This is a genomic window from Actinomadura sp. HBU206391, from assembly GCF_014323665.1.
Lineage (GTDB): Bacteria > Actinomycetota > Actinomycetes > Streptosporangiales > Streptosporangiaceae > Actinomadura_C.
Genome location: NZ_JABVEB010000022.1, coordinates 1 through 53,519 on the forward strand (window position 1 = coordinate 1; position 53,519 = coordinate 53,519).

The following is a 53,519-nucleotide window of genomic DNA, read 5'->3' on the forward strand; positions in this document are numbered from 1 at the left end:
TGCCCTAGCTACGGGGTCGCGACCCCTTCGCCAGGCCCTGATCGTCGAGTTGGAACGGCTTCCGCTCGATGATTTGCCCGAGCACACGCGGCAGACGATCTCGACCGACGTGAAAGACCTGATCGGACGCCTTGCTGAGAGTGTCGCGACCCCGTCGCTACCCCATAGCGATGGGGTCGCAACCCCATCGGCAGGCCATAGCTACGGGCCTGGTGCTGGTGCTGGTGTAGGTGAAGTACTTCCCGTTGTTGACTCTTCTGTCGTTCGGAACGAAGCGACGACGCCTCCGGCGCCGCCACGAGACCAGTCCGAGGAGAAGGAAGAACCACCGCGGGCGGACGTCGAACGGCTCTGCGCGCGGCTCGCCGAGCGGATGACCGCGAACGGGTTTCTCGAGCGCGACACCAAGATCAGCAAGGGGTGGCGCGACGAAGCCCGGCGGCTCATCGACCGGGACCGCGTTCCCCTCGATGAGGCTTTGAAGGTCCTCGACTGGTGCCAGGCCGACCCGTTCTGGCGCAAGAACATCAAGTCCCTCGGCAAGTTCCGGACCCAGTACAGCACCCTGCGCATGCAAGCCCGCGACGCCCGCGCCCTGCCTCCGGACGAGTCCAGCCGCTTCGACGCTGTCGAGGAGAACACAGGTGGCTGGGATGTCTGACGAGTTCGAGCGCATCCACCCGGCCGACATCCCCGCCGAACAGAGCGTCCTCGGCGCGATGCTCCTGTCACCGGACGCCATCGGCGCTGCAGCCGAGCAGGTCCAGCCAGATGACTTCTTCCGCCCCACACACCAGGAGATCTACAAGGCAATCCTCGACCTGTACGGCCGTGGCATGCCTGCCGACCCGATCGCGGTCCGGGCGCTGCTCGAGAAGAACGGGCAGCTTCACCTCGTCGAAGGTGGTGCCTACCTGCACACCCTGATGACGACGGTGCCGACCGTGGCGAACATCGCGACCTACATCGCCGAAGTCGTCGAATGCAGCACCCTCCGAAGGCTGATCCGCGCTGGCACGCAGGTAGTCGAGATGGGCTACCGAGGCCGCGGTGACGTTGACGGCGTGATCGCCGAATCCGAAGCCGCGATTCGCCGCGTCAGCAAGATCGCCGACTCCCGCATCTCCGATTTCTCCACCGCCGGCGCGTTCGTCGACCAGCCCGATGACCGCAACGAGACGATCATCCCGGGCGTCCTCGAGGTGCAGGAACGCGTGATCGTTGTCGCCTCTGAAGGCGCAGGCAAGTCCACCCTGGCCCGGCACGTGTGGGTGTGCGTCGCCGCAGGGCTGAACCCGTTCTCGTTCGTTGAGATCCCGCCCAAGCGGACTTTGCTGGTCGACCTGGAGAACCCTCCCGGCCTGGTCCGCCGCAAGGCGCGCGGGCTCGTCACCCTCGGACGTCAGGTGCCCGGGTGGGACGACGACCGGTGTTGGCGATGGACCCGCCCCGGCGGGCTCGATCTGAAACGGCCACGCGACCAGCACCTGCTTGACCGTGCGATAGCCGATGCCCGCCCGGACCTGATGCTGATGGGCCCCTTGTACAAGAGCTTTGTGGACGGCGGTGAGCGCGCTGAGCAGCTCAACTCGCAGGTAGCTGCGTTCCTGGACCAGATGCGCGAGAAGCACGGGATCGCCCTGTGGCTGGAGACTCACGCGCCGCTCGACCAGGCCGGCCAACGCTCGCTGCGCCCCATGGGCTCCGGTGTCTGGTCCCGCTGGCCTGAGTTCGGGCTCGCGCTGAAGAAGTCCAAGGACGAGAAGGACCCGCCGCACACGCTCATCATCGAGCGGTTCCGGGGGGACCGCGACGAGCGCGCCTGGCCGGACAAGCTCCGACGCGGCAGGCCATGGCCGTTCGAAGGTGTGTTCGGTGAGGATGCCTACACAGACCCGCGGTCGTACAACGACACCCAGCGGCAGCACAGTCCTGCATGCACCGAGTGCGGCAACCGGATTGCCCCGCTCTTCGCGGCTGACGGCTCGACCGTGTGCACCACGTGCAAGGCCAAGAGCGGACGCTGCGAGTCATGCGGCTTCGACGTCGACAGCGTCGGCCACGAATCCAACTGCGGGACGCCATGACCACCTACGACGACCCTCGGGCCAAACAGCCCACCCTTCTAGCGGCAGGAGACCAGCCCATGCCCGAGACAAGCCGCGCGCTGCACTACAGCGCCGGACAGTGGACTGAAGGCGCGGACCCCGTCATGGACGCCTGGCGAGACGCCAAGTTGGGCACGAGCGAGGAGGACCTCCTCGAGAGCCTCGGATACGAGCCCATCTTCGAGATCGGGAGCCGGCCATTCGGCGGAGGCTTCGCCGTGTGGCGCCGGCCGCAAGGGCCACGGCACGTCATCGCGGTCAATGACGACCACCTCACCGAATACCTGTACGTGGAAGCCACGCCCGACCTCATGGACATATGCACGCGCTGGGCGACGCTCGCACGAGACGCAGCCATCACCGAGTTGCTGAGCCACCACAGCGGCATGTGGGAGGAACTCGTCCGCAGATCTGTTCGAGAAGCGCACCGGGAAGGAAATGGCCAATGACCACCACGACTACACCCACGATCGGCCTGTGCCCCTGCTGCGAAAGCGAGATCCGCCTCCGCATCAACGGGACCACCCAGAAGCACGACCGCCCCGACAGGCCCGGTACGCCCTGCCCCGGCGCTGGCGAGAAGGCCGCCGCGGTGCTGCCGCTGACTTTCCGCCGGTGGCTCAGCGCCCACAAGAACCGCCGCGATTGCCGCGTCCTGCTCATTGCTCGCGTCGCCCGTTACGCCGACCGGATCACCGACGACTGGACCACCGCCAACGACCTCGCCGACGCCATGGGCCGCCGCGGCGTCCACCCCGACGACCACATCGTGTACTGCCTCTCCGTGGCTGCCGAGGCGTACAACGCCCTCACCCCTGCCTAATCCACCAGCTCACCGACAGGAACAACGAAAGGAGTATCCCCGTGTCCGACTACCCGTTCGTCATCACCGTCTTCTGGGCGATCGGCGTGAACGTCTCCGCAATGGCCGCCGTGTATGCCGCGATCGTCGCGGTGGACGTGTCTGTCCGCCGGCTACGCCGCTGGGCTCGTACCAGGAAGGCAACCTCATGACCGACGTCACGTTCGTTCGCATCAACGGCATCGCCGCTCGGACGATCCTCGCAGTCCGAACCTCCGAGCTCGAGGAGGTGGAAACGCACCTCGCCTCACTGTTCGGCCCCGTCCTCGACCGCGTCAGCAGAGAGGCGCTCCCTGGGGTTGCGGAACTCATGGCTGCCGACCTGGACACCTACTCGCGGGAGGCCATGCCCGTCGGGACCACGGAAGGCGACGACTGGACCTCGTGGAGTCTGCCCGCGCCCGCGCCGGCGGTGGCCCCGATGACGAGGCAGACCACCATCACGGCCGGGCCCGCTCGAACCGGGCCCGGCCACCTCGGGAGCATAGAGGGGAGACCACAGTGAGAGTCGATAGTTGGTGCTTGCGGGCCACCAGGGAAAGCTTCGGCGACCTGTACGAGGTTTATTACGCCGTACAGGGCGGCTACGTCCGTCACATTCGGCACCGCGGCGGCGCGTTTCGGTACTACTCCGAGGCTGAGGCGTACCAGATGGGGCTCGAACTCAAGCGGGCTCACCGCTGGGTCAGCTTCACAGTGGAGTTCGTACCGGCGGACGCTCGCGCAGCCAACCTTGCGGGTACGGGAGGCCGCGCGTGATGCCCCGCCGCGTGAGGGTGGAAGGCGACCGGTTCCACCCGCGCTTCCCGGACGGCGCCGAGTACGTCGGACGGGAAGCGCCCCACCTATCACGGTCCCCGTTTCACAACCCGCACCGGCTGGAGAAGCCATGCAAGGTGCCGACGTGCCACGGGGTCGTACACGAGCGCGACGAGTGCCTACGGATGTTCCGCGCCCACCTCGCCGAGCACCCCGAACTCGTCGAGCGGGCACGGCGGGAACTGGCCGGTAAGGACTTGGCCTGCCGGTGTGGCCTCGACGAGGCGTGCCATGGAGACATCCTCCTCGAGATCTGTGCGTCCGCGGAGTTCTCATGACCACCGACCAGGGCCGCGAGCTCCACGCCCTCGGCGACCAGGTCGACCAGGCCGTCTCGGAGCTCCTCACGCTGTGGCCACAGCTCGCGAGCGCGCTCGAGCGCGACCAGGGCGGCCCGGCCAACGAGCGGGTCACCACGACCGCCAACGTCCACACCATCCCGGTGAACGGCGACGTCCTCGCCGCGGTCCAGGAACTCGACAGGGACGCGTGGCCGGCCGTGTGGAAGGCCCGTGACGTCCTCGGCGAACCTGGCGGCCGGATCAGCATCGAGGAGACGATTCGGTCGACCGGCGTGCTCTTCAGGCGCTTGGTCGGCCGTGAGAAGCCGCAGGACGCGAAGCGGCTCGCGCACGAGGTGTTCCGGTGGCATCGGCTCGTCCGTACAGCCATCGGCCTGTCACGCCGCGCACAGCCGCTCCGAGGCGACCGGGGTGAGATCCGCTGCCCGCTCCACGACGACCCGGTCACCACCCTCCGGCAGCGTGGCGACGAGGGCACCTTGCACGACCGTCGCGCCAGCGAGCGCATCACCTGGCGCTCGGGTGAGGGCGTGTACTGCCCTGACCGCGAATGCCGCGCCCGGTGGACACCAGCCGAATACGGGCTGCTTGGGCGCCTCGTAGAGGCTGCGGAGGAGCGACGGAAGGCCGAACGAGCGAGGATGAGCGCATGAAGGCGCTGACGCTGCGCTCGGAGTGCCTACTGTCGAAGTGGGGCTTCGGAGACGGGGACGAGCCTGACGCGCTCCTGGACGAGATGGACGCGCGCGGGATGGCCTACCTGACCAAGGAGCCGTGGCACGCCGTCCTGTGCACACTCGTCCGCGCGCACCTGCTGCCCGCCCTCGACCAGGAGGTCGAGGTTGTGGAGATCGAGACCAACCACAACCCGATCAGAGCCACCCGCGTGGATGGGATCGACGTTGAGGACGAGTGGTACAAGGTCGACGCGGCCGTCCGGCTGACCCCGGACCACGTCGACGTGCCCATCGACGTCGTCTTCGAGACCATTCAGCGCGAGCGAGAGAGGCCGTGCTGAGGTGGCGGCCGTGACGTGCGCTGACACTGCGGCGATCGCCCTGATGCTCGGCATGAGCGTCAACGCGGTCAGGATCCTCGCCCACCGCCACCCGGAGATCCTTCCCCGCCGTGGCCGTGACCACCGCGGCCGGACCCTCTACGCCATTGAGGACGCCGAGAACATCCTCAATGCGCGACTCGCCACGGCCTGAGTTGATAACTGCAGGTAACACGTGGTGAAATGGTCATCCGCACCTGAGATAGGTGTCTCCAAAGCCCGGACCTGCACAAGGCCGGGCTTTTCGCATGTCTGAGGTGATCACATGGCGATGACCCCCTGTGACGGCCAGATAGAGCACGGCGTACGCGAGATCGAGCCCGTGAACGGCTGGAGAAACTGGGAACCCACAGGTCAGACCCGGTTCGCCTGCAAAGCTCACGGCGTCACCATCGAAGGACCCCACGAGCACGTCGCCGACCTGATCAAACAGCACCTCCGCGCCCTCACCCCGGCCGCTGAGCGGCCTGCCTGGCTCTGATGGCAGCCAGCTCCGGGCGCAAAGGCCGCCCGTGGCGCCGAATCTGCGCCGAGATGCTCGCCGAATCGACCCTCTGCGACATCTGCGGGCACCTCGGAGCCAGCCAAATCCACCACGACCCACCGCGCAGCCGCCTTCTCGAGCTCCAGCTTGACCCGGAAGACCGGCAGTACCTGCGCCGCGCCCACGGAGGCGGCATCCGCTGCGAGGACTGCGGCCGGAACTGCAACCAGATGGCCGGCACCACGGAGGGCTTCGTGATCGTCGAGGGATCAAGGGACTGGTGATACCGATGAACCTCCGAGTCGACGCCCTCGTGCAGGGGATGCGCCTCATCCACGCCGAGCCCGCTCCGCGCCTCCAGAAGGCCCGCTGGTACGTCCTGGAGCCCCTCGGATGGGCTCGGTGCACCTGGCTGGAGCGACGCCGGTATCCAATCGCTCGGGCCTACGTGAGGCTGCAGCAAGCACTCGGCATCCGAGCCTGCCGGTCCACCGACAGCAAACTCCGGGTCGCGCTGCTCGAGCCATGGGAGTTCACCGGCTCCTACTGGGGCCGCTTCAAGTGCCGCACCCTGCACCGCCACAACACCCACTGCATCGGCGCCAGCGACCACTTCCCGGACCACATGCCCGGCCCGACCGGATGCGGGCACTGGTGACCGGTGCTCTACCAGCCCGACGCCTTCGTCCCACGCGACTGCCCGTTCTGCGGCTACGTGTTCATCCCAGCCGACGGCCACGTCTGGTGGGCCGATGAGCAGAAGGCGACCGCGATGCTGACCGGCCACGACCAGCGAGCCCACCGAGGCAGCCTCACACGATGGCTGCGAGCCGAGAGGGCTGCGTGATGGCGCTCTACATCGTCGTAGGCCCACCAGGCGCAGGGAAGACCACATGGGTCACTGAGCACGCCAAGGACGGCGACGTGGTCATCGACCTGGACCGCATCGCCTCAGCCCTCACCGTGCAAGGGGCAGACGGCCACACCCATGGACGCACTGTCCGCTCGGTAGCCCACAGGGCAAGGCTCACAGCCATCTCCTCGGCGCTCAGGTACGTGGACAAGGTGGACGTGTTCGTCATCCACACCAAGCCCAGGCCTGAGGCCATGGAGAAGTACGCACGTCACAACGCACAGGTGATCACCATTGACCCAGGTCAGGACGTGGTCATGCAGCGTTTGGCAGAGCAGCGCTCAGGCGTAGCCAAGGACGTAGCCCAACAGTGGTACGCCGAGCGAGACGCAACCCCAGCCAACGTGCAACCCTCACGCGAATGGTGATCACTGCATACTCATGCATGCATACGAGCCTGCATATACATGCATGACCCAAGTGCGATCACACATAGCTACACACAGCGTGATGCACAGGCGAGTGATCACGAGGACATACACAGAGCGTGATGCTCAGAGGGTCAAGGATCAAGCCTCTGGCCTGCACAAACACTATGTGTAACCCCCCCGGGGTCGAAGTCCATTTGAAGGGTGCCGGGGGACTGAGCCCGCAGCCTCCCTCTTCTCTCTCCGCGATTACAGAGCGTGAGATGTGACGGAGAGTGATGAATATCGATCTTGCATATCCATGCATCCCTATTCGGGGCAACTGGACTTCGACCGAATAGCGACGGGCGTGATCACCGTCTCCGGGCGCGCTCGCTAATCCACTCAACCGTACTTCGACCGGATTAGCGAGGGGGTGATCATGGGCAAGCTGGTGGACGCCGTCCAGGCTGACCTTGATCGCTGGGGACCCGCGGTCGCCGAGACCGCGCTGGCCGCGTCGGCGCTCGACCTCGCCCGGCGTCTCGACACCCCGGACGTCACCCCGACCCCGGCGAGCATGCTCCACGCCCAGCTCCGCGCCACCCTCGCTGACCTGCAGAAACTCGCGCCGGATCAGTCCGCGTCCGATGAGATCGACGACCTCGAGGCAAAGCGCAAAGAGCGCCGGAGCTCGGCGGGCCTCGGATGACCCTGCTCGCAGAGCCGCCGCTCCTCGGCGCCCAGCAGCCGCGGATCTGCGTCACTCCCGAGGCGCTGTCGTCGGCTGGGCAGGAGGCGTTCGAGCTGGCCGCGTCGGCGGGCCTGCACCTGGACCCGTGGCAGCGGATGGTCCTGGACGTGGCGCTGGGCGAGCGGGCCGACGGGAAGTGGGCCGCCTTCGAGTGCGCCTTGATCCTCGCTCGCCAAAACGGCAAGTCGGCGGTGTTCGAAGCCAGGGTGCTCGCCGGATTGTTCCTGTTCAACGAGGCCTTGATCCTCTATAGCGCGCACGAATTCAAGACCGCTACCGAGATGTTCAAGCGGATCTTGGCGCTGATCGAGGGCAACGCCCAGTTCCGCCGGCGCGTGAAGACGGTCGCCAGGTCGAAGGGCGAGGAGGGCATCGAGCTCCTCGGCGGGCAGCGCCTGCGGTTCGTCGCCCGCTCGACTGGCTCGGGCCGTGGCTTCAGCGGCGATTTGAACATCTGGGATGAGTCACAGCACCTGTCGGACGCCTCGGTGGACGCCCTGATGCCGACGATGCTGGCCCGGCCGAACGCGCAGCTGTGGTACGGCGGGTCGGCGGCCGACAAGGACTTGGCGCCGTGCGGGCAGATCACCAGCGTCCGCAACCGCGCGCTTAAGGGTGGGGCCTCTGACCTGGCCTTTTTCGAGTGGTCAGCCGATCTGTGCACGGAGGAGTGCGCGGAAGGCTGCACCGAGCACGATGATCGCAACGACCCGAAGGTGTGGGCGAAGACGAATCCCGGCCTAGGCCGGCGGGTGTCGCTCGAGATGATCGCGCGCCTGCACACCTCGATGTCGGTGAAGGGCTTCAACCGGGAGATCCTCTCGGTCGGGAACTACCCGTCGAGGTCGGGTGGCTGGGAGGTCATCCCCGAGGCCGCCTGGCGCAAGGTGGAGGACGAGCAGTCCAAGGCGCTGGACCCGGTGTTCATCGCGGTCGATGTCACTCCTGATCAGGCGTACGCCTCCATCGCGATCGCTGGCGTCGGAGCGGACGGGCTGACGCACGGCGAGCTCGTCGACCACCGGTCTGCGACGGACTGGGTCGTTGACCGGGCGATCGCGATCAAGAAGAAGCAGAAGGCAGCAGGGATCGCGCTGGACCCGGGCGGCCCGGCCGGTTCGCTCGTCCCCGAGTTCAAGCGCCGCGGCGTGGAGCTGATCACCCCGACGATGCGCGAGGTGGGCAACGCCTACGGCAGCTTGTACGGGGCGATCGTGCGCCCGAAGGACGCAGAGCGGGGCTGGTCGCCGCGGATGCGGTTCCGGCCTCACCCCACTCTCACAGCGGCCGTTCAGGGCGCGACCACTAGGCCGCTCGGCGACGCGAAGGTGTGGTCTCGGCGTGACGAGACCGTGGATATCTCGCCGCTCATGGCGGTGACCATCGCGATCTGGGCGCATGAGAACCGGCCGCCACCCAGGCCCAAGCCCGTCGCAGGCCCGTCCAACAGGGTCGAGACCACCGACATGTTCCGGCCGACCGGCCGGCTGCAGATCTGAGGAGGAGCCGTGGAGATCCGTATTCGTGTGCCTCGCATCCCGGCCGGTGACGTGTCGAACCTGTTCGGCCTGCTCGGTCTGCTGGCCGTGGTGGTCGCTGTGGGCGGCCTCACGGGCAACGTGTGGTGGTCGGTGCTGACTGGCGGCGCGTTCGCTGTGGGCTTGGCGGTGCTAGCGCAGGTCGGCGCTGATGCCGCCGTACAGCCTGCTGCGGCCCCGTCCGTGCACCCGGTGGCCGCGGCGCGTTCGACTCCGGTGGCTAAGGCGTCATGAGGCCTCTGTTCGTCCCGGGCCGGCGCGGTGCACAGCGGGCAGTCGAGGCGACGGCTGAGCAGATCGTTGCCACCGGCGCGGCTGGTGGCGCGTGGGGCCTCGACCCGCTCGACAGCGATCGCGGATGGCGGCCGGCGGGGTCGACTGGCCGTGAGGTCCCGTGGTGGACGACGGAGAAGGCGCGGATCTACAGCGTCACCGCCTACCGGTCGAATCCCATGGCCACAGCGATCATCGACACCTACGTCGCGTTCTGCGTCGGCGACTCTGGCGTCACGTACCAGGCGTCAAACCCGCAGGTCAGGCGGGTGGTCGACGACTTCTGGACGGACCCCCGCAACCAGCTCGCGAAGCGCCAGGAGCTGCTGCTGCGCTCGCATCTGATCATGGGTGAGTCGCTGTACGAGATGATGACCGGCTCCATGTCGGGCGCGGTCCGGTACTGCCCGATCGACCCGGGCCGGATCTCCAGCGTGGACCTCTACCGCGGGAACCCTCTTTGGCCGTCGAAGGTCCACCTCGGCGGGACTGAGGGCGCCCAGGACGCACCGGGGTACTCGGTCGTGGCCGTGAACGACCAGACGGGCCTGCTCGAGGGTCAGGCGATGTTCTGGCCGTCGTTCAAGGCCCTGGACACCGACGTCCGCGGGACCCCGTTTCTCATGTCGGTGCTCGACCAGCTCGACTCCTTCGACACCGTGCTTTCCAACTTGATCGACCGGACGGCGCTTGCCCGCTACATGGTGTGGGACGTCACCGTGGAGGGCGGCCAGGACGAGGTCGATGACTTCGTGGCGGCCCGCGGCGGCATGCACGTGCCCCGCTCAGGGTCGATCGAGGTCCACAACGACGCGGTCAAGTGGGAGCCCAAGCACATCTCGACCGGCGCCGACGAGGACAGCGTCGCGGCCCGCCAGACGCTCACTCAGGTGGCGGCCGGCGCAGGCCTGGCGAGGACGTGGCTGGCGGACCCGGAGGACTCCAACCGGGCGACGTCGCTGACGATGGCTGAGCCCGTACGCCGGCGGGTCGGCGGGGTTCAGAAGCTGTGGCTGGACTACCAGACCGAGCTCACCGCCTACGCGATCGACCGGGCGGTGGCGGCCAAGCGACTGTCGGCGACGGTGGAGGCGCTCGACCCGCGCACGGGCGAGCGGTTCGAGGTGTCGGCGTCGCGTGCGGTGACGATCACGGGCCCCGAGATCGCGGCGGCGGACGCCCAGATCACCGCCCAGGTGCTCCTGAATCTGTCCACCGGCCTGGAGAAGTTGGTGCAGATCGGGGCGCTGTCGCGCGAGGGCGCGAAGATCGCGGCGAAGAAAGCCTGGGAAGACTACGTCGGCATCCCCTACACGGCCGACCTGGACTCGTCTGAGGCCGACCCTGACGACATCGCCACGGCGATCGACGACGCGCAGGCGACCGAGGCGCGTAAGGGCAAGCGCGGCAACTCCAAGGTCCTGCACGACTACTGGACCCGCGGTGAGGGCCTGGCGAAGTGGAAGACCAGCGCGCACCCGTGGACGACGCTCTACCGCCACCTGCTCAAGCACATGGACGGCGACGAGGACCTGGCGAAGCGCACGGCCGCCGATTGGTACCACGACGTGATGGGTCACTGGCCGAACCAGGGCGACGGCAAGAACAGAAAGTCCAGCTGAGGAGAGGGACGGACATGCAACTGACCAACGAGTTCCGGGCCGATGTCGCTCGGGCGATGGGCATGAAGCCGCGGGAGATCGTCGATGCGGAGGAGGCCGACGGCGGCCTGGTCGTCACCACGCACGACGGCGTCAAGACGCTTCTGACCGAGGACGGCGAGGTCAAGCCGTACGCGCCGTCGCCGGTGGAGGTGGCCAAGGAGAAGCTGGCGGAGATCGTCGACCAGCCTCCGGCGACGCCCGGCCCCGACGTGGTCCCGGACGCGTCGGCGAAGGACGTCCTGGCGTGGGTCGGGGACGACAAGGAGCGCGCGGCCCAGGCACTCGCCGCAGAGGAAGGCCGGGAGAAGCCCCGTAGCGGCCTGGTCGGCGACCTGCAGAAGCTGGTCAGCTGACATGACGCAGGGGCACGACACGTCAACGTGCGGCGGCTCGGGCGTCTGCCGGCTGTGCAGCCAGGAGGCGTGCACGCAGGCGTTCCGCGGTGCGGCCGGAGAGCCGGATGGGGAGCAGGTCGGCGACATCGTGACGTGCCCCGAGTGCGGCCACAAGTTCGACCCGCTCGAGCCGATCCCGATCCGCGTCACCGAGGCGACCGACTCCGACGAGGTCATGGCCTACGACGGCAAGACCGGCACCGGGTACGGCCCGCGCGGTGGCGACCCGCGGGTCAAGGAGCTGCAGGAAGCGTTGAACCGGCACGGCCTGGCCGACTCCAGGGCGAAGAAGCTGGTCGTCGACGGCAAGTTCGGGCAGCGCACCACGGCGGCCGTGGTCAAGGCGCAGCGGCAGCTCGGTGTCACCCCGGACGGGAAGGTCACCCCGGATCTGCTGCGGAAGCTGACCACCGCCGACAAGTTGGAGCGCCCTCGAGCGGGCGCGGCCAAGGCCAAGAGGAGAGGGATGAACCACTCGGAGGCCGTGGAGGCCATGGTCGGCGGCGCAATGTCGTTCGACGACGTCAAGGAGGCCGTACGCGCGGCGCTGCAGAAGCGCGCCAAGGCCGCGGCCCGCATGGAGTACTGCTGGGTCTACGTCTCCGACCTCACCACCTCGGAGGTGGTGTACGCGGCCGGTGGCGACGACCTGTTCCAGTGCTCCTACGAGATCACCGAAACCGGCGAGGTGACCCTCGGCGAGCCGTCCGAGGTCGTACGGGCGTACGCGCCCGCGCCCGAGGTCGCCGCCAGCGGTAACGAGGGCGACGGCGACTCGCTGACGGAGGCCTCCGATCGGATCTACGGCCGTGTCATCGAGGCCCTGGACGACGCGCCCGACGGCGGCCGTGTGTTCCGGGTGCGGATCATCGCCTACGGCGACTCCAAGAACGGCCGCCGCTACTCCGAGTCGGTGATGACCGCGGCCTCGCACCTGTACGAGGGTGCACGGGCCTACGACCACCACCGCACCGAGGACGAGATGCGGTCGTCCACGATCTCCGGCCTGGTCGGCTACTACCGGGACGTGGAGGCGGAGGCCGATGGCGTCTACGGGGACCTGCATCTGCTGCCCAGCGCGACGCACGCGGCGGAGTCCCTGGACGCCACGCTCGCCGCTCAGGCGGCGGGACTGCCTCCGATCATCGGTGTGTCCCATGACGTGATGGGCCACTACAAGCCGGTCGTGGCCGGCGGCCGTCGCCTGCAGGAGGCAACGGCCATCACGAAGGTGAACAGCGCTGACCTTGTGGCCGACCCGGCCGCGGGCGGGCAGGCGACGCGGATGGTCGCCGGAGGAATCGAAACGGGCACCGAGCCCGCTAAGGAGAAGGAGGGCGACGTGCCCACGAAGGAAGAGATCCTCGCGGCGTTCAAAGAGGCGTCGGATGAGGAGCTGGCCGGCATCGGCCTGGCTCGCGCGAAGGAAGCCAAGCCGGTCGACGCGCCGGTCGTGCCGGAGAAGGTCACCGAGGCCGCACAGCCGAAGACGTCCTTCCTCGGTCACCTGATGATCGAGCAGAAGGTCAAGTCGGCCGGGCTGCCCGAGGCGGTCGTGGAGTCGCTCACCGCCGAGCTGCCGGAGACCATCCGGGAGTCCGACGTCGACGCGCGGATCGCGTCGCTGAAGACCGTGATGGGCATCGCCGAGCGGGCCGGCCTGGCGCCGACCGCGGGCAGCGTCACCGTCACCCAGGAGGCGCACGACAAGAAGGTCGCGGCACTGGACGCGATGTTCGCCGGCGACTACTCGACGGGCTACCGGTCCTTCCGGGAGGCGTTCGCCGACTTCACCGGCAAGCGCCCGAAGTCCTTCGATGAGGACTACAGCCGGACGATCCTGCGGGAGTCGATGGGCACCTACGACTCCAGCGTCCGCTCCACCGAGTCGATGACGACCGCCAGCTGGGACGCCGTCCTCGGTGACTCGATCACCCGGCGGATGGTCGCCGAGTACTCGCGGCCGAACCTGCAGACCTGGCGGAAGATCGTCAGCACCATCGTGCCGATCAACGACTTCCGCACGCAGCGGATCGACCGGGTCGGCGGGTACGGGGTGCTGCCCACGGTCAACCAGGGGGCGCCGTACCAGCCGCTGACGAGCCCCACGGACGAGGAAGCCACCTACACGATCACCAAGCGTGGTGGCACCGAGGACCTGACCCTGGAGATGATCGCCAACGACGACCTCCGGGCCATCGCGAACATCCCCCGCAAGCTCGGCCTGGCCGCAGCGCAGACGCTGTACCGGTTCGTGTGGGACATCCTCCCCACCAACGCCGCCGTCACCTACGACAGCACGGCGCTGTTCCACACCAACCACGCCAACACCCAGTCGGGTGCGCTCAGCCAGTCGAACCTGTCGGTGCTTCGCCGGCGGATGCGGCAGCAGACCGCCTACGGCGACTCCAGCGACGTGCTGAGCATCGTGCCGAAGTTCCTGGTCGTCCCGAGCGCGCTCGAGGAGCTCGCGTTCCAGCTGTGCACCTCGGCGGTGGCGATCCCCTCGACCCCGGCTGGCCCCTCGGACACCCCGAACCTCCACCAGGGGCTCGAGCCGATCGTCATCGACTACTACTCCGACGCCGACGACTGGTACACCGTCGCCGACCCGACCATGTGCCCGACGATCGAGCTCGGGTTCTTCAACGGCCGGGAGACCCCCGAGCTGTTCACCCAGTCCGACCCGACCGTGGGCAGCATGTTCAACTCCGACACGCTGACCTACAAGATCCGCCACCCCTACGGCGGCACGGTGCTCGAGCACCGCGGCTTCCAGCGCGCCACCAACTGACCGACAACTCCCTGAACGCCCCGGCCACCGTGGCCGGGGCGTTCGGCTGAGCTCCCGAGGAGGGGCAATGCAGTTCAAGGAACTCGGTGGCGTGCTCCGTCACCAGGCGTACGTGCCGTCGCAGGCGACGCTGGGCACCGACGACAACTGGCCGGTGTTCACCGCGCCCGCCAAGCTCCAGATCGTCGGCGTCACGTTCGTGCCCAGTGCGGCGATCACCGCGGACGGGACGAACTACAGCGTCTACACCCTGACGAACAAGGTCAGTGGCGCCGGTTCGACCGCAGTGGCCAGCCGGTCGTGGATCGCGACCAACTCGGTCGCGTCCACCCCGGAGCCGTTCACCCTGAACGCGACAGCCGCGAACCTGCTGGTCAACGCGGACGAGTCGCTGGAGGTCGTGAAGACCCACGGCGGCAACGGCCTGGTCATCCCCGACGGCCTGCTGGTCATCAACTACAAGCTGATCGGTTCCTGATGACGGCGCAGGCCTCTGCGGTCAACGTCACCGGCGACGCCGCGGTGTCCGCGGTGCCGTGCACCTACCGGGGGTTCTTCATCGCCTCGGCGGCCGGTGCGACGGTGACGATCTACGACCACGCCTCGGCAGCGTCGGGCACCGTGCTGGCGTCGTTCACCCTCGCCGCCGGCGGGTCGCTGAGCGACGACATCGCCGACGGTGTCCGCTGCCTCAACGGGGTGTATGTGGACACCAGCGCCGCGGTCACTGGGCACGTGCGGATCGGCTGATGAAGACCAGGGTCCTGCGGACGTCGGCTGCGACCCTCGCCCACACCTTCGAGGTGGGCGAGGAGCCAACCGATTCCACGACGCCGGTGACGGTCGCGGTGACCGACGCCAACGGGACCGCGGTGACGTCGGGCACTGCGGTCTCGGCTGGTGTCGACTCCGGGCGGTACACCTTTCCGCTGCCTGGGCAGGCGCTGCTCGGGCAACTGACGGTGGCGTGGTCGGCGACGATCGCAGGCGCCGCGGTGGTGCAGACCGATGAGGTCGAGATCGTCGGCGGGTTCTTCTTCTCGCTCGCGCAGGGCCGGGGTTCCGACTCCTCCCTGTCCGACCCGGCGAAGTACCCGGCCACCGAGCTCGAGGTCGCCCGGCTGCAGACCGAAGAGGAATGCGAGGCCATCTGCGACCGGGCGTTCGTGCCCCGGTACGCGCGCATGGTCCTGGACGGCACCGGAGAGAGCGATCTCGTCCTGACGCACCCAGGCCCAGAGCGGTCCCTGGCGGACGTCCGCAGCATCCGCTCAGTGACGATGGCACCCCGGGCGGACGAGGCGTTCACAGCGTTCGACACGGCAGAGCTGGCGGCTCTGCAGGTCGCCGACGACGGCACGCTCCGCAGACTGGACGGCGCTCTGTTCACACGCGGCTACGGCAACGTCGTGGTGGAGCTGGAGTACGGGCTGCCTGCCCCGTCGGCCGATCTGGTGCGGGCCGCCCTGACACGGTTCCGGACCTGGCTGAACGTCGCCCGCTCCGGGGTGCCCGACCGGGCAAGCTCGTTCACCATCTCCGACGGTGGCACCTACAGGCTGGACATGCCGGGCCCGTTCAAGACCGGGATCCCACCGGTCGACGCGGCGTACGCCCGGTACTCAAGGCGAGACGGCGCCGGCGGCCGGAAGGTCCCGGCGTCACGGTCGCTGAACTTCGACCCGCAGTTCAGCTCGATGTTCCACGGTGGCCGCCGGTGAGCGGCACGTCGGCGGTGGCGGTGAAGCGGGCGATCGTCGCCAAGCTCGACGCCGTCCCGGCGCTCGGTGGCGACACCGATGTGCAGGTCGGTTACGGGCCGCCGACCCGTGAGGGGATCGAACGCCGGGTCGTCTACCTGGGCCGGGTGACGTTCAACCACAGGCCGATGGCGTTCAAAGCCGCGGCCGGCCGGCTGCAGCGGGACGAGCAGGGAACCGCGTCGGTGCACATCTTCGTGTGCCTGCCGGGCTCCACCGAGGAGGACGCCGAGGACGCCGCCCAGGTGCTCGGCACGGCGGTGGAGGAGGCGATCGCGTCGGACCCGAGGCTGGGCGGCGCGCTGCTGGTGACGGTGTCGGGCGGGGAGCTCGACGCATGGACGGATGACGACGCGGCGTACGCGGGGCTGACCTACCGGGTCGCGTTCCGGTCGCAGCTGACCTAGGAGGATTCATGGCTGAGATGTATGAGGTGCTGGCGGAACCCCCGCTGGCGATCGCCACGGTGATCGACCGGCACCGCGACAACTGCCCGCGCGGGTGCACCGAGCACAAGCACGAGCGGATCGACGTGGAGCTGGGCGGGACCTTCGACTCCGCGCACCTCGACCCGCGTACGAACGTGGACGCTCTCGTCCACTCGGGCCTGATCCGGAAGGTGGAACCGACCACCGCGAAGGGGTCGGGCAAGCAGGACGAGAAGAAGTAGCCCGATGGCGCCCATCGCACTCATCAACGCGGGGATCCTCGTGGGCGGCCACGACTTCACCGCCGAGACGAACAAGATCATGCTGTCCGGTGACTTCAACGAGCTGGAAGCGACGACGTTCGGATCACAGGGGTGGAAGGAGCGCAAAGCCGGTCTGAGGGACGTCAAGGCGGCGGCGGAAGGGCTCTGGCAGTCGGCTGCCACCGACGCCGTCGACCCCGAGGCGTTCGGCAACCTCGGCGTGATGGACCGGGTGATGACCGTCTACCCGGACGAGGTGGAGGCGGAGATCGCCTACCTCACACAGTTCGGGCTGTTCTCCTACCAGATCGATGGTCAGCTCGGCGAGCTGCTGCCGTTCACGCTCGGGCTGTCGGGCAGCAACAAGCATGGTCTGGTCCGGGGCCGGCTGGCCAAGGCGCCCGGCGCGGTCAACGCCACGGGCGTGCTGGGCTCGCCGGTGCAACTCGCGGCGGCCGGCGCCTCCCAGTTCCTCTACGTCAGCTTCCACGTGCTCGGCACCCCCGGTACGACCATCACTGTGAAGGTCCAGTCCGACACCGCCAGCAACTTCCCCAGCGCCACGGACGTGGCGACGATCGGACCGCTCACCACGGCCGGTGGCCGATGGATGACCCGGGTCGCAGGCCCGCTCACCGACACCTGGTTCCGCTTCAACGTCAGCGCGATCACCGGGTCGTTCACCGTCGCCGGCGCCATGGGCGTCGGCTTCTGACACTGCCGTTCAACCGGCCGCCTTCGGGCGGCCTTTCTCATGCAAAGGAGGGGCCGCCGTGGGATTTCTCGCCCTGATCGACGCCCGGATCGAGATCAACAGCGTGGTGATGTCCACCATGTGCAAGAAGGTGACCTTGCCGTTCACCACCGATGAGCTGGAGACCACCACGTTCGGCGGTTCCGGCTGGCGGACCCGCATCGGCGGCCTGAAGGACGCCGCGGTGGAGTTCGACTGGAACCAGGACTTCGCCTCGAGCCAGACCGACGCGCTGCTGTGGGACCTGTGGGACTCGGGCGCGGTCATCCCGGTGAACGTCCGGCCGACAAGCGCCTCGGTGGGTGCGACCAACCCCGAATACCAGGGGAACGCGCTGCCGTCCCAGTATCAGCCGTTCGACGCGAGCGTGGGCGACCTCGCTGGGGTGTCGACCAAGTGGCCGGGCTCCGGCGCCTGGGCCCGCGCCGTCGCGTAGGTGGCCATCCACCGGGCGGAACTCCGGGAACTCATCCGGGACCTTCACTCGATACCGCGGGAGGTGCGGGAGGAGCTCCGCCCGTCGGTGCTGGCGGCCGGCGGGATCGTCGCCGAGGAGGCCCGCCGTAACTCGTCCTGGTCGACGCGGATCCCGGACGCGATCTGGGTGTCGGGCCGGTTCTCCGGCGGCAACTCCGCCGGGGTGCGGGTCGCTGTGAACATCCGCAAGGCACCGCACGCCCCGTTCTACGAGGGCCCGCCCGCGGTGTTCTACCACTCCCTGTACGGCAACCGGCGGCACTGGTACCCCGAGGCCGCCCGGCCGTTCCTGAAGGTCGCCCTGGTCTCCAAGGCCGATGAGGCCACCGAGGTGATCGACGACATGGTCGCCCATGTCCTGCAACGCCACGGCTTCCGATGAAAGAGGACACCTTGACCACCACGCGCACGGCGAAGGCGAAGGGCCTGGCTCGGCTGAAGAGCCGGAAGCTGCCCGTCGCGGTGTATCACCTGCGGGCCGTCGACCCGGACGAGGAGATGGCCGCCCGGGACGGTGTCACCTCAGCCGAAGAGCGGCACACCGCCGCGTTGATGCGGAGCGACGAGGGCGCTGAGGCCGCGATCGCCAAGGCGCAGGCGGAGGTCGACCAGGCGAAGGCGGCCCTGGCGGACTGCTACCAGGAGGTGCGGATCCAGGCCCAGGAGCCGGAGGAGTTCGAGCGGCTCCTGGGCCTGCCCGAGCACAAGCCGCGTAAGGGCACCGAGGACACCCTGTGGAACAACGACACCTTCGGGAAAACGATGTTCCTGGTCGGTGTGCAGGGTGAGCTGACCGCCGAGGAGTGGGAGACCGAGGTCTTCCCTCAGCTGAGCCAGGCGGAGAAGGCCGGCCTGTTCATCAAGGCGCTGAACATCAACGCCCGGTGGGTGGACGGTTCGGTCCCAAAAGGCTAGACGCGGATCCGCAGTTCGAGCTGGAGATGGCGGTCTGTGACCGCTACCGGATCCCGCACAGCGAGTTCCTGTCCTGGGATGAGTACGACCGGGAGAAGGCCATCTGGTGGATGGTCCGCGAGCGGCAACGCTGCCGCGGGTGCGGCACCCGGCCAGAGGAGTGGGACCCCGAGCAGGGCGGCCACAAGGACGCCTACAGCGCCGGTACCCGCATGTGCCCCGGCTGTTTCCACCTGGAGACCGCACGCGAGGCCGGCAACGGCAAACAGGCCACCGGCATCCATCTGGTGCTGAAGCCGCGGAGGGAGGTGACCGGTGGAACGTCAGCTGAACATCGGCCTTGATGGCGACGATCAGGGGCTGGAGCGTGCCTTCCAGAGCGCGGAGAACGCCGCTCGCGCCTACGACCGGGAGCTGTCCCGGGTAGAGCGGCAGCAGGTCGCCGCCGAGTACGCCACCCGCAGGATCGGCAACGCGATCCAGCGCTACAGCCGCGACCAGGACCGCGCAGCGGAGTCCGCCCGCCGGGCCGGCACGGCCGCGCGGGAGGCGGCTCAGAGCGCGGAGCGTGCGATCAGGGACGCCGCCGACGCGACGGAGGAGCTGGCGCGCGGGGAGATCTCACAGGAGCAGGCAGCGCAGCGGGCAGCCGCAGCCGAGCGGGAGATCGAGCGCGCAGCGATGGCCGCCGCAGCCGCACACCGGGCAGCCGCACATGCAGCGGAGGAGCAGGCGGAGGAGGAGCGGCGCCTGGCCCGCGACGCGGAAATGGCCGGGCACCGGCAGCGCCTGGCGCAGCTGCGCGCGGCCGGCGCGACCGAAGAGCACGACAGGCTTCTGCACCAGCTCCGCTCGAGGTTCCCGGGTCTCGGTGATGACGGGGATGCCGCGTTCTCGCGGATGGGCAAGTCGGCGACGGCGGCCGGCGCGGCGATGACCTCGCCGACCGGTGGGATCGCGAAGGTCGCCGCCGGCCTGGCCGCGCTGCCGTGGGTGGCGTCGGCAGCCGCGACCGCCATCACCCTGGGCCTGGGCGGGGCGTTGATCGGCCTGGGGTTGAAGGCCAGTGCGGGGTCGAAGTCGGTCAAGAAGGAGATCGACGGGCTCAAGAAGCACATCAAGACCGAGTCCAAGGACATCGGGAAGCCTTTCGAACAGACCTGGCACGTGATCGCGGACGCCGCCCGCGACACCTTCGACGAGCTCATTCCCGACCTGCGGTCCGCCCTGGCAGACCTGGCGCCCTACGCGAGCGCGTTCGCCGATGACTTCATCCGCAGCTTCAAGCTAATCGGGCCCGCCCTAGACGATGTGGTGGACGCGGCCGGGCCGATGTTCAACGCGCTCGGCAACGAGATGCCGGGCCTGATGGGCAGGATCGCGGACGCGATCTCTCGTATCGCTGCTGCCGCTGACCCAGAGATGTTCGCCCGGATGGTCGACTCGCTCGGGTTGCTGATCACCGGCGCCGGTCACGCCATCGCGGTCCTGACGAAGCTCACCGGTGTCTTCCTCAAGTTCGGGCCCATCGCCATCGCCGCCCGCAACATCGACAAGGTCGGCAGTTCGCTGCGGAAGGTCGCGGGCGACGGCGTGAGCGCGAAGGACGCGATCGCCCTCGTCGAGGCGCAGATGGTCAGCTATGACCTCGGCGCCAGCGCCGCGGCGTCCGCGACCACCCTCATGGCGTCGGGCATGAGTAGCGCCTCGGGGAACGTCGGCTCGCTCGGCGCCACGATGAAACTGGCGTCGCAGACCGCCAAGGATCTCAGGGCTGAACTCGACAAGTTGGCGGGCAAGACGCTGACTCTGCGTGAGGCGTCCTCGGCCTACCAAGCCGCAGTCGACGCGGCGGCCACGAGCATCAAGCAGAACGGCCGGGAGATCGGCTTCAACACGGAAAAGTCGCGGGCAAACGAAGCCGCCCTGAACGCGCTGGTGACCGCAGCACACAACCAGTCCGTCGCGATGAGAGACAGCGGCAAGTCCGCTCAAGAGGTCGCCCGGCACATGAACACCGCGCGGGCCCGCTTCGTGTCGACCGCCCAGCAGATGGGCTACACCCGCAAGCAGGCGGAAGCCCTCGCGACCAAGCTGTTCGGGGTCAAACGGGCGGCCGACCAGATCCCGAAGAAGAAGCACACCAACGTCACCGCCAGCACCGGTCAGGCGCGGTCCGCGATCAACCAGCTCATCGCCGAGATGAGCGCCAGGACGATCAATATCGGGGTAAATCTCCTCGGCGGTGCGTTCGGCGCTGCCCACGGCGGTTACGTCGGGTACGCCACCGGCGGCCCGGTCAAGGGCTACCCGACCGGCGGCCCGGTCCGCGGCCCTGGCACGGCCACCAGCGACAGCATCCCCGCGTTGCTGTCCAACGGCGAGTACGTCATCAACGCCGCTGCGACGTCGCAGTACCGGCCGCTGCTGGAGGCCATCAACTCCGGTCGTACGGGCGGCTCGTCCACGCCGTCGCTCGGTTTGCCGCAGGGCGCCGCGGGCGGTGGTGGGCCGATCGTCGTCATCTTGGAGATGGACAAGCGCGAGTTCGGCAAGGCCGTCATCGAGCTCGGCCGCGGCTACTCCGATAACAACCACGGCCGGAACGCGTTCGCCACGGTGAAGAGCCGCTGATGCCGACCACCGTGATCCAGGAAGAAGCTGGCGTCGACACTGACGAGGACGTCATCGTCCGTGTGGACGACATCGTCGAGGGCTCCACGCTCATTGCGATCGTGAGCTGGCGGGCGGTCGACGGGACCCAGCCGAAGATTGCCGTTGGGGACCTGCGCCGGAACCTGTGGACACTACTCGGCACCTCCGACAATGAGGTCGACGACCTGCACTGCCAGGTGTGGGCGGCTCCGAACGTGACCACCGCGCCGTACGGGTGGACGCGGGTGCACGCTTCGGCGCAGGCGATCGGCGCCAGCGACGTCGGCCGGGTTCTGATGAGCGTCATAGAGGTGGACCGGCCGACGCACTACCTGCAGCTGGACAGTGCCCCGGTGGTAAATAGCGGGCACTCGGTCACGTCGCTTTCCATGTTGACGCCGACGCCGGGTGACGACTGCCTGATGATCGCGGTGCTGGCGCAAGACCTCACCACCCCAACGATCTCGGTGACCTCGCCCGGCTGGACGAGCCTCAGCACATTTTCCAGCGCCTCCACACCGCCGATCCGCCAGCACTCCATGTGGCAGGTCGCCAACACCGCGAAGACCGCGTCGTGGTCGTCGACGGCGCCTGTGGATCTGGCCGGGATCATCGTGTGCCTGCGGGAGGACGTGGCCGGCCCGGCGGTGGAACCCCCGCTCGGTGTGCACGTGGACGTCCAGCTGGCGCTCGGCTACGACCAGCGCACGCCCCTGTCGGCGATGAAGTGGCACTCGCTGACGACTCGATGCCAGAAGCTGCAGACCAAACGCGGTGCGACCGCCGACCTGGGCAAGCCGGAGTCGGGGAACGCAGACCTCAGCTGGACCAATGACGAGGGGGCACTGACGCCCCGGGAGTCGTGGTCGGCGACGGCGACCGCGACCGGCACCACGACGACCATTAAGGTGCCCGACGCCGACGCAGCCGATGTGGAGGACGGCGACTTCGTCCGGCTGTTCACCGCCGCCGGCGTGGCGAAGGAGGACACCGTCTTCCAGGTGTCCTCCACCTCCTCGGCAGCGGGCACCACCACGATCACCTTCTCCCCGCCGGCCGCCGCGGCGACGGCGTCCGGCAACCAGATCAGCAGCGTCCCGGTGGACATCTACACGCCGGGCCGGGCGCTGGTGACGGTCGACGACCGCACGTACCCGGTGATGGTGTCCAGTGCGGAACGGTGGCTGTCGCGTTACCTGTCCGGCAGCGTGGGCCGGGCTGAGGTTTCCCTGACCGACGTGTACTCCACCCTCGATGCGGCGCTGCCGCCGATCGCGCGGGCGGAGATGGACCGGGCCCGGCCGTACGCGCACTGGCTGCTGGACGACCCCGACGGGTCACCGGCCGCTGTGAACGTGGTGGCCGGTAGTCCTGCCCAGTTGGTGCAGTACGTCTCCAAGTACGGCGCCGGTAGCGCTGAGGCGGGTTTCGGGGCGTCCCTGCAGGAGCGCGGTGTGCATGGCATCCTGCCCGACGGCGACGTCATCATCGGCGACTCCGGGACCGGCTGGGCGCAGACCAGCCTGGTCGCTGCGGACACGCAGAAGGGCTACTGCCTGCGAGCCGACGACGACAACTTCCCGCCGATCACCGACGGGATCACGGTCGTGCTGGCCGCCGCGATCGACAACCAGCCGTACGCCACGTTGCACGCCACGATCCTGCAGCTGCGCAACAGCGCCGGTTCGGTCGCGAAGATCGCCATCGACTCCGCGACGCACCAGATCGAGGTCACCGTCTGGCACCAGACGACCAAGGCGCAGACGACCACCTCCGCATTCGTCACCCCCGGGCAGTGGAGGGTGCTCGCGCTGACGCTGACGCCGACGGCGTGGCAGCTCTACGACGGCGACATCTCCATCCCGACGATCTCGGGGGCGTGCAGCCTGCGCGGCGATTGGAACCTGTTGTCCGTCGGCGGGGAGGCGGACAAGTTCGGTGCGGGCCGCATGGTCAACGCCGCCTTCGGCCGGGTGGCGGTGTACCCGCGGGTGCTGTCCGGCCAGGAGTACGCCCAGATCAGCCGGTGCCTGAAGCGGGGCAACAGCGGTTTCGACTGGACCAACACGGTGATGGCCCGGTGGGCGAACTACTCCGGGTGGAACGGAACCCGGGTTCTGTCGGCCGCTGAACCTTTCCTGTCGGAGCAGACCGGGTTCGACGGTCGCAGCCTCGGGGAGTTCATCGGCGACGTCTCGACCTGGGACGACGGTCTGGCGTTCGTGTCGGCCGCCGGAGAGCTGTGCTACCGGTCCCGCCGAGAGCTGGACCTGCAGGAGATCCGGTGGACCCTCGGCAACCAGCCCGGCGAGGTGCCCTACCTGGGGGCACCGGAGTACGTCGACGACAAGCAGCAGCTGTTCCCCGTCGTGGAGATCGACAACACCTCACGGATCGGCCCCTCGGAGGATGACGTCTCGGGGACCGTCACGGCCATCAACGAGACTTCGGCCGGCCGGTACGGGCGGGGCCCCCTATCCCGGGACACCCACCTGCTGCAGCCTGAGGACGCCTATCACCTGGCGTGGTGGCTGGTCGGCCGGTACGGGGTGCGGCGCCCGCGTGTGCAGCAGTTGAGTCTCAACCCGCGTGCGCACACCGACGGCTGGCACGTGTGCCTCGGGCTGGAGATCGGCGACCTGGTCCTCGTCAACTGGACCCCGGACGGCGCGCCGGCCCGCTCGCAACGGTGCATGGTCCTCGGCATCGAGCACGACGCCGACCCGGGCGACTGGACCACGACACTGACGCTGGTCGCAGCCCCGGACCCGGTCGCGGTCCTGGACTCCGACCGGCCACTGGGGGAGGTGACCCTCGCGCTATGACCACCGCCCGCGTTCAACTGCCTGACGGCCGCGCGATCATCGCCATGGACGGTGTCCACCTGTTCGAGCCTGGGGAGCGGCTCCGGTCGGTAGTCCTTGAGACCGGGGTCGGCGGTGCGGTTGCCTACCACCGGTCGCGACCGCTGTTCCAGGGTGTCCGCACGACCGCGCTGAGCGTGCCCGCCTCCACCTGGACGGCCGTGCCGCTCGACAGTGAGCTCATCGACACGCACGACGGCCACGGCGACACCACGAACACCAGCCGGTACGTCCCGCCGTTTACGGGGTCGGCTTCGGACTGGTACCTGGTCAACGGGCACGTGCCGTTCGGCGGAGCAAACGGCGGTGTGCGCATCGCGGGTGTGCGGCTGAACGGCGGGACGGTCGCCGAGGGAATGAAGATCACGGGCACGACCGCGCATGCCGCCACCACCCAGGTGATCGACCTCGTCGAGATCGACTTGTCGAACGATTACCTCGAGCTCATGGCGTACCAGACCACTGCTGGCGCCCTGAACACGGTGTTTAACGGGAAGCTTCCGACGTTCACCGCCAGGTGGGCGTGCGGGTCGGGGAACGTCGTCGCCCACCCTGGGACACCCCGCACGTGGACCGCCGCTGACCTGATCTCCGCCGACGACACCACCGGCGGCAGGATCCCGCTGAATGTCCACATCGGTGATCTGATCCACTGGCTGAACTATCCGCCTATCGCCAGGATCACCAGCCAGGGCACGGCGCAGACAATCCCGTCAGGGTCGGGCACCTGGACGAGCATCAACATGCCAGGCGAGACGGTCGACAACTACGCCGGCCACAACCCCGTCAGCAACAACAGCCGCTACGTGTGCCAGCGCGCCGGGCTGTACTTCGTCGCCGGGCTCGTCGCAGTCGGGGAGACCGCTGCGAACGTCGGCTACCGGGCGGCTCGGCTGCTGCACACGATCGCCGCTGGCGGCACCGCGATCTATCAGGGCGGGTCGTCGATCCCTGCCGCCACATCAACATCCGGGACGGCGCTGTACGCGTCCGGCTGGGTTCGCATGGCGGTGGGCGATTACGTCGAAGTGCAGATGCAGCACACGCAGGGTGCCGCGCTGAGCGTGCGCACCGGCGCGGGCGACTGCGCGAAGTTGATCGCCGTGTGGAGGAAGAGCTGATGCCGGTCCCGCAGATCCCTGACTTCCGGCCGGGTGTGGTGGTCGGCACGGTGCCCGATGTGCTGAACGAGTTCCTTCGCGACCCGATGACAGCGCTGTTGGATCCGCCCTCGTTCGTGGCCAGGCGAACGTCCGCGTGGAACCTTACCGAGAACGTCCACCAGAACGTCCCGTGGGACTCCGTCAGCGAGGACTCTCACAGCGGGTGGGTGTCCGGTGCGGTCGTCGGCGGCGGCGCGTCCTCGACGCTGTCAGTGGCCGCGGCGGTCGCTGACAACTCCATTACCGTCGCCTCAGCTGCGTCGTTCTCCTCCGGCGACTGGATCCGCATCGACACCGGCGCGAACGCCGAATACCGGCGGATCTCCGCGCCGGCGGGGAACGTCCTCACCTTCTCGGCGACGGGCGGGGGTACGGGCCTGGCGCGCACGCATTCGATCGGCGCGGCGGTGACGGAGGTCGACGGCGACCCGACCCGGTACACGGTCCCGGACGGCTGGTCCGGCTGGTGGCTCGTCGACGCGGTCGTGTCCCTGTCCGGCACAGGGGCGGCCGGCCTGGTGGCCATCCCTGGGGTGTCGGTGAACAACCAGTCGCAGACCGGAGAGGGCAACGCGTGGGAGGGCTGCGAGCCGTTTGTCCCGACCGGCGCGAGCACCGAGCCCAAGCACGCCAACGGGACCTGGCGGATCTACGCCGCCGAGGGCGAACGCGTGCAACTCGACCTGTGGTTCAGCACCGAATCCGCGATCACGGCGGCCGATGTGACCACCGGCCGCGAGTGCCGCATCGGCTTGGTCTGGGACGGCGTATGACCACGACAACTCACCACCGCGCCCACATGATGAGGGGGCGACGTGGCCGATGAGCCATCCAATGGCGAACTACAGCGGCTCATTGAGCGCAACCACCTCGAGGTCCGCGACGACTACGCGGGGATCCTCGCCCGGTTGGATCAGTTCGTCCTGCGGGAGGTGTACCTCGCCGACGAGCGCCGCCGCGACACGCGCTTCGAGACGATCGAGGAGGAACTCAAACGGGCCCGATCCACTCGGGCGCTCATGGCGACGCTGGCGGTCACGGCTTTCATCGCCCCGATTGTGGTGGGTGTTGTGGTGTGGCTGGTGACTCGGGGCTTGTCGTGAGCGGGCCGCACCGGTTCCGGCGGCGGGCGACGTGGCAGTACGTGCCGGTTGCGGTGCTGGTGCTGGTGCTGGTCGGTGGGGTGGCATGGGGATTGTCGACACTGGCGGCGCAGAGCCAGCGCAATGCCCGACTGGAACGGGATGTGTCGACGCTGGCTGAGCAGGTGCGTGCTCTGGGCGGCGTTCCCGCGGTCTCCCCGCAGCCCGGCCCGTCCGGCGCTCCCGGCCCGTCCGGCGCCTCAGGGCCTCCAGGGCAGCCGGGGGCCACCGTCACAGGCCCGCCGGGGGGCAAGGGCAAGACGGGCGCTTCCGGGGCCCCAGGGGCGCCAGGAGCCACCGTCACCGGTCCGCCCGGCGCTCCGGGCAAAGACGGGGCGGACGGCAAGGACGGCGCCGACGGCAAGGACGGAGAGCAGGGACCACCCGGACCCGCAGGGGCGCCGTGCGAAGACGGCTACCACAAGGAGACCGTCACCGTCCTCACCGCCGGCGGACCACGCGAGACCTCGACATGCGTACGAGATTGAGGAGGGACATGTCCAGCGAAGAAAGCGACCTGGTGCTCGAGCACGTGAACCAGGCACCAGCAGGACCCACCGAGAGCGACGAAACCAAGGTGCTCGAAGGCCTCGGGTACGCCCTCAACCCGGCCACCGGCGTGTACGAGGGAGGCGACCCCGATGGCGACGAGTAGCCAGATGCTCGCCGCGGCCCGGACAAACCTCGGGTTGCGTGGCCGGCCGAACACAATCACCCGCGCGTACGCCAGCCGGAACGGCGACGCGTTCCTCAACGCCGCCTGGTGCGACATGGCCGTCACCTACTGGGCGCGTAAGTCCGGTGCGACGTCGGCGGTCCTGCCGAAGGGCGACCGGGCTTACACGGTGTGGCACGCCCAGGACTTCCAGGCCGCCAAGCGCTGGTACACCGGGACGAAGGCGAACGTCGACAAGGCCAAGCCCGGCGACGTCATCTTCTTCGACTGGGGCGGGTCGGACAGCGTCGGCGCGATCGATCACGTGGGGGTCGTTGAGAAGACGCTTGGCGGTGGCCGGGTGCAGACGATCGAGGGCAACACCGGCGACGCGTGCGCCCGCCGGGTCCGCTCCTACGTCGACATCGCCGGGTACGGACGCCCGGCCTACACTGCGCCGAAGCCGCTGAAGCCCACGGCGCGGTACCCGTTCAAGGCCTCAACGCTCATCCGCAAGGGCTGGAACGACAGCGAGGGCGTACGGGTCGTGCAGAAGCGACTCAACGAACTCGGCTCACGGCTGGTGGTCGACGGCGACTTCGGCCCTCGCACCGAGACGGCCGTGCGTGCCTTCCAGAAGAAGAAGCGTCTGGTGGTCGACGGCATCGTGGGCCCGAAGACCTGGGCGAAGCTGTTCGGCTGACCATGCCTCGGATGCTCGGACGGTACGAGTCACCCGGCTGCTGCCCAGGGTCAAAGCAGGGCTACGGTCCCGGCCCGGACTGCTCAGGCTCCGAACGCAGCACCCGCAAGCGCAAGCGATTCGAGAAGCGCACATGGCGACGTGAGGCCACCAACGAACTCACGCGGTCCGACAAGGACTGACCCCGCTCAACCTTCCGCCCCGGTCCAGATGGCCGGGGCTCTCGCATGCCCAGGAGGCATCGTGAAGCCTGTCCGGATCTTCGGCCTCGAGCCGGCTGCCATCCTCTACGCGGTAAACGCCGCTGTCGCCCTGCTCGTCTCGTACGGACTCGACCTCACACGGGACCAGGTGAGCGCCGTAACCGTCATCGTCACGGGCGTGCTCGCCGCTGCCGTCGCCGCGCTGACCCGGCCCGTGGTGGTGTCCACCATCACCGGTGCCGCAGCGACGGTACTCACCGCCATGGCCGCGTTCGGCTTCGAGCTCACCGCCGACCAGATCGGCGCGACTGTCACCGCGCTGTCGATCGTGCTGGCGCTGCTGCTGCGGCAGAACGTGTCGCCGACCCCCGTCACCACGCGCGCGTAGCGACGGCCTTCTTAGGGGCAACCCCTGAAAAGACTGGGCGTCCACACGAGACGGGCCCCGCACCTCCACACGGAGGAGCGGGGCCCGCTTCGTCATGTCCGGGGTTCAGTCGTTCACCGCCGGCTCCTCCGGTAGTCCGCCCACTGCCGGGTGAGTGCGGCATGCTCGGCGACCCACGCCGCGGCGTTGACATCGCGGCGTCTGCTCCACCGCTCAGCGAACGCGTCGGCGAACAGATCCTTCGCGGCCGGGTCGGCGGCGGTCCACGAGGGGAACTGGGCGACCCACCGCGCGGCCTCAGCGGGCGTGTGGCCGGCCTTGAGCAGCCACGGGATGAGCAGCCCCATCTCCACCCACGCAGCGCCGCGTGAGGTGAACGCCCAGTCGACGACGTAGGCGTGACCGTCCTCGGTTATGAGCAGGTTGGTGGCGTTCACGTCGGTGTGCAGGAGCGCCTCACCGGCCATCGGCGTCACGTCGTCGGCGACGGATTCCCAGCGTCTTTCGACCCGCATGGTGACCACGTCCGGGCAGGGCGTGGCCTGGAGCGCATCGAGGACTTTCGCCAGGATGGCCAGGTCCGGGGATCCGGGTGAGAAGTCGGCGTGCCGTCCGTCGACGTGCTCGAAGCCGAGAACGAGCCACCCCCCGGCTTCCGCGGTCCATAGAAGCCGGGGGGCGAACTCGGTCACGTGCGGGTTGATCCTGGCCTCGTTGCGCAGCGACCGGACCTCCGGGCCGTCCTTGTCCGGCGACATCATCCGGGCTGCCTTGACGAATAGCCGCCCGCTCACGGCGTTCACGGTGGCGGCGATGTCGGCGTGGTTCCCGGTCGGCGAGGACTCGACTCGGTGGATCGGGCCGGTATGCGCCTTGATCGCGCCAAGCACCTCGGGGGGCAGGTCAGTCCAGTCGCTACGCATGAGACCCCTTGTCAGAACCGGATGGTGAGCGGACCGTCCGACACCAGGCCGTCCCAGCTACCCATCGGCACCAGACCGCCCATGTCGTTGCACTCCGGCGGGCAGCAGGTGGAACCGGCCTCGTCGTCCCAGAACTCAGGATCGACGTACACGCCGGTCGCCTGCAGGTACGGGATGGTACGGGCGAGGGCGGCTCCGGACCGGATGTCGTCATCCATCACGGGCCGGTGGTGGATCATCGAGCCCGCGAACGCCAGGCTCATCGGAAGGTACACCTCGGTGCGCTGGAGCGCCCCGTGCCACGCCTCATCGACTGGCCGGGTCGGGACGATCCTGACGTAGGCGGCGGGGTCCTTGCGCTCCTCCCGGCGGATCTGGCCGGCCGCCTTCAGGTAGACGAGCATCTGACCGACGACGCGATCGGTGTAGGCGTGGGAGGTGTGGTGCTTCTTACGGAAGTCCTGCGTGAGCAGGTCGAACGCCCAGGCGGGGATCAGCTCGCGGGGGTCCTTGACGGCCGTGGCCGCCTTGTCGGTTGCGACTAACACGGTTCCTCCTTCTCACCGTCCGGCCTGCTGCCGGACGGAGCTGGCGGACGGGCGCGGCCCCAGATGAGTGACGACGTGACCGTCGGTCGCTGGGACCGCACCCTCGTAGGTAACCAAGCGTTGAGCGGCGGCGCGGGACCCTGGGGAACACGACACAGCTGTTCCACCCGCGCCGCCGCCGTCTATCCTCCCCCGACCCTGAGGCGGGTGCGGTCCCGACTGATGGGGTCGACCTGACTACCGGTCGCCGGAACCGCACCCGCGTAAAGGGTCGTACGGCCCGGCGTCAGGATGTGCCCCGGGCGACGCCGAGCCGTACGAGCGCAGGACGGCCGCGGGGGTCGGCCCGTTCCTGCGCCTTCCCGGGAGATCCGATCCCGGGGGATGAGCGGGCGCGCTGCCCCGCGCCGTTCGACAGCACGCCCACGACTGCAAATCCATGAGATGCCCACGGGTTACCGCCGGTCCGTGGACGTGGATGCGGTGGTCTGCTCCAGCCGCTCCTTGTGGGTCTGGATGTCGGCCAGGCCGGTGGTGATGGCCTCGGGCGGGATCGCGTCGCCGAGCACCTCGCCCGGGTCGGTGAACACCGGCCGGAGACTTGTCCATGTCGACGGCGGGGGAATGTTGTCCCAGGCAGCGTCTCCGGCCGGGTCGAGTCGGCAGCGCGCGATCAGCCCCTCGTACATGTATGCCGTGCGGACGAAGCTCAGCGCGACTCGGTGAACCAGGCCGCGCGCCATGGCCGGTGCAGACGTGAGCGCGTCCACGACCTCATCGAGGGCGAGCTCGTAGTCGTCTGTGACACCGCACGCGCCGGCACCTGCTCCGCTCACCACAGTCCACGAGTACAGCCGTGGCGGTTCCCAGGGTCGTTGAGGCATGCCGCGACGCTAAATCGGACATCGCACAGTAGGGGACATGGTTCATGTCCCCTACTTCAAACCAGCAGGCCAACCCGATCGGCGAGTTCATGCGCCTCGCGCCGGAGCTCTTGCGGCCCTTCGGTCAGCTCCAGCACCATCCGGCGCGCGTAGCCGTTGTAGCGGATCGTCTCGGGCGCGGCGACGTAGGCATCTTTCAGCGTGCTGAGCATCGCCGCGGGGTCGTCGCCGACCTGCCACGCCCTCGCAACCTCGATCAGATGTCGGCCGCGGCGTGGTTGAGAGGGAATGGCCGCACCCGCGCTGCGCCGGGCCTGCCGCGCGCTCTCCGCTCCCTGCCGCAACTCCACAGCGACCGTCACCGCGTGGGCCTGCATAATCACCCGGGAGAACGACGTCATCGGATCGTAGTGGTCGCTGGGCAGGTTGCTTGCGACTGCGTCAGCCTGCTCCCACCATCGCCACGCCGTGCCCTTCTCGCCCGCCCTAGCGGCCGTGTACGCGGCCTCGAAGTGCAGGGCACCCCACATCGCACGTAGGTCGTCGTCGGCGTCGCGCATACCCGGCCGGAGGACGTCCAACGCTTGGCGGTTGAGCGTCTCCGCAGCCTCGAAGTCGCCGGCGTCACGGTGCGCCTGCACCAGAAGCCACACGGCGCCGCCGAACGTCTTCAGGTCCTCGGATTCCTCGGCGGCCATAACGGCCCGCTCGGCGACGCGCCATAGCAAGTCGGCGGCCGGCTGGTAGGCGACGAAGAACTGGGCGAGGTTGTAGGTCTGCGCGAGGATCGCCAGTGCGCGCCGCCGGTCGGCACCGTCGAACGCTCGGACGGCATACCGACCATCGCGAATCATGTCGGGGAGGAGCCCACCGAGCACGGTCCGATGGTCGGGAGACGCATGCCGGGTCCGCCATGCGGCATCAAGCCGGGCCTGAAGGTACTCCAGGGACGGAGGCCGACCCGGGGTGGGCAGAGCGATGCTGTTGACCGCGTTCCGTACGGCCGGGAGCGCTGGGTGCCCGGGGCCGGTGAGCAACGTCATCGGCATCGACTGGTCGCCCGTGAGGTGGGAGAGGTCCCGGACCTTCAGCACCTCGGCGAGGCGGATCAACACCGGCAACTTCGGCTGCTGCAGCTGGCCCGATTCGATGGCCTTCACCCAGCGGCCCGACCTGCCCACCAGGCCGCCGAGGGCCTCGCGGGATAGACCACGCCTCTGGCGGAAGAACTTGACCCGCTGTCCGACAGTCAGATCCGGGTTGGCGGGATCCGTGTTAGCGTCATGCATAGGCCCTGCACCTTCCCTGAAGCCTCAACAACCTCAGGTTACGGTGTGGGGCCTAAGCATTACAGGGCTTCTCGCACAGCACGACGGTCCCCGCACACAGCGTGACGTCAGGGAGTGGGGCCAAGTCCGTGTGAGATGCACCAGGCGCTCACCGTGGCATTGGCCGACAGCGCGTTCGCGTTGTCGATCGGCGACCGCAGTTGCTCGCCGGAGAACTTCTCAGACGCCTCCCGCAGCGCGTCGACATCGCTGGACCCCGCGGATGCTCTGGCGGACCGGGCCGCTTCGAGTGCCGCGTTCATGTCGGCGCCGGCCGCGTCGGAGTCGGCGGCGTGCTGGCACGCTGCGATGGTCGACGTGTCGAAGGTCGGGCTGGGGTCCGCGTCGGTCACCGTGACGGCCGGTGGGGCGGGCTCCTGACCGGAGTTCGCCGAGCAGGCTGTGAGGGCGAGCGCGGCGGTGAGGATGGCGAGGGCTTTGCGCATGCGGGTCTCCCGGGGGAAGAGGGCTGACCCGTGAGACGCGCGATGTTGGCGGCTGGTTGGCGTCCAGATCCGGCCGTGCGCGCAACAAGTCCCCTTAGACGCCACGACGCCCCGCCGGTCACTAGGACCGCGGGGCGTCGTACGGGGTGGTGGTGCTCAGGCAGCGCGGCCCGCTGCGACCAAGCGGGTCAGGACCGCTATGAACGCTTCAGCCTCATCGAGCGTGAGCTTGGTGTAGGCGTCCAGGTCGTGCTCGGCGTTGAAGCGCACCATCTCGATGGTGGGCTGCGGGTCGTCGACGTGCTGCCCGAGGTAGGCCGTCAACTCGTCGGGGTGCGTCTTCATCCGCGCTTCGGTGAGCTGCGGGATCGCGGTGTCGCGGGGCAGGGAGACGACCCGGCGGGGGCCGTAGTGGAACTCGTCGTCGGTGCTGTGGTCGACGATGCACCACTCGGCGCAGGTTGTCTCTGTAAGCTTCTCGACCATGGGGGTTGAGCCTCCGATACCAGGTTAGATCCCCTAGGGCCCGTTTCCGGTGTTTGCCGCACCGGGCGGGCCCGCTTTCGTCGTTCTGTAGGTATGACGCCGGGGACACCTAGATGGTTCACACTAAGTTCCGGTATTTTGTTCCGCATGGACGCACAGGAAGCGCTGGAGAAGCTGGAAGCGGCAGCGCGCCGATTCCGGCGAACGAAGAAGGCACACAACGACGCGCGTGAGGCAGCCGCGAAGGCTGTGCTGGAGGCGCTGGCGGCCGGCGCCCGACCGACCGATGTGGCCGCAGCGGCTCCGTTCACGGACACCTACGTGCGGAGGATCGTCCGAGAGGACAAGGAGCGTCGCGAGCGCGAGGAGGCCGAAAACTGACCGGTCACCCAGGTTTCCCAGATGGGAAACCTAGAGCCAGAGGCTCGGGAACACAGCGGCTGATCACCTTCCCGGCGCCGGGGAAGTAATCGCGAAGAAGGTCCTCCTCACGGCTGGCCCTGTTCTCGTCCACGTGTTGGGACCGGTAGGCGGTCACCCAGTCCCGCACCATCTCGCGCACGTCCCCGATCACCATCGCAAACTCGCGCGCGAACCAGACAGCACCGAATGACACCACGGTGACCCCGGTGAGCAACTCAGCGAAATCTGACATCTCGTGTCCCCCTTGCTCTCGCATTAGTTGGACGCTCAAAAGAGGCGACCCGCCTACCCCGAAGCGGGTCGCCTCTCAGTTCATCGCCTTCTCTTGCGCGCAGCCGACGACCTCGATCGTGAGGCGGTGGTCCGCGAGCGCGGCCGGGTCTTCGCGCGCATCGTCCGCCGCGGCTTGGACGCCTTCTCGGTCAGGTGCGTCGCCAGCGTCGCCAGCAGCAGGGTCAGCACGATCGCCAGCGTGGAGATCAGCGCCAGACCGAGCTGAGTCACCAGAGCGAGCGTCGTCGCTCCGGATCCGGCGGTCGCTGCCCAGGCCGCGCCGGCCTGCTTCCACTCGGACATGGCGCGATTGTGGGACCGGACGCGGGTTCCGTCGCGGCGGGTGTAGCTGTGAACGCGGGCGGTTCTCTTGGCCGTGGACATGATCATTTCTCCTTCTGTTCCTCGGGTTTGGCCCTCTACCGTCGACCCCCGCTGTAGAGGGGGATCTCTACTGCGGTAGATGGAGGGGTAGGACGCCGCTGACCTGCGAGGTAGGCACGCGTAGAGGGGATAGCCCGCAGCCCACTCCCGAGCCCCTACAGGCCCGTTTTCGGGGGTCACGACGGACGCTCGAAACTGTCGGCCGCCGTCATCAGATCGGACTTGTGGTAGCCGTTCCGGTTGACACCCTTGATCTTCACCTGGGTCGTTGACCGCTGCACTCCGGCCATCGCGAGTTCCTCGGCGAGCCGCTCCGGAGACCAGTCGCCGTAGCTGTCCTCGTCGTAGTTGACGAGGCGGTTCAGCAGGTCGGTGGTGTGCATCTTGTCGGCGCTGCGCATCAGGTTCAGCGCGTCCGACAGCACCTGTGGGATCGTGCCGAGCACGGCCGCGGTGAGCGCCTCGTCAGCGGCGTCGCCGGTGAGGGTCCCGGCTGCGGCACGCAGCGTCCGGCCTCGCTCGCAGATCCGCATAAACGCGGGCAGGTTGAGGTAGTCGTGCTTGACGATCACGTGGTTGTCGGCCCCGAGCGACAGCACACCGACGCCCTTGTGCTCCTCCGCGAGGATGCTCGCATCGGCGCCCTGAGCGGCCCGACCCTTGCCGAGCACCATGTCGGAGCTGGCGCGATCCACGACCTGAGTGCAGAAACGGATGCTGACGATGTCCCGCAGCCGAGTCGGCACCGAGTCCGCGTCCGGACGCTGGGACGCGAAGTTGCAGATGAACCCCGCGGCCGGCCCACGCCGGGCGATGCGGCACAGGCGGTCGATAAGCCTGTCCTTGCGCTTCTGGTCGCTGATCGCGGTGAGGTATTCCTGCAGCTCATCGATCGTCACCATGGTGATCTGGAGCCCGTACCGCTGGCAGATCTCCGGGGTCAGCTTGGCGTCCGGCTGCGACATCATCGGGATCTTCCGCAGCTTCGCGTACGCGGCTTCCATGTCGTCGATGGCCTCGTCGAGCATGGCCTCGAGGCCGTAGATGTCCTCCTCCTCGGCACCGACCACGTACCGGTGAGCGACCAGGCCGATCGGCCGCCAGTCGCTACCGCCCTTCCCGTCCGCCAGGTAGTGCTTGACCGACGGATCCAGCACCCCAGCCGACACGGGAAGCCGCTGACCTGCGGTCTTACCGCGCCTCATGAGGCCGCCGTAGAACGCCGACTGCCACAGGAACAACGCCCGCACCGGGTTACCGCGAGCGTCCCGACCCAACGGCACCGGCTTCCAGATGTCGAAGGACTCCAGCTCCTCCAGCGGTGAGGGGTGCGGGTCGTCCAGGTAGGGGTCATCGTCGGACACCCACACCGACAGCCGGCCAGCGTGCCCGCCACGGGCAGCGCGGACCCGCCGCAGGTCAAGCTGGATCTCGTCCACGCCGAGCTCTGCGGCGAGCTGGTCCCGCTTGGCCAGCACGTCCTTGGCCGACTTGCCGCTGCCTCGGGGGAGGTCGATGACCGCTGCCCAGCTGGTGAGGGTGTCACGCATCGGCCGCTGGACCATGACCAGGCGGGGTGCGTTCTCGTCTTCGTCCTTGCCTTTGAGCAGGCCGACAGCCCGGAACGCCTCGTTGAGGTCTTCGGCGCTCAGATCAAGCTGAATCGGCAGGTCAGGGGCATCGAGGACCCCGTGCTCCTCGGCGGGGCCACCCCACCAGGCCGCCACACCGAGCGCCATCACCCCTTCGACGAGGAGCGCCGGCGGGAACATGGCAGCCTCAACGGCCATGATCCCAGCGGTGACCAGGGTCGTGCCGCCGGTAATGGCGCCCCGGATACGCACGCGCTCGTTGCGGTGGGCGAGCAACGCCAGGTAGGTGGCGGGGTCCTGCTGCGCGATCGCGGCCCGGCGCAGCGGCCGGGCCTCCCAGTCGAACACCCAACCCAGCAGCGCCGCGACGCCGCGCGCCGTGCCGACGACTCCGCGGACCACGATGCGGACGGTGTACTTCGGGCTGCGGATCGCGTGGAACGCGAGCATGTGCTTCGCCCACCGCGTCCGCCACTCGATGTAGGCCTCGATCCCGGCACGGCTCGTCGCCCACACCGGCAGCAGGGCCGGCAGTTCCCGCTCCTCGAACTCGACGACCACGCCCTCGAGCGGCTCGACGGCCTCGGACTCAGGTACGGCGAGTACACCGTCACGAGTACGCACTTCATCGTCAGGTACGCCGTGCTCTACGGACTCAGAAGCGGGCTCGGTCTTGTGCAGCACAACGACATTGCCGCGGGTCTCGTCTTCGGGGCCCTGAACGGGCATGCTGGGGTCTCCTCTGTTGAGGACCTGGCCCCGGGCGTCTCTCTGGTAGGTGAACCCGGGGCCAGGTACGTGTCAGGTACGGATGAGCGTCTTCAGGTACGCGCGGATCTCATCGGCCTTGTCCTGGCCGACGCGCATGCGCTCCTTGATGGCGCGGAACGACGGCAACACACCGGCCGCGAGCTCCTTGGCGAACACCTTGGCGGCCTGTACCTGGTCCGTACCTGGCTCAGGTACATCACCCGCGAGATCGATCGCGGCGAGCCGCGCCACCCGGGGGAGCCAGACGACCGCCGGTCGGGTCCACGTCCTCATCGGGGCGTCGGAGAACCGCGTCCCGGTGCCTCGGACCACGGTGATGTGGACGGGCGAACGGCCGGCCTTGGCCGCGGCCTTCGCCAGCTTCTCCGCGCGCCTGGCCGCCTTCTGGGCCTCCCGTGCATGCCTCCTCCGCCGCAGCTCGATGACCGCTGCTGACCATGCGGCATCCACGGTGGCGTGACCGTCGCGGATGCTGAGCGACCGGGCGACCCACGTCGTGCGGGGGTACTGCGTCCACCGGGCCAGACCGAACCGCGGACGGGACTCGGGCAGCTTCCCGTCCGCGCGCAGCTTCCGCCGGTGGATCAGCAGCGTGTACAGCTCCCACAACGCGATGCCCGCGAGGGACATCACACCGAAGGAAGCGGCCTTGGGAGTCGGCTCGGTCAGGGCCTGGTGTGCGGGGAGCGCGTGCCAGTAGTTCATCAACGCCGCGGCGGACGCGAACAGCCATGTCGCGACCCGGAAGATCGTGCCCTGGTCGCCGTCCTGGCGGGCCTGGTGGTACATCCACCCGCAGAACGCCGTCGACAACTCCCAGCCCGCAGCGAACACGAGCCCGCCGGCCAGCGGCCACTCCAGCGTCCCGGTCGCGAACCCGAGCTGACCGATCCACGCGACGGTCATCGGCGCCAGGATCGGACCGGCGATTATCACCCGGCGGCCGACGGTCGGCGCGAGTTCGGCCAACCGTGCCGCGAACGCCGCACGGGCCGCCCGGCGCTTGGCCCGCTTCTCCGCCGTCTCCTGCGCGCGGGCCGCCTTGCGCTCACGGTCGAGTGCGTCCTGCTCTCGCTGCTGCTGCAGCCGGAGGCCGGCCTCACGGGCCCGCATCTCCACGGCAGCCTCACGGTCAAGCCGTGCCTGCTCGGCACGCTCCCTGAGGAGCGCAGCGCGGCGGGTCGTCGGCTGAACCTCGGTCGGCGTGCTCATCGTGGCTCCTTGTTCGGCTCTGAATCTCGTGGGCGGACGACGCGAAGGGCTAGCGCGGAGGCGAAGAGCGCCCAGGCCAGGAGGCCGATCAGCATCAGCAGCGGAACGTCCACGTCGGACAGCCACGCCACCTCGAGCGCGGGTGTCACGACATGCATGAGCAGCAGGACGATCAGCACCGTCGCGACTCGGCGGATCATCGTCCGTCCAGTTCTGAGGGGAGATCGGCGACCGCGGTCTTCAGGTCGTCGATGGTCTTCGCGCGCATCGTCACCTCGAGCCGGTCTTCGAGCTCGCTCTGGTTCAGGCGGCCGGCCTCGAAGTGCGCGCGTAGGGCGTTGGCGAAGATGTCCCGCTCGGTGTCGCCGATCCTCGGGCCGGACCGGTAGCCCTCGAGGAGCTGCGCCACGGTCGGCGCCTGGTTGCGCAGCTCGGCGCGACGTGCCTCGACCGCGGCTTGATGGCGCCACCACCGGCGGATCTGGTCGTACGTGGCCGCTGCGCAGCCCAGCGTGGACAGCAGCGGCAGGATCACCGGGACGGTCACGGTGTTGACGCAGGCCTGATATCCGCCGTACACCAGAGCGCCGACCATCGTCAACGACAGCGTGCTCTCGACGACGTCTCTGCCGTTCATTGGTCGTCCTCCTCGTCGGTGGGGCAGTTCCGGAGGGCGGGGAGCACGGCCGCCAGGGTGACCGCCATTGCGACCGCCCCGGTCTCGATGGCGCCCCTGGGGGACAGGTCCAGGAACGCGCCGAGCACCATGCCGGTGACGGCCATCAACCCGTTGAGCAAGAGCGCCTGGGCCTCGTACCTCATTGGCCGGCCTCCTCGATGAGGGCCACGGCCTGCCGGAGCAGCTCGGCGAGCTCACCTGCGCCGGTCGCCTCGACCACCCACGCGAGGGCCCGCGCCTGGTCGAGCGTGAGGTTGGTGACGTCGTGCTTGGCGAGCTGACCCGAGGCCAGGTCGTATCCGGTCACATCCACGGTCGGCGCTTCCCGCACCCACTCTTCGCTGGTGCGCTCGTCGACCTGGATGACGTACACGGCGAGCTCGGAGACGGCGCCGCGGCGCACACGCCCGACCTCGATCAGGTGGGAGAGGAACAGCCACTGCTCGGCGTCGCGGTGAGTGCGCGTGCACCACTTCGGGCAATCAAGACGGGCGCTCACCGGCCGGCCTCCGTCCCGCCGGACGGGCCGGACTCGCGAGCCGTCTTCTCAGGGTCAAGCCTGAGAAGCCCGCCGGGAGCTTCAGCCGGCCACATTGTCGATGTGGGCGACTCAGGGGCGCTCCGGCCGATCAGAATCGGGGTCTCCTCGACGGTCTGCGTGAGGAGGACCAGCGCGCCGGACAGCCGACCGATCCAGTCGAGCAGGTCGACCGTGCTCGCCCGGCCGATGCTGGTGCCGTCGAACGCCCGCAATGTGTTGTGAGAGACGCGCAGGGCGTCGGCGAGAGGGTCACGCGACTTGGGGCTCATCGGCCGGCCTCCTCGAGCACCTCGGCGCCGTCGATCAGCGACCGGGCGAACTGGAGGATCTCGGTGGGGTCGAGGACGGCGAGCACCTGGGCGAGGATCACCGCGTCGCCGGGGGTGAAGTCGAGCGGCACGTCGGGGTAGGTGTCGGTCCGGATCACGTGCATGTGCGGGTCCAGCGACATGCCTCTGGTGTGCTCAGCCCACACGAGCCTGATGGAGACGTGTCCGCCGGCGTACTCGGCGACGGTGGCACGGTGGTGAATGACGTCTGCCGCTGTCGGGTGCGAGGAGAAGCCACACCACGTGACCTGGCACGGGGTCATACGATCTAGGGCCATGGAGGCCCACCTCTTTCGGGAGAGTCCAGTGGGTGTCCTAGGCCTCGTCCGGTGTTAGCGCACCGGGCGGGGCCGCTTTCGTCTGCGGAGGGCAGACAGGAGAAGAGGTGGGCGGAGCGCGGGGCCTCAGTTCCGCCTCTGTTCCGTTGGAGGCCCGAATATGGCCAACATCAACCAACGGCGCCAAACGGTAAATCGCGAGGTCAGACGGCCACCCTGTGGCGTTGCCGCAGGTCACCGGATCGCACACAGAAGAACTGAACATAGACAAAGATCCGCAGGGAGCGTCCCCAGCGGTCGTCCGCCTTCAGATGGGCCCGTCCTTCCCGATCTCGTGTCGCCGTCGCTGTCACGCCTAAGCCCGCGAGCTCCCTCTGGAGCTCCGCGAGGCAGGTCTCGACCTGGATTCGTGGCTCGCCGTCGGACATGTCCGCTCACCTCGGTCCACCGCTTGGTGCGGTCCGTAAGGGTTTGACTACCGACAGTGAGGATTACATGGAGAGCGTTGCTTATGCAACTGCATAATGGAATTGGTTGCACGGAGCGTTCAACACCGGCACACTGACCGTTATCACTCGGGGGTGGTCGGATGGTCCTGGAGCAGAGCCCGACCGTACGCAAGCTCCGCCTCGGCATCGAGTTGCGCAGACTACGGCTGCGAGCCGGCCGCAGCATGCCGGAGGCCGCCGACCACGTCGCCCGGACCGATTCGTCGATCAGCCGGATGGAGACCGGTCAGGTGGCGGTGAGCGAGCGCGTGCTGGACAAGCTCTGCGAGCTGTACGACGCCCGTTCCGAAGAGCGCGAGGCCCTCCGCATCCTCGCCGCCGAGGCCCGGCAACGCGGCTGGTGGCATGCCTACGGCGACTCGCTGCTCCCGGGGTTCGACGTCCATCTCGGCCTCGAAGCCGAAGCCGGCACCCACTGGATCTACGAGCCGGAGGTCGTGCCCGGACTGCTGCAGACCGAGGGCTACATGCGGGAACTGATCTGGGCGGAGCCGCGCCCGCTGCCGGACAAGGTGACGAACGATCTCCTGGCGGTTCGCCGCCGACGACAGGAGCGGCTCACCGGCCAGGACGCTCCGGCCCTCTGGGTCGTCCTGCACGAAGGCGTGCTGCGCCACGACGTCGGCGGCACCGCGACCATGCGGGCGCAGTTGGAGCACCTGCTCTCGATGTCACGGCAGAGCAATGTGACGCTGCAAGTGCTGCCCTTCAGCGCGGGCGCGCATCCGGCGATGCGCACCGGAGGATTCACCGTGCTGTCGATCCCGATCGGCGGCGACGTGACCTACGACGTCGTCTACCTCGAACACCGCACCGGCGGCCTCCATCTCGACAGACCCGCCGACGTGGGCGGGCAGTTGGCGGTGCACGACCGTCTCCGGGCCAAGGCGTTGAGCCGCGAGGACTCCCGGACACTGGTCGAGCGGCTGGCGAGAGGAACGGCCCCGGGCGAAGGAGCCGACCGTCGTCCGGGAGGCACGGGGGCATGACGCCGGCCATGAGGTCCTCGACCGTCAGCGCCCCGGCGCGCCGCCGCCCGATGAACGTGCGCGGGGCTTCTCGAGCTGCTCGAGCAGGGTACGGGGGCCTATCACCGAGGCGCCCAGCGCCTCGCAGCGGGAGCGCAGTTCCCGGTCGGCGGTGACGACCACATAGGCGGCGTCCGGATCCGCCTCACGCACCACGTCGACGATCGCGTCGTCTCCGCTGCCGGGCGCGCGGACCACTCGCAGTGCCGGGGCTCCTCGCCGGGCGCCGCCGGGGACGTGTCCGCCATCGGCCACCGGACCGCGCGCGGCGGCGCCCTCGACCACGAGCACGATCTCTGGAAAGCAGCGGTCGTACGGAGGTATCCCGGTCATGCCCTCGTCAAGCAGCCCGATGAGATCGTCGCGCAGTCGCACCGCCGCCCCCGCCCGGTCTCGCCACCAGCCGTCGGCGCGGGCGCCCATCACGTTGGCTGCGTCGACGACGAGGACCGGACGGAGCAGCACGGTGCGCAGCCGCGGCCACGACTCGGCGAACGGCGCGAACAGCCGCATCCGCTCGATGTCCGCCGCGCGTTCCCAGGCCGCGTCGCGGGTCTCGAGCGAGGCCGGCCGCACCACGACCCGTTCGGGCGCCGCGGCGATGACGGACGTGAAACTCCAGCCACCGTGGTCGTCGGTCATGGTCCCGTACACCCGTACGTCGTCGGGCGTGAGCGTGCTCTCCTCGGCGGTCTCGCGCAGCGCGGCCGCGACCTCGCCCTCATGACTGTGCCCCGCGCCGCCGAACATGCCCCACGTCCCGCCCCCGTTGCACCACCAGGCGCGCTGTTGCAGAAGCACGTACGGCTCGGCGCCGGGCTCATCCCGGTGGAAGGCGAGCAGCCCGGACGCGCCGTGCCTGCCCCAGTGAATGTGGCCCCGCCCGCAGCGTGCCCAGCCATCGCCGTCTCCCATGACCACGACACTAACCAGGCCCGAGGGCGTGCGCCGGAACGGTCGTCCGTCGACACACCGCAGATATCGCCCGATCGGCCCCGCTCACCGAGCGAATTTCCGGTTCCGCCCCATACGATGGGCTCAGTCGTTCCAGGGGCGGCCGTGGCGTGGGTGTGAGCCCGCTGACGGGGCCGGGACGTCACCGCACGACGTTGAGGAGAACTCCATGCCCGCCGTTTCTCTGGAGCCCGGTGATCCACGGCGGCTGGGCAGGTTCCGGTTGCTGGGCCGGCTGGGCGAGGGCGGGCAGGGCATCGTCTACCTCGGCGAGGGTCCGGCAGGAGAGCAGGTCGCGGTCAAGGTGCTCAAGACCGGGGCCGATCCACGCGCCCGCGACCGGCTGTCCCGTGAGATGGCGGCCGCGATGCGCGTCGCGCAGTTCTGTACCGCGCGAGTGATCGACTCTTCGGTCGACGGACCGTTGCCGTACATCGTGAGCGAGTTCGTCGACGGCCCGTCGCTGCAGGATCGGGTCTCCGAGCGAGGACCGCTGTACGACGGGGACCTGGACCGGCTGATGCTCAACACCGCCCGGGCGCTGCGGGCGATCCATCGGGTCGGCATCGTGCATCGTGATCTCAAACCCGCCAATATCCTGCTGGGCCCGGACGGACCACGCGTCGTGGACTTCGGCATCGCCCGCGCCATCGACGCCGACGTGCCGACCCAGATGGTCGGCACGCCCGCGTACTTCGCGCCGGAATGGCTGCGCAACGAGCCGCCGACCCCCGCGTCGGACGTGTTCGCCTGGGCCGGGACCATGGTGTTCGCAGCGACCGGCCGCCCGCCGTTCGGGCACAACACCAACCTCCACGCCGTCCTGAACCGGGTCGCCAACGACGACCCCGATCTGAGCGGCGTGCCGCAGCGCCTGGTGCCCCTGCTGGAACAGTGCCTGGACAAGGACCCGGCCCGCCGGCCGACCGCGGCCGAGGTCGACGAACGGCTGCTGGACGCGCACGTCGGCTCGGACGCCGAGCAGGACACGCATGGACGCGGCGCGGGCGGACGTCGTGACGTGCCGCCTCCGCCGCCCGACGCCACCGCACCGTCTGAGACCTCCGAGCCGGCTCGGCCGCCGGACCCGGCTGTGACGTCCAGCGACCCGGACCCCGCGGAACCCCGCGGACGGCCCGTACCACCGGAGCCGGCGCGCGCATCCGCCGGCCGGTCGCCCGTGCGCGACGCCCGGCCTCGGCCCGAGCCGATGCGGGCGGCGACCACCCAGGCGCCCGTGCCGCCGGCGGATCCGGGGACGGGGCACGAGCGGGCACCGCGCCCGCCGCTCCCTCGTGAGGCGTCCGCCCCACGCCCGCACGAGCCGAGCCCACGACCGCGAAGGGACGGGCGTCGCCGCCGCGTCGCCCTGCTCGTCACCCTGCTCGTGATCGTCGCGGTGGGCGCGGCCCTGGGACTCCGCCTGGTCCGGGGCGGCTCCGAGGACGCCACCATCCCGCAGGCCTACGAGGGCACCTGGACCGGTACGGTGCTCCAGGGCGAGGGCTTCGACAACAACGGCGTCGGGGCCACGATGACGATGCAGCAGGGCCAGCGGTCGGCCACGCTGAGGTACAGCACCCTGACCTGCGACAGCGAGCTCAGCCTCAAGGAGCACAGCGCCGTCGAGCTGACGTTCGAGGTGACCCGGGGCCAGTGCCCGGCCGGCACCGTGCGCGTCTTCCTCAGCGACGGCGTCCTGGAGCTGAACGCCTCGGGTCCGCAGACCTACACGGCGAACGGAAAGCTGCGCCGCAGCGGCGGGTGAGGCGGGGGCGGGACCTACAAGCACCGTGCCACAGCGACATAGGGTGGCCTCATGGTGGACCCGGGAAAAGTCGTTGATTTGATCAAGGATGCGCGCGATCGACGGACCGTGCCGCTGATCTTGGAACTCGACCTCACCGACGGAATCGTCGATGTGGCGCCGGCGGATCCGCTGTCGGCGGTGCTCTCCATGCGCAGGACGCATCTCCGCGACGTCCTCGACGGACTGCGCAGGGCCCGTACGGACCCGCGGGTGCGGGCGCTGATCGTCAAGATCGGCTCAGGGGTGGGCCTGGCGATGGCCCAGGAGCTGCGTGACGCCGTGCGAGGCTTCCGGGAGGCCGGCAAGCCCACCGTTGCCTGGGCGGAGACCTTCGGCGAGACGGGTCATGGCACCGTCCCCTACTACCTGGCCAGCGCGTTCGAGCGCATCTACCTGCAGCCGTCGGGCGACGTCGGGCTGACCGGCGTGTCGCTGGAGGAGCCGTTCTTCAGGGACGCCCTGGAGAAGGTCGGCGTATCGCCGAGGTTCGCCAAGCGGCACGAGTACAAGACCATGGCGAACACGTTCATGGAGAGCTCTTACACCCCCGAGCACGAGGAGATGTCGAGCCGGATCGTCACATCGATCGGTGAGCAGATCGCCGCCGGAGTGGCGGAGGCCCGCGGGTTGACCGAGGAGCAGGTGCGGAAACTGATCGACCGTGGCCCGCTGCTCGCCGACGAGGCGCTCGAGGCCGGCCTGGTCGACAAGCTCGGCTACCGCGACGAGGTGTACGCCGACGTGCGGGCGCAGGCGGGCGACGACGCCCAGTTGCGCTACATCGCCCGCTACCACCGGACGCACGCCCTCGCGCCGCGGCTCTCCCGGCCCCGGCAGGACGTCATCGCGCTGATCCAGGGCCAGGGCCAGATCCGGCTCGGCCGCAGTGGCCGCTCACCGATGCCGGGGCAGGGCAGCGCCATGGGCTCCGACACGATCGGTGCCGGGTTCCGGGCGGCCGTCAAGGACGACCGGGTCAAGGCGATCGTGTTCCGGGTGAACAGCCCGGGCGGATCCGCGGTCGCGTCCGACGCCATCTGGCGTGAGGTCGTGCTCGCACGACGAGCGGGCAAGCCGGTCATCGTGTCGATGGGCAATCTCGCCGCCTCCGGCGGCTACTACGTCTCGGTGGCGGCCGACACGATCGTCGCCCAGCCCGGCACGTTCACCGGTTCGATCGGCGTGGTGGTAGGCAAGCCCATCGTGAGCAATCTCCTTGACCGGCTCGGCGTCGGCATGGGCAGCGTCGAGGACGGCGCCCACGCGCGCATGTTCAGCGCCACGAAGGACTTCAGCGACAGCGAGTGGGAGAGGATCAACGCCTCCCTCGACCGGATCTATGACGACTTCACCGCGAAGGTGGCCGAAGGCCGCGACATGTCCCGCGAGCAGGTCCACGAGCTGGCCCGGGGCAGGGTGTGGACCGGGGCCGACGCCCACCGCCACGGGCTCGTCGACGAACTCGGCGGCCTCGACGTCGCCCTCGACGTCGCCCGCAAGAAGGCGGGGCTGGCCGCCGACGCCCCGGTGCGGATCTTCCCGCACACCTCTCCGCTCGATCGGCTGCGCCCGCCCGAGTCCAGCGACGACCGCACGGCGGCGGGAGCCCGGCTGGACGCCTGGGGGCCGCTGGCCGGGCTCGCGAACCGGCTGGGGCTGCCGTCCGGCGGGCCGCTGACCCTGCCGGGCTCCTGGGACATCCACTGAGCCGGTCCGCGGACCGGTCGCCGTGATCCCCCCTGCGGAGTTCACCGAGGCGGTTTCGGGGTTCGCGACCGGTGTGGTGCTGGTGACGGTACGGGACGGCCGCGACGACATCGGCACGACGGTGACCGGGTTCGCCTCAGTGTCTCTGGAACCGCCCATGGTAGTGGCCGGGATCGCAGGTGAGTCTTACCTCAGCGAGGTCCTGCACCACCAGGATCGATGGGCCGCGACGATCGTCAGCGCCGATCAGCGTGCGCTGGCGGGACGGTTCGCGGCCGAGGGGCGCCCGAGCGCCCGGTTGCTGCTCGCGAGCGTCCCCCATCACCGTGGACGGCACTCTGACGCGCTCATCACCGAGGGCGGGCTGGCGGCGCTCGAGTGCGAGACCCGGCTGCGGGTGCCGGCCGGCGACCATGTCCTGTTCGTCGCCGAGGCGCTCGCCGTGGACTATGCCGAGCCGGGCCGGCAGCCGTTGGTACGGGTCGGCGGCCGCTATCGCTGACTCTCGGGAAAGAAGCTTCTATCACGGCCACCGGTGAGGAGCAAATTGCCGATCATTACCGGTTTTGTGGCAACTGTTGACGCGGCGTGGGTCCTCGTTCACCCTGGATGACGAGCCGACAACAGCCCGCTTCACGAAGGCTGAACACACGCACCGCTATTGGTGTCGCACGCCGGGGAATCCGCACGTCATCAGCGGATTTCGAACCACCGACCGGCCGATGGCACTGCCTGTCCCTGATCGGAGCCGAGTTGATTCGCGTACTGATTGCGGAGGAACTGCACTTGATGAGAGGGGGGCTCGTCGCCCTCCTTTCCGCCGAAATAGATATTTCAGTCGTAGCCGAATTGGATTCCGCAGAAAAGATCATTCCTTCGGCGCTGGAACTCGATCCGCACGTCGCCATGATCGATATTCGGCTGCGAGGCGGATTCGCCGCCGCGAGGGCCTTACACCAGCGACTGCCCGGTTGCGGAACGATGATCATGGCCGAGCGGCGGCGGCCACGCGATCTACGGCGCGCCGTCAAGTCGCACATCCTCGGCTTCGTACTGACCGACGTCGAACCGGAGGCGCTCGCGGACGCCGTCCGGCGGGTGGCGCGAGGCGAACGGGTCCTCGACTCCGAACTGGCCTTCGCGGCACTGGACGCGGAGCAGAGCCCGTTGACCCCGCGTGAGCTCGAGGTCCTCGAGGCCGCCGCGGAGGGCACTCCGCCCGAAGAGATCGCCGCTCAGCTCTATCTCTCGGTCCGGACCGTCCGCAACCATCTGTCCCGTGTCACCAGCAAGACCGGAGCCCGCAACCGCGTGGACGCCATTCGCATCGCCATCGAGGCGGGGTGGCTCTGACCCATGTTATCGGCCTACCCGGCCGGCGCCCGCGCGCTCAATGCCGAGCGTGATCGAGGCGCGGCGCGCACGGGCACACGGAGCGACATCGAGCCGACGCAGAAAGTATGGATACAGCCCCGCAATCGGGGAATGCCGCAAGGGCATTGGACATCGGCGGATGTCAGTCGCACAGTCGTGCTTCGGAGGCCTGGCATGAATGGCGCGGGCGGTCGGGTGACACATGAGCCGTACCGTGTCCGAATCGTTTTCGCGCATGCGCGACGCCTCGCGACCGAGCATCGACTCGTGATGCGGCGACTGCTGCTGATCGGCGGTTTCCTGGTCTTCGGGTGGCTGATCGTTGGACTGCAGTCGGCGCATGCCGCCGAGGTGCCCCCCGCCCCGGCTGCTCCGGCGATCGGCGATCTGACCGACGACGTGCGCGATCTCGTCGACGACGTCACCGATCTGGCCGATACCGGAAAGTCCTCCGCCACGGCGGAGGACACGCACAGGACCGGGAAGTCGCACGCTCGTGTCGTCCGGCCCGGTCCGGGCCGCTCGGCCGCCCGCGAAGCGGCGCCGAGGCCCGTGCCCGCTCGGGCCGATCACTCGACGCGACCCGGAAAGGCCTCGGCGACCGGCACGCGACGGGATCAGGCGGTACGGCCACCGTCATCGTCGCGGCCGGAGTCACCGGCGCAGGCCCGCCCTCCCGGTGAGCGTTCCACGGCCCGCTCACCCGCCGGTGCCCTGATCGACCGGCTCGGCGACCGGTCCGAGCGCGGGCGCGGGACGGGCATGATGGACGCCCTCCCGGGATCGGCGTCGTGGGCCGGTGAACGAACCGGCCGGCAGCTCGCGATCCCGGTCCGCCGGCTTGCGCCGGATTCGGCCACGCCGGCGCACAGAGCGCTCAGGCGTCTCCACCCGCGGCTGCGGGGTGTGCTCGCACCCGTGGTCTCCGCAGCCGGGCAGGTGCCGCCGGTTCACGGGTTATCCCCGCCCTGCCCGCGAACGACCGAGCTCACCGGCTTGGCGAGCCGGCTGGCGCCCGTGCCCGAATGCGCCACCGGCGCGCTGATCCCGGACCCCATCGAGCGCAAGATCTCCGACACCGATCCGGGCGGCGCCGCGGTCTCGCCCGCCACGGCCACCCCCACCGGCTCGAGCGGCGGCCCCATCGCCCCGCCGCGATCGCCGGACCTCAGGATCGCCGTCGTCATGGGCGGAGCCGACCCGAGCACCGGGGCGCCCATGCGGATGGATCCGCGGATCCCCCACCCCGATGCGGAGACCGGCCAGGTGTCCGCCGAGCCGACCGCTCGGATCGTCCGTGCTCGAGCGCGGACCGATGAGCCGAAGAAGCCGCCCCTTCCGCCGACCGCGCCCACGTGCGGCAAAGAGGGCCGGGGCCTGCCCAAGCCTCCGCCGGAACCCGTCGGTGATCTCATCCGCACGGGCCAGACGGGCCGCGGCGGCACGCTCGAGGGCACGTGGCACGTCGCCACTCCCGCCCTGGCCATCACCGCGGAGGATCCGGCCGTATCGCCCGACTGATCGAGGCGTTCCGGGCCGCGACCGCCGACGGCCATCGCCGTCGTACGGTGCCCACCGCCTCAGCGTCACCGAGGCAGGTCTTCGGCGCCAATCGCGGCACCCGTCACCACGGGGTCGCCCGGCCCGCTCAACCGTCGCACTGATCATCCGCCCGTTCAACGGGCGTACTCAGCACGCCGTGAGCCGACCGAAGGGCAATGCCTTGATCCGCACACTGGTCTGCGAAAACGTACGACTCCTCCGCGCAGGTCTGGTCGCACTCCTGTCCCACCCCTCCGACATCCAGGTCGTCGCACAACTCGACGCCAGCGACGGGATCGTGCCCGCCGCCATCGTGGCCCGGCCGGATGTCGCCCTGATCGACGTCGACATGCACGGTGGCTCCCGGGCACTGTCCATGCTCGGCGACGCCGTTCCGAACTGCCGTACCCTGGCCCTGTACGACCCGGGGCATCCCGGTCGCCTCACGCGGTCGGCGATCGCGCCCGCGAACGCGCTGATGCCGAAGACCGCCTCCGCCGACCGTGTCATGTCCGCCGTTCGGTGCCTGGCCCGAGGGGACGGTCTCGTCCAGTCGACCCACACCGGCCGTCTTGCCGGCGCAACGGCCAAGAATCCGCTCACCCCGCAGGAGGCCACCGTTCTGCGGATCGCCTCCGAGGGAGTCTCGGCCGCCGAGATCGCCAAGCGGCTGAACCTCTCACCCGGCACCGTGCGCAACTACGTATCGCGCGCGATCGCCAAGACCGGCACCCGCAACCGCCTCGATGCCGCCCGCTTCGCGGATCGCCAGGGGTGGCTCATGCCCTCCGCACCGTGGCCTCAATGACCGCCGGTGTGCGTCGTGCCAGAGGTCACGGCGCACACCGGGAAGGGCATCGGGGCATCCGGAGTTGTGTCACCTGCGCGCTACGGGCTCGACGCCGTCCTGGCCCACGCCGTTCGAGCCTGTGACGCGGGCCGGCTCCAGCTCCCAGTGCCCGACCAGGTCGCGATAGGAGGCCGAGGAGACGAGCAGCCCGGTGTGACTTCCGAGCGCCGTGCCGTGCCCGTCCATGACCAGGATCCGGCGCGCACGCAGGGCCGAGCTCATTCGATGGGCGACGACGACGAGCGTCCCCGGCCGGCTCGCGAACGCCTGCTCGGCGCGTGCCTCGGCGGCGGGGTCGAGATGGCAGGTGGCCTCGTCCAGGATCGCCAGCGGAGCGGTGGACAGATAGGACCGGGTCAGGGCGATGAGCTGGCGCTCACCGGCCGAGAGGGCGAGGGGCCCGACGACGGCGTGGTAGCCGCCGAGGCGTTCGACGACCGGCCGCAGCCCGACCAGATCGACCGCCTCGTCGAGAAGGTCGGCGGATGCGCCTGGCCGCAGATAGACCAGGTTCTCCGCGAGGGTGCCCGAGAAGACGTAGGCCTCCTGGGGTATCACCACCCGGTAGCCGCGATCGAGCTCGGCCACCGGGATTCCGCCGAGCCGTACCCCTCCCGACTGCGGCTGCAGCAGCCCGGCCATGAGCGACGCGACGGTCGACTTGCCGATCCCGCTCGGGCCGACGATCACGAGGTGGTCGCTCTCCGGGACCACGAGGTCGAGACCGTCCACCACCGGCTCGGCATGCGGGCCATAACCGAAGACGACGTCTCGCAGCTCCAGTTCCCGACGTACCAGAGGGCGGACACGCCCGTTCCCGGAGCGGCCGCTCCAGCCGCCACTGCCGGTACCGGCGGGCCCTGCGGATGCGGCCGGTACGCCGGACGCGGCGGGAACGGGCGAGGCGATGCTCATGCCGCCCGCTCCGTCGTGCCCGGTCTCCAGTATGCGGTTGAGGTTGACGATCAGCTGCAGCCCGCTGCCGCCCAGCGCCTGGACCAGCATCTGGAGAGCCGGCTGGAAGGCATAGGCGATGTAGGTGAGGGCTCCGAGGATCGTGCCCGCGGTCGCCCCCCGATCGCGCAGCCACGGCGAGCCGACCAGGACGAGGATGACCGGCAGCCAGCCCCCGATGGTGAGCGACAGCGTGCGCACCGTCGTGAGCCTGGCCAGTGCCCGCACCGCCGAGGCCTGTGCCTCGACCCGTGCGCCCACCACCTCGCGCATCTGGTCCTCACCGCCGTTGGCGACGATGTCGCGCAGCCCGCCGGTGAGCGAACCGGCCGATTCGGCGACGTCCTCGTCGGCGAGCGCCAGCCGCCGCTGCCGGTCGGCCAGCGCGGCCAGCGATCCGAAGAACAGGGCCAGGCCGACCGCGAACGGCGGCAGGATGAACACGAGCACGTCCGGCGTGAGGAAGAGCAGGCCGAGCAGCGCGCTCGCCACCGTGAACACAAAGCTCCGGACCACCATCACCATGCCGGCGAAGGAGTCCCTGACCACCTCGACCTGCCGGGTGAGGCGCGCGACCCCCGCCGCCCCGGGAGTTTCGTCGCCCGTGGTCGCGCGGTGGAGCGCTCCGGTCACGACATGGCGTACGAGTTCGTCGCGGAACGGCTCGACGACGGCGGCCAGCCGAAGGTAGATCTGCCGGGTCGCCGCCGCGCCGGCCAGCACCGCGACCGCGAGCACCCCGAGCCAGACGAATCCGACGGCCGGGCTGCCATCGCGAAATCCGTCGTCGACGGCGAGCGCGATGGCCCGGCCCGACACGAACACCGGCACCACTTCGACGACAGACCAGCCCATCAGCCGTACGACCTCGCGCGGACGGCGCCGGAGCGCGGACAGCAGCACCCGTGCCGACCGGTGGGTGACCCTCATCGGCCGGGCCCCTTCGCGAGTTCGCCGTTCGACGCCGCCGTCCGCGCGTCCGGACCCGTATCCGGATCGGGCTCGCCTTCGGTGGTCTCGGTCGGCGGCACGTCGGCCGGGCGGAAGACCGCACGATAGGCGGGGTCCCGCCAGAGGTCACGGTGTGGCCCGAAGGCTCTGATCGTGCCCTCGTCGATCCAGGCGACCAGATCGGCCCGGCTCGCGGTCGCGGCGCGGTGGGCGACGATGAGCCGCGTGCGGTCCCCGAATTCCTCGGTGAGCGCGCGGCTCACCTGGAGCTCCGTGGCGGTGTCGAGGCTCGAGGTCGCGTCGTCGAGGATGAGCAGCCGTTCGGCCTGCGCGAACGCCCGCGCCAGGCCGAGCCGCTGAGCTTCTCCTCCGGACATCGGCGCTGCCGTCCGCGGCGTCTCATACCCCTGCGGCAACCGGCGGATGAACGTGTCGGCACAGGCGGCGCGGGCCGCCTCGTCGATGCGGCCGGGCAGTTCCCCCGGCGACGACACGACCGCGCCGAAGCCGATCACCTCGGCGAGCGTGTCGCCGACCAGCACCGGACGCTCGAAGGCGTAGCCGACCGCCCGGCGCAGCGTCGCGCGGTCGAGTTCCCGCAGCGGAACGCCGTCCAGCAGCACCTCGCCCTCGTCCGGCTCGCTGAGCCGGCCGGCGAGGGCGGCGAGCAGTGACTTGCCGGCCCCTGACCGGCCGACGACCGCGAGCGCGGCCCCGGCGGGCACGATCAGATCGATGCTCCGGAGTACGGGGTCGCCCAGTACCGGACCGTCAGGCACCGGGCCGTCAGGTGCCGGGCCGTCAGGCGGCGGGCCGTCAGGCGGCGGGCTCTTCGGCATGGGCTCGCCGTCCGGCCGTGCGGTGACCCCGCGGAACTCCAGCCGGCCACGGCCCGGTGGCAGTGCCCCGGTGCCGTACGCCATGGGCGGCTCCCGCAGCACCTCCACCGCGCGCCGCGCCGCCGCGCGGCCACGGACGACGCGGTTGGCGAACAGCACCACGGCGTCGAGCCCGGACCCGAGAACGGCATAGCGGCCGGCGGCCAGCAGCTCTCCGAGCGTGATACGCCCCCAGAACAGCATCAGTCCGGCCGTGGCCAGCACCGTGACCTCGACCAGCGGCATGACGACGGCGCCCCGCACGGTCATCCGGGTCTGCGTGCGCCACATCGCGAACCCGTGCGCGCGCAGGTCCGCCAGGGGCCCGAGCACCCGCCGGGTCTCGCGCTCCTCGGTGCCGGCGGCGGCGACCGTACGGGCCCCCGCGAGCGCGTCGAGCAGCCGGGCCGCGATGGCCCCCTGGGCCGCCTGATAGCGCGCCGTGACATCGGACGCCTCGCGGACGAATCCGCGAAGCATCCCGGCCAGCACCGTCATGCCGGCCAGGAAGACCACGGCGAGCCAGGGGTCGATGAGCGCCAGGGCGATGAGGCTGCCGACGGCGGGAAGGGCCGAGGCCGCCGCCATGGCCGCCGCCGAGGCCGCGTTGCCGGCGTCGTCGGCGCCCGCCACCACGCGGCCGACCAGGTCACCGGACTCGAACCGGCGCGCGCCGCGCGGGCCGACGGCGAGCACGTGCGCGAGCAGCGTGTGCCGCAGCCAGGCCGTCGCCCGCGCGCGGCTCATGCCTGCGGCCAGGTCTCCGAGCGCCTCCCCGGCGATGCAGATGACGATGAGGACGGTGCACACGGCGATCCAGCGGACCGTATCCGTTTCCGCGATCACCGCGTCGACGGCGCGGCCGAGCGCAGCCGGCAACAGGACCTCGGCGAGCGCGGTCACCGTCGTGGCCGCCGCGAGGACCGCGACCCACCCGCCGCCTCGGCGCACGACGCTGGTCAGCAGGCGGTCGGCCGCCCACCGTTCCGAGTTCGTCACACGTCCTCCCGCCACGCGGCCAAATAACGAACCGAGCGCGTACAATCACTGGAAATGGAAGGCCCCGGGCGGGGGCCCTGGAGACCAGAGCCCCCGCCCGGGACCGGGTTGCCGCTCTTAGCAGAGCAGCAGGCTCAGGGTGCTGGCCCCGCCGCCGCCGCAGCTCTTGCTGTGACTGCTGTGCCC

At 69.4% G+C, this 53,519-nt stretch carries 71 protein-coding genes (1 of these 71 running past the window's edge); 50 read left to right on the plus strand and 21 right to left on the minus strand.

Going from position 1 to position 53,519, the window contains the following annotated elements:
- The 42 genes from HKK72_RS10865 to HKK72_RS11070 all read left to right on the plus strand — a co-directional run.
- Window positions 1-661, plus strand: a 661-nt coding sequence (locus tag HKK72_RS10865) for a hypothetical protein (protein ID WP_222720574.1), incomplete at its 5' end; no start/stop codon positions are given.
- Window positions 654-2,087 (plus strand): DnaB-like helicase N-terminal domain-containing protein, encoded by a 1,434-nt coding sequence (locus HKK72_RS10870; protein ID WP_187234179.1) that lies wholly within the window; start codon window positions 654-656, stop codon window positions 2,085-2,087. The genes HKK72_RS10865 and HKK72_RS10870, both read left to right, overlap by 8 nt.
- A gap of 59 nt (window positions 2,088-2,146) precedes the next feature.
- Entirely contained in the window at window positions 2,147-2,557 is a 411-nt protein-coding gene (locus HKK72_RS10875; RefSeq protein ID WP_187234180.1) for a hypothetical protein, read from the plus strand.
- Entirely contained in the window at window positions 2,554-2,931 is a 378-nt protein-coding gene (locus HKK72_RS10880; RefSeq protein WP_187234181.1) for a hypothetical protein, read from the plus strand. Before HKK72_RS10875 ends, HKK72_RS10880 begins: the two co-directional genes overlap by 4 nt.
- A gap of 41 nt (window positions 2,932-2,972) precedes the next feature.
- Window positions 2,973-3,122: a hypothetical protein gene (locus tag HKK72_RS10885; RefSeq protein ID WP_187234182.1), complete on the plus strand. Its 150-nt coding sequence runs from the start codon at window positions 2,973-2,975 to the stop codon at window positions 3,120-3,122.
- Entirely contained in the window at window positions 3,119-3,475 is a 357-nt protein-coding gene (locus HKK72_RS10890; RefSeq protein WP_187234183.1) for a hypothetical protein, read from the plus strand. Before HKK72_RS10885 ends, HKK72_RS10890 begins: the two co-directional genes overlap by 4 nt.
- 17 nt (window positions 3,476-3,492) lie before the next feature.
- Window positions 3,493-3,729 carry a hypothetical protein gene (locus tag HKK72_RS10895; protein ID WP_187234184.1) on the plus strand — a complete coding sequence of 79 codons (237 nt, stop codon included), beginning with the start codon at window positions 3,493-3,495 and terminating at the stop codon, window positions 3,727-3,729.
- Window positions 3,729-4,067, plus strand: coding sequence for a DUF4326 domain-containing protein (locus HKK72_RS10900; RefSeq protein ID WP_187234185.1), 339 nt, complete (start codon window positions 3,729-3,731; stop codon window positions 4,065-4,067). Before HKK72_RS10895 ends, HKK72_RS10900 begins: the two co-directional genes overlap by 1 nt.
- Complete coding sequence (locus tag HKK72_RS10905; RefSeq protein ID WP_187234186.1) at window positions 4,064-4,744, plus strand: hypothetical protein; 681 nt, start codon at window positions 4,064-4,066, stop codon at window positions 4,742-4,744. The genes HKK72_RS10900 and HKK72_RS10905 overlap by 4 nt, the downstream gene beginning before the upstream one ends.
- Window positions 4,741-5,109, plus strand: coding sequence for a hypothetical protein (locus HKK72_RS10910; protein ID WP_187234187.1), 369 nt, complete (start codon window positions 4,741-4,743; stop codon window positions 5,107-5,109). The genes HKK72_RS10905 and HKK72_RS10910 overlap by 4 nt, the downstream gene beginning before the upstream one ends.
- A gap of 10 nt (window positions 5,110-5,119) precedes the next feature.
- Entirely contained in the window at window positions 5,120-5,302 is a 183-nt protein-coding gene (locus HKK72_RS10915) for a hypothetical protein (protein ID WP_187234188.1), read from the plus strand.
- A gap of 111 nt (window positions 5,303-5,413) precedes the next feature.
- A complete protein-coding gene (locus HKK72_RS10920; RefSeq protein WP_187234189.1) occupies window positions 5,414-5,629 on the plus strand; it encodes a hypothetical protein in 216 nt (71 codons plus the stop codon).
- Window positions 5,629-5,916 carry a hypothetical protein gene (locus tag HKK72_RS10925; protein ID WP_187234190.1) on the plus strand — a complete coding sequence of 96 codons (288 nt, stop codon included), beginning with the start codon at window positions 5,629-5,631 and terminating at the stop codon, window positions 5,914-5,916. Before HKK72_RS10920 ends, HKK72_RS10925 begins: the two co-directional genes overlap by 1 nt.
- Before the next feature lie 5 nt (window positions 5,917-5,921).
- On the plus strand, window positions 5,922-6,290 hold the full coding sequence (locus tag HKK72_RS10930) for a hypothetical protein (RefSeq protein ID WP_187234191.1): 369 nt from the start codon (window positions 5,922-5,924) through the stop codon (window positions 6,288-6,290).
- 3 nt (window positions 6,291-6,293) lie between these two features.
- Window positions 6,294-6,479 carry a hypothetical protein gene (locus HKK72_RS10935; protein WP_187234192.1) on the plus strand — a complete coding sequence of 62 codons (186 nt, stop codon included), beginning with the start codon at window positions 6,294-6,296 and terminating at the stop codon, window positions 6,477-6,479.
- The gene (locus tag HKK72_RS10940) at window positions 6,479-6,913 is read left to right on the plus strand and encodes an AAA family ATPase (RefSeq protein ID WP_187234193.1); all 435 of its coding nucleotides are present in this window, start codon (window positions 6,479-6,481) and stop codon (window positions 6,911-6,913) included. Before HKK72_RS10935 ends, HKK72_RS10940 begins: the two co-directional genes overlap by 1 nt.
- A gap of 421 nt (window positions 6,914-7,334) precedes the next feature.
- Window positions 7,335-7,604: a hypothetical protein gene (locus HKK72_RS10945; RefSeq protein ID WP_187234194.1), complete on the plus strand. Its 270-nt coding sequence runs from the start codon at window positions 7,335-7,337 to the stop codon at window positions 7,602-7,604.
- Window positions 7,601-9,145 carry a terminase large subunit gene (locus tag HKK72_RS10950; RefSeq protein WP_187234195.1) on the plus strand — a complete coding sequence of 515 codons (1,545 nt, stop codon included), beginning with the start codon at window positions 7,601-7,603 and terminating at the stop codon, window positions 9,143-9,145. Before HKK72_RS10945 ends, HKK72_RS10950 begins: the two co-directional genes overlap by 4 nt.
- A 9-nt stretch (window positions 9,146-9,154) precedes the next feature.
- Window positions 9,155-9,418 (plus strand): hypothetical protein, encoded by a 264-nt coding sequence (locus HKK72_RS10955; RefSeq protein ID WP_187234196.1) that lies wholly within the window; start codon window positions 9,155-9,157, stop codon window positions 9,416-9,418.
- Complete coding sequence (locus tag HKK72_RS10960) at window positions 9,415-11,079, plus strand: hypothetical protein (protein WP_187234197.1); 1,665 nt, start codon at window positions 9,415-9,417, stop codon at window positions 11,077-11,079. Before HKK72_RS10955 ends, HKK72_RS10960 begins: the two co-directional genes overlap by 4 nt.
- 14 nt (window positions 11,080-11,093) lie before the next feature.
- Window positions 11,094-11,474, plus strand: coding sequence for a hypothetical protein (locus HKK72_RS10965; RefSeq protein ID WP_187234198.1), 381 nt, complete (start codon window positions 11,094-11,096; stop codon window positions 11,472-11,474).
- A gap of 1 nt (window position 11,475) precedes the next feature.
- On the plus strand, window positions 11,476-14,310 hold the full coding sequence (locus tag HKK72_RS10970; protein ID WP_187234199.1) for a peptidoglycan-binding domain-containing protein: 2,835 nt from the start codon (window positions 11,476-11,478) through the stop codon (window positions 14,308-14,310).
- 67 nt (window positions 14,311-14,377) lie between these two features.
- On the plus strand, window positions 14,378-14,788 hold the full coding sequence (locus HKK72_RS10975; protein WP_187234200.1) for a hypothetical protein: 411 nt from the start codon (window positions 14,378-14,380) through the stop codon (window positions 14,786-14,788).
- Window positions 14,788-15,060: a hypothetical protein gene (locus HKK72_RS10980; RefSeq protein ID WP_187234201.1), complete on the plus strand. Its 273-nt coding sequence runs from the start codon at window positions 14,788-14,790 to the stop codon at window positions 15,058-15,060. Before HKK72_RS10975 ends, HKK72_RS10980 begins: the two co-directional genes overlap by 1 nt.
- Window positions 15,060-16,031, plus strand: a complete 972-nt coding sequence (locus tag HKK72_RS10985) for an Ig-like domain-containing protein (RefSeq protein ID WP_187234202.1) — start codon at window positions 15,060-15,062, stop codon at window positions 16,029-16,031. The genes HKK72_RS10980 and HKK72_RS10985 overlap by 1 nt, the downstream gene beginning before the upstream one ends.
- Window positions 16,028-16,477 carry a hypothetical protein gene (locus tag HKK72_RS10990; protein WP_187234203.1) on the plus strand — a complete coding sequence of 150 codons (450 nt, stop codon included), beginning with the start codon at window positions 16,028-16,030 and terminating at the stop codon, window positions 16,475-16,477. The genes HKK72_RS10985 and HKK72_RS10990 overlap by 4 nt, the downstream gene beginning before the upstream one ends.
- Window positions 16,478-16,485: 8 nt before the next feature.
- The gene (locus HKK72_RS10995) at window positions 16,486-16,740 is read left to right on the plus strand and encodes a hypothetical protein (RefSeq protein WP_187234204.1); all 255 of its coding nucleotides are present in this window, start codon (window positions 16,486-16,488) and stop codon (window positions 16,738-16,740) included.
- A 4-nt stretch (window positions 16,741-16,744) separates the two neighbouring features.
- Window positions 16,745-17,476, plus strand: coding sequence for a hypothetical protein (locus HKK72_RS11000; RefSeq protein WP_187234205.1), 732 nt, complete (start codon window positions 16,745-16,747; stop codon window positions 17,474-17,476).
- Window positions 17,477-17,534: 58 nt separating this feature from the next.
- Window positions 17,535-17,951 carry a radical SAM protein gene (locus HKK72_RS11005; protein WP_187234206.1) on the plus strand — a complete coding sequence of 139 codons (417 nt, stop codon included), beginning with the start codon at window positions 17,535-17,537 and terminating at the stop codon, window positions 17,949-17,951.
- Window positions 17,952-18,374 carry an HK97 gp10 family phage protein gene (locus HKK72_RS11010; RefSeq protein ID WP_187234207.1) on the plus strand — a complete coding sequence of 141 codons (423 nt, stop codon included), beginning with the start codon at window positions 17,952-17,954 and terminating at the stop codon, window positions 18,372-18,374.
- 11 nt (window positions 18,375-18,385) lie between these two features.
- Complete coding sequence (locus tag HKK72_RS11015; RefSeq protein WP_187234208.1) at window positions 18,386-18,907, plus strand: hypothetical protein; 522 nt, start codon at window positions 18,386-18,388, stop codon at window positions 18,905-18,907.
- The gene (locus HKK72_RS11020; RefSeq protein WP_187234209.1) at window positions 18,877-19,251 is read left to right on the plus strand and encodes a hypothetical protein; all 375 of its coding nucleotides are present in this window, start codon (window positions 18,877-18,879) and stop codon (window positions 19,249-19,251) included. The genes HKK72_RS11015 and HKK72_RS11020 overlap by 31 nt, the downstream gene beginning before the upstream one ends.
- On the plus strand, window positions 19,223-21,541 hold the full coding sequence (locus HKK72_RS11025; protein WP_187234210.1) for a hypothetical protein: 2,319 nt from the start codon (window positions 19,223-19,225) through the stop codon (window positions 21,539-21,541). Before HKK72_RS11020 ends, HKK72_RS11025 begins: the two co-directional genes overlap by 29 nt.
- The gene (locus HKK72_RS11030; protein ID WP_187234211.1) at window positions 21,541-24,387 is read left to right on the plus strand and encodes a hypothetical protein; all 2,847 of its coding nucleotides are present in this window, start codon (window positions 21,541-21,543) and stop codon (window positions 24,385-24,387) included. Before HKK72_RS11025 ends, HKK72_RS11030 begins: the two co-directional genes overlap by 1 nt.
- On the plus strand, window positions 24,384-25,547 hold the full coding sequence (locus tag HKK72_RS11035; RefSeq protein WP_187234212.1) for a hypothetical protein: 1,164 nt from the start codon (window positions 24,384-24,386) through the stop codon (window positions 25,545-25,547). Before HKK72_RS11030 ends, HKK72_RS11035 begins: the two co-directional genes overlap by 4 nt.
- Window positions 25,547-26,362, plus strand: a complete 816-nt coding sequence (locus HKK72_RS11040) for a hypothetical protein (protein WP_187234213.1) — start codon at window positions 25,547-25,549, stop codon at window positions 26,360-26,362. Before HKK72_RS11035 ends, HKK72_RS11040 begins: the two co-directional genes overlap by 1 nt.
- Before the next feature lie 42 nt (window positions 26,363-26,404).
- Window positions 26,405-26,692 (plus strand): hypothetical protein, encoded by a 288-nt coding sequence (locus tag HKK72_RS11045; RefSeq protein WP_187234214.1) that lies wholly within the window; start codon window positions 26,405-26,407, stop codon window positions 26,690-26,692.
- A complete protein-coding gene (locus HKK72_RS11050; protein ID WP_222720575.1) occupies window positions 26,689-27,219 on the plus strand; it encodes a hypothetical protein in 531 nt (176 codons plus the stop codon). The genes HKK72_RS11045 and HKK72_RS11050 overlap by 4 nt, the downstream gene beginning before the upstream one ends.
- An 8-nt stretch (window positions 27,220-27,227) precedes the next feature.
- Window positions 27,228-27,386, plus strand: a complete 159-nt coding sequence (locus tag HKK72_RS11055) for a hypothetical protein (protein ID WP_187234215.1) — start codon at window positions 27,228-27,230, stop codon at window positions 27,384-27,386.
- Window positions 27,373-28,089, plus strand: coding sequence for a peptidoglycan-binding protein (locus HKK72_RS11060; protein WP_187234216.1), 717 nt, complete (start codon window positions 27,373-27,375; stop codon window positions 28,087-28,089). Before HKK72_RS11055 ends, HKK72_RS11060 begins: the two co-directional genes overlap by 14 nt.
- An 11-nt stretch (window positions 28,090-28,100) precedes the next feature.
- Window positions 28,101-28,271, plus strand: a complete 171-nt coding sequence (locus HKK72_RS11065; RefSeq protein ID WP_187234217.1) for a hypothetical protein — start codon at window positions 28,101-28,103, stop codon at window positions 28,269-28,271.
- Between the two features lie 61 nt (window positions 28,272-28,332).
- The gene (locus tag HKK72_RS11070) at window positions 28,333-28,680 is read left to right on the plus strand and encodes a hypothetical protein (protein ID WP_187234218.1); all 348 of its coding nucleotides are present in this window, start codon (window positions 28,333-28,335) and stop codon (window positions 28,678-28,680) included.
- Between the two features lie 113 nt (window positions 28,681-28,793).
- Here HKK72_RS11070 and HKK72_RS11075 read toward each other — a convergent pair whose 3' ends face one another.
- From HKK72_RS11075 to HKK72_RS11105, 7 genes are all read right to left on the minus strand, one after another.
- Window positions 28,794-29,603: a phosphotransferase gene (locus HKK72_RS11075; RefSeq protein WP_187234219.1), complete on the minus strand. Its 810-nt coding sequence runs from the start codon at window positions 29,601-29,603 to the stop codon at window positions 28,794-28,796.
- Window positions 29,604-29,614: 11 nt separating this feature from the next.
- Window positions 29,615-30,151 carry a hypothetical protein gene (locus tag HKK72_RS11080; protein WP_187234220.1) on the minus strand — a complete coding sequence of 179 codons (537 nt, stop codon included), beginning with the start codon at window positions 30,149-30,151 and terminating at the stop codon, window positions 29,615-29,617.
- 286 nt (window positions 30,152-30,437) lie between these two features.
- The gene (locus HKK72_RS11085) at window positions 30,438-30,578 is read right to left on the minus strand and encodes a hypothetical protein (protein WP_187234221.1); all 141 of its coding nucleotides are present in this window, start codon (window positions 30,576-30,578) and stop codon (window positions 30,438-30,440) included.
- Window positions 30,579-30,606: 28 nt separating this feature from the next.
- Window positions 30,607-31,035, minus strand: a complete 429-nt coding sequence (locus tag HKK72_RS11090; RefSeq protein ID WP_187234222.1) for a hypothetical protein — start codon at window positions 31,033-31,035, stop codon at window positions 30,607-30,609.
- Window positions 31,036-31,091: 56 nt separating this feature from the next.
- A complete protein-coding gene (locus HKK72_RS11095; RefSeq protein ID WP_187234223.1) occupies window positions 31,092-32,324 on the minus strand; it encodes a helix-turn-helix domain-containing protein in 1,233 nt (410 codons plus the stop codon).
- A gap of 107 nt (window positions 32,325-32,431) precedes the next feature.
- Entirely contained in the window at window positions 32,432-32,809 is a 378-nt protein-coding gene (locus tag HKK72_RS11100) for a hypothetical protein (RefSeq protein ID WP_187234224.1), read from the minus strand.
- Window positions 32,810-32,965: 156 nt separating this feature from the next.
- Complete coding sequence (locus HKK72_RS11105; RefSeq protein ID WP_187234225.1) at window positions 32,966-33,295, minus strand: DUF6907 domain-containing protein; 330 nt, start codon at window positions 33,293-33,295, stop codon at window positions 32,966-32,968.
- A gap of 147 nt (window positions 33,296-33,442) precedes the next feature.
- Here HKK72_RS11105 and HKK72_RS11110 point away from each other — a divergent pair, with 147 nt between their 5' ends.
- Window positions 33,443-33,676 carry a hypothetical protein gene (locus tag HKK72_RS11110; protein WP_187234226.1) on the plus strand — a complete coding sequence of 78 codons (234 nt, stop codon included), beginning with the start codon at window positions 33,443-33,445 and terminating at the stop codon, window positions 33,674-33,676.
- A 4-nt stretch (window positions 33,677-33,680) separates the two neighbouring features.
- Here the strand turns inward: HKK72_RS11110 and HKK72_RS11115 are convergent, their stop codons facing one another.
- The 10 genes from HKK72_RS11115 to HKK72_RS11160 form a co-directional block, all read right to left on the minus strand.
- Window positions 33,681-33,950: a hypothetical protein gene (locus tag HKK72_RS11115; protein ID WP_187234227.1), complete on the minus strand. Its 270-nt coding sequence runs from the start codon at window positions 33,948-33,950 to the stop codon at window positions 33,681-33,683.
- An 80-nt stretch (window positions 33,951-34,030) separates the two neighbouring features.
- Window positions 34,031-34,375 carry a hypothetical protein gene (locus HKK72_RS11120; RefSeq protein ID WP_187234228.1) on the minus strand — a complete coding sequence of 115 codons (345 nt, stop codon included), beginning with the start codon at window positions 34,373-34,375 and terminating at the stop codon, window positions 34,031-34,033.
- Window positions 34,376-34,551: 176 nt separating this feature from the next.
- Window positions 34,552-36,696, minus strand: a complete 2,145-nt coding sequence (locus HKK72_RS11125) for a DUF3631 domain-containing protein (RefSeq protein WP_187234229.1) — start codon at window positions 36,694-36,696, stop codon at window positions 34,552-34,554.
- A gap of 72 nt (window positions 36,697-36,768) precedes the next feature.
- Window positions 36,769-37,950, minus strand: coding sequence for a hypothetical protein (locus HKK72_RS11130; protein ID WP_187234230.1), 1,182 nt, complete (start codon window positions 37,948-37,950; stop codon window positions 36,769-36,771).
- The gene (locus HKK72_RS11135) at window positions 37,947-38,150 is read right to left on the minus strand and encodes a hypothetical protein (RefSeq protein ID WP_187234231.1); all 204 of its coding nucleotides are present in this window, start codon (window positions 38,148-38,150) and stop codon (window positions 37,947-37,949) included. Before HKK72_RS11135 ends, HKK72_RS11130 begins: the two co-directional genes overlap by 4 nt.
- Window positions 38,147-38,587, minus strand: coding sequence for a DUF1707 domain-containing protein (locus HKK72_RS11140; protein WP_187234232.1), 441 nt, complete (start codon window positions 38,585-38,587; stop codon window positions 38,147-38,149). Before HKK72_RS11140 ends, HKK72_RS11135 begins: the two co-directional genes overlap by 4 nt.
- Entirely contained in the window at window positions 38,584-38,772 is a 189-nt protein-coding gene (locus HKK72_RS11145; protein ID WP_187234233.1) for a hypothetical protein, read from the minus strand. Before HKK72_RS11145 ends, HKK72_RS11140 begins: the two co-directional genes overlap by 4 nt.
- The gene (locus HKK72_RS11150) at window positions 38,769-39,128 is read right to left on the minus strand and encodes a hypothetical protein (protein ID WP_187234234.1); all 360 of its coding nucleotides are present in this window, start codon (window positions 39,126-39,128) and stop codon (window positions 38,769-38,771) included. Before HKK72_RS11150 ends, HKK72_RS11145 begins: the two co-directional genes overlap by 4 nt.
- Window positions 39,125-39,439: a hypothetical protein gene (locus tag HKK72_RS11155; protein WP_187234235.1), complete on the minus strand. Its 315-nt coding sequence runs from the start codon at window positions 39,437-39,439 to the stop codon at window positions 39,125-39,127. The genes HKK72_RS11150 and HKK72_RS11155 overlap by 4 nt, the downstream gene beginning before the upstream one ends.
- Window positions 39,436-39,777, minus strand: coding sequence for a hypothetical protein (locus tag HKK72_RS11160; RefSeq protein ID WP_187234236.1), 342 nt, complete (start codon window positions 39,775-39,777; stop codon window positions 39,436-39,438). Before HKK72_RS11160 ends, HKK72_RS11155 begins: the two co-directional genes overlap by 4 nt.
- A 589-nt stretch (window positions 39,778-40,366) precedes the next feature.
- Here HKK72_RS11160 and HKK72_RS11165 point away from each other — a divergent pair.
- A complete protein-coding gene (locus HKK72_RS11165; protein WP_187234237.1) occupies window positions 40,367-41,275 on the plus strand; it encodes a helix-turn-helix domain-containing protein in 909 nt (302 codons plus the stop codon).
- A 24-nt stretch (window positions 41,276-41,299) separates the two neighbouring features.
- On the opposite strand, the gene HKK72_RS11170 is transcribed toward HKK72_RS11165, so the two are convergent.
- Window positions 41,300-42,229: an NUDIX domain-containing protein gene (locus HKK72_RS11170; protein ID WP_222720576.1), complete on the minus strand. Its 930-nt coding sequence runs from the start codon at window positions 42,227-42,229 to the stop codon at window positions 41,300-41,302.
- Window positions 42,230-42,437: 208 nt separating this feature from the next.
- Between HKK72_RS11170 and HKK72_RS11175 the strand changes: the two genes are divergently transcribed.
- The 6 genes from HKK72_RS11175 to HKK72_RS42095 all read left to right on the plus strand — a co-directional run bounded on the left by HKK72_RS11175 (window position 42,438) and on the right by HKK72_RS42095 (window position 49,509).
- Window positions 42,438-44,036 carry a serine/threonine-protein kinase gene (locus tag HKK72_RS11175; protein WP_187234239.1) on the plus strand — a complete coding sequence of 533 codons (1,599 nt, stop codon included), beginning with the start codon at window positions 42,438-42,440 and terminating at the stop codon, window positions 44,034-44,036.
- A 51-nt stretch (window positions 44,037-44,087) separates the two neighbouring features.
- Entirely contained in the window at window positions 44,088-45,785 is a 1,698-nt protein-coding gene (sppA, locus tag HKK72_RS11180) for a signal peptide peptidase SppA (RefSeq protein ID WP_187234240.1), read from the plus strand.
- Window positions 45,786-45,807: 22 nt separating this feature from the next.
- A complete protein-coding gene (locus HKK72_RS11185) occupies window positions 45,808-46,287 on the plus strand; it encodes a flavin reductase family protein (RefSeq protein WP_315987184.1) in 480 nt (159 codons plus the stop codon).
- A gap of 347 nt (window positions 46,288-46,634) precedes the next feature.
- A complete protein-coding gene (locus HKK72_RS11190; RefSeq protein ID WP_410050294.1) occupies window positions 46,635-47,138 on the plus strand; it encodes a DNA-binding response regulator in 504 nt (167 codons plus the stop codon).
- A 288-nt stretch (window positions 47,139-47,426) separates the two neighbouring features.
- Complete coding sequence (locus HKK72_RS11195; protein WP_187234242.1) at window positions 47,427-48,680, plus strand: hypothetical protein; 1,254 nt, start codon at window positions 47,427-47,429, stop codon at window positions 48,678-48,680.
- 178 nt (window positions 48,681-48,858) lie between these two features.
- Window positions 48,859-49,509: a LuxR C-terminal-related transcriptional regulator gene (locus HKK72_RS42095; RefSeq protein WP_187234243.1), complete on the plus strand. Its 651-nt coding sequence runs from the start codon at window positions 48,859-48,861 to the stop codon at window positions 49,507-49,509.
- Between the two features lie 69 nt (window positions 49,510-49,578).
- Here the strand turns inward: HKK72_RS42095 and HKK72_RS11205 are convergent, their stop codons facing one another.
- From HKK72_RS11205 to HKK72_RS11215, 3 genes are all read right to left on the minus strand, one after another.
- Window positions 49,579-51,435 (minus strand): ATP-binding cassette domain-containing protein, encoded by a 1,857-nt coding sequence (locus tag HKK72_RS11205; RefSeq protein WP_187234244.1) that lies wholly within the window; start codon window positions 51,433-51,435, stop codon window positions 49,579-49,581.
- Complete coding sequence (locus HKK72_RS11210) at window positions 51,432-53,333, minus strand: ABC transporter ATP-binding protein (protein WP_187234245.1); 1,902 nt, start codon at window positions 53,331-53,333, stop codon at window positions 51,432-51,434. The genes HKK72_RS11205 and HKK72_RS11210 overlap by 4 nt, the downstream gene beginning before the upstream one ends.
- Window positions 53,334-53,450: 117 nt before the next feature.
- A protein-coding gene (locus HKK72_RS11215; RefSeq protein WP_187234246.1) for a SapB/AmfS family lanthipeptide crosses the window boundary here: on the minus strand, window positions 53,451-53,519 show its 3' portion. It continues 48 nt past the right edge of the window; only the last 69 of its 117 coding nucleotides appear in the window; its start codon lies beyond the right edge, outside the window; the stop codon is at window positions 53,451-53,453.

What these genes read in the sequence shown, in the direction of transcription:
- HKK72_RS10970 (WP_187234199.1), top strand. Translation starts at nt 11,476, where the DNA reads ATGACGCAGGGGCACGACACGTCAACGTGCGGCGGCTCGGGCGTCTGC.
- HKK72_RS10985 (WP_187234202.1), top strand. Translation starts at nt 15,060, where the DNA reads ATGAAGACCAGGGTCCTGCGGACGTCGGCTGCGACCCTCGCCCACACC.
- HKK72_RS11115 (WP_187234227.1), bottom strand. Translation starts at nt 33,950, where the DNA reads ATGTCAGATTTCGCTGAGTTGCTCACCGGGGTCACCGTGGTGTCATTC.
- HKK72_RS11060 (WP_187234216.1), top strand. Translation starts at nt 27,373, where the DNA reads ATGGCGACGAGTAGCCAGATGCTCGCCGCGGCCCGGACAAACCTCGGG.
- HKK72_RS11030 (WP_187234211.1), top strand. Translation starts at nt 21,541, where the DNA reads ATGCCGACCACCGTGATCCAGGAAGAAGCTGGCGTCGACACTGACGAG.
- HKK72_RS11120 (WP_187234228.1), bottom strand. Translation starts at nt 34,375, where the DNA reads ATGTCCACGGCCAAGAGAACCGCCCGCGTTCACAGCTACACCCGCCGC.
- HKK72_RS11165 (WP_187234237.1), top strand. Translation starts at nt 40,367, where the DNA reads ATGGTCCTGGAGCAGAGCCCGACCGTACGCAAGCTCCGCCTCGGCATC.
- HKK72_RS11055 (WP_187234215.1), top strand. Translation starts at nt 27,228, where the DNA reads ATGTCCAGCGAAGAAAGCGACCTGGTGCTCGAGCACGTGAACCAGGCA.
- HKK72_RS10965 (WP_187234198.1), top strand. Translation starts at nt 11,094, where the DNA reads ATGCAACTGACCAACGAGTTCCGGGCCGATGTCGCTCGGGCGATGGGC.
- HKK72_RS11090 (WP_187234222.1), bottom strand. Translation starts at nt 31,035, where the DNA reads ATGCCTCAACGACCCTGGGAACCGCCACGGCTGTACTCGTGGACTGTG.
- HKK72_RS10960 (WP_187234197.1), top strand. Translation starts at nt 9,415, where the DNA reads ATGAGGCCTCTGTTCGTCCCGGGCCGGCGCGGTGCACAGCGGGCAGTC.
- HKK72_RS11125 (WP_187234229.1), bottom strand. Translation starts at nt 36,696, where the DNA reads ATGCCCGTTCAGGGCCCCGAAGACGAGACCCGCGGCAATGTCGTTGTG.
- HKK72_RS10925 (WP_187234190.1), top strand. Translation starts at nt 5,629, where the DNA reads ATGGCAGCCAGCTCCGGGCGCAAAGGCCGCCCGTGGCGCCGAATCTGC.
- HKK72_RS10880 (WP_187234181.1), top strand. Translation starts at nt 2,554, where the DNA reads ATGACCACCACGACTACACCCACGATCGGCCTGTGCCCCTGCTGCGAA.
- HKK72_RS11175 (WP_187234239.1), top strand. Translation starts at nt 42,438, where the DNA reads ATGCCCGCCGTTTCTCTGGAGCCCGGTGATCCACGGCGGCTGGGCAGG.
- HKK72_RS11170 (WP_222720576.1), bottom strand. Translation starts at nt 42,229, where the DNA reads ATGGGAGACGGCGATGGCTGGGCACGCTGCGGGCGGGGCCACATTCAC.
- HKK72_RS11135 (WP_187234231.1), bottom strand. Translation starts at nt 38,150, where the DNA reads ATGATCCGCCGAGTCGCGACGGTGCTGATCGTCCTGCTGCTCATGCAT.
- HKK72_RS11145 (WP_187234233.1), bottom strand. Translation starts at nt 38,772, where the DNA reads ATGAGGTACGAGGCCCAGGCGCTCTTGCTCAACGGGTTGATGGCCGTC.
- HKK72_RS10875 (WP_187234180.1), top strand. Translation starts at nt 2,147, where the DNA reads ATGCCCGAGACAAGCCGCGCGCTGCACTACAGCGCCGGACAGTGGACT.
- HKK72_RS11065 (WP_187234217.1), top strand. Translation starts at nt 28,101, where the DNA reads ATGCTCGGACGGTACGAGTCACCCGGCTGCTGCCCAGGGTCAAAGCAG.
- HKK72_RS11205 (WP_187234244.1), bottom strand. Translation starts at nt 51,435, where the DNA reads ATGAGGGTCACCCACCGGTCGGCACGGGTGCTGCTGTCCGCGCTCCGG.
- HKK72_RS10870 (WP_187234179.1), top strand. Translation starts at nt 654, where the DNA reads ATGTCTGACGAGTTCGAGCGCATCCACCCGGCCGACATCCCCGCCGAA.
- HKK72_RS10945 (WP_187234194.1), top strand. Translation starts at nt 7,335, where the DNA reads ATGGGCAAGCTGGTGGACGCCGTCCAGGCTGACCTTGATCGCTGGGGA.
- HKK72_RS11140 (WP_187234232.1), bottom strand. Translation starts at nt 38,587, where the DNA reads ATGAACGGCAGAGACGTCGTCGAGAGCACGCTGTCGTTGACGATGGTC.
- HKK72_RS11095 (WP_187234223.1), bottom strand. Translation starts at nt 32,324, where the DNA reads ATGCATGACGCTAACACGGATCCCGCCAACCCGGATCTGACTGTCGGA.
- HKK72_RS11100 (WP_187234224.1), bottom strand. Translation starts at nt 32,809, where the DNA reads ATGCGCAAAGCCCTCGCCATCCTCACCGCCGCGCTCGCCCTCACAGCC.
- HKK72_RS11110 (WP_187234226.1), top strand. Translation starts at nt 33,443, where the DNA reads ATGGACGCACAGGAAGCGCTGGAGAAGCTGGAAGCGGCAGCGCGCCGA.
- HKK72_RS10890 (WP_187234183.1), top strand. Translation starts at nt 3,119, where the DNA reads ATGACCGACGTCACGTTCGTTCGCATCAACGGCATCGCCGCTCGGACG.
- HKK72_RS11075 (WP_187234219.1), bottom strand. Translation starts at nt 29,603, where the DNA reads ATGCGTAGCGACTGGACTGACCTGCCCCCCGAGGTGCTTGGCGCGATC.
- HKK72_RS11105 (WP_187234225.1), bottom strand. Translation starts at nt 33,295, where the DNA reads ATGGTCGAGAAGCTTACAGAGACAACCTGCGCCGAGTGGTGCATCGTC.
- HKK72_RS11040 (WP_187234213.1), top strand. Translation starts at nt 25,547, where the DNA reads ATGCCGGTCCCGCAGATCCCTGACTTCCGGCCGGGTGTGGTGGTCGGC.
- HKK72_RS10900 (WP_187234185.1), top strand. Translation starts at nt 3,729, where the DNA reads ATGCCCCGCCGCGTGAGGGTGGAAGGCGACCGGTTCCACCCGCGCTTC.
- HKK72_RS11000 (WP_187234205.1), top strand. Translation starts at nt 16,745, where the DNA reads ATGGCGCCCATCGCACTCATCAACGCGGGGATCCTCGTGGGCGGCCAC.
- HKK72_RS10930 (WP_187234191.1), top strand. Translation starts at nt 5,922, where the DNA reads ATGAACCTCCGAGTCGACGCCCTCGTGCAGGGGATGCGCCTCATCCAC.
- HKK72_RS10980 (WP_187234201.1), top strand. Translation starts at nt 14,788, where the DNA reads ATGACGGCGCAGGCCTCTGCGGTCAACGTCACCGGCGACGCCGCGGTG.
- HKK72_RS10975 (WP_187234200.1), top strand. Translation starts at nt 14,378, where the DNA reads ATGCAGTTCAAGGAACTCGGTGGCGTGCTCCGTCACCAGGCGTACGTG.
- HKK72_RS10940 (WP_187234193.1), top strand. Translation starts at nt 6,479, where the DNA reads ATGGCGCTCTACATCGTCGTAGGCCCACCAGGCGCAGGGAAGACCACA.
- HKK72_RS11130 (WP_187234230.1), bottom strand. Translation starts at nt 37,950, where the DNA reads ATGAGCACGCCGACCGAGGTTCAGCCGACGACCCGCCGCGCTGCGCTC.
- HKK72_RS10910 (WP_187234187.1), top strand. Translation starts at nt 4,741, where the DNA reads ATGAAGGCGCTGACGCTGCGCTCGGAGTGCCTACTGTCGAAGTGGGGC.
- HKK72_RS10905 (WP_187234186.1), top strand. Translation starts at nt 4,064, where the DNA reads ATGACCACCGACCAGGGCCGCGAGCTCCACGCCCTCGGCGACCAGGTC.
- HKK72_RS10995 (WP_187234204.1), top strand. Translation starts at nt 16,486, where the DNA reads ATGGCTGAGATGTATGAGGTGCTGGCGGAACCCCCGCTGGCGATCGCC.
- HKK72_RS11160 (WP_187234236.1), bottom strand. Translation starts at nt 39,777, where the DNA reads ATGGCCCTAGATCGTATGACCCCGTGCCAGGTCACGTGGTGTGGCTTC.
- HKK72_RS10950 (WP_187234195.1), top strand. Translation starts at nt 7,601, where the DNA reads ATGACCCTGCTCGCAGAGCCGCCGCTCCTCGGCGCCCAGCAGCCGCGG.
- HKK72_RS11155 (WP_187234235.1), bottom strand. Translation starts at nt 39,439, where the DNA reads ATGAGCCCCAAGTCGCGTGACCCTCTCGCCGACGCCCTGCGCGTCTCT.
- HKK72_RS10920 (WP_187234189.1), top strand. Translation starts at nt 5,414, where the DNA reads ATGGCGATGACCCCCTGTGACGGCCAGATAGAGCACGGCGTACGCGAG.
- sppA (WP_187234240.1), top strand. Translation starts at nt 44,088, where the DNA reads ATGGTGGACCCGGGAAAAGTCGTTGATTTGATCAAGGATGCGCGCGAT.
- HKK72_RS11035 (WP_187234212.1), top strand. Translation starts at nt 24,384, where the DNA reads ATGACCACCGCCCGCGTTCAACTGCCTGACGGCCGCGCGATCATCGCC.